Below are 48771 nucleotides of genomic sequence, written 5' to 3' on the forward strand. Positions count from 1 at the left end.
GGGCCACCTGGTTTCCGCCCGACGGCCCGCCCCGCACCGAGCGGTTCGGGCCCGAGCCCGTCCAGCCCGCGGCCGGCACCGACTGGTTCAACGCCGCAGGTGTCCGGGTGGCCGACGGGCAGCTCGCCGGACGTGCCCGGTCACTCGCCTGGGATCTGTCCTGGACCGACGCCGGCGCTCCGCTCTGGACGTTTCCCCGCGCGGCCTGGGACCGCGAGCTGCTGCCGGGCGCCCAAGTCGTCGTCGCCCCCACCGCCGACTTCACCGGCTCGCTGACCATTAACGACGCCGCCGCGCGCATCGAGGGGTGGCGCGGCGGCGTCGCCCACATCTACGGGCACGGCAACGCCAAGCGCTGGGGCTGGGTCCACGCCGACCTTGGCAACGGCGACGTGTGCGAGGCGGTAACCGCCGTCTCGCACAAGCCGGGGCTGCGCAAGCTTGCGCCAATGGCCTTCGTGCGCTTCCGTATCGACGGAAAGGATTGGCCCGCAAGCACCTTGCCGTCGCTGCGGATGCGGACGACGCTCGGCCTGGAGCACTGGCAGCTGGAGGGGCGCATCGGCGGTCGCCGGGTGCTCATCCGGATCGACCAGCCGGCGGAGAAGTGCGTTAGCCTGGGCTACACCGACCCCGACGGCGGCAAGGCGGTGTGCACCAACACCGAACAAGCCGAGGTCCACATCGAGATCGACGAGCGGCGCTGGTCGGTGCTAGGACATGCCGAAGTCGGCCTGCGTGGCCCCGAGGCACCCGACGTCAACGAAAGGATTCCGACATGAGCTTTCTACTCGACCCACCACTGCTGTTCGCCGCCGGAGCGCTAATCGAACGGCAGGTGCCCTCGGATCGTCGCGATGTCGCCGAGGCCGCCACCCTGGGTGTCTTCTTCGGCGGATCGTTCGGGCTCTACAACAACGTCCCCGGGCTCGGCATGCTGTGGCGGCCCTTCCGCGCCCGCAACGGCCGCGACTTCATGTGGAACAGTGGCGTTTTCGGTGTACAAACCGAACAGCTCGACTGGCCCATGCATGCCGCCGCCGGGGCCATCTTCGCCACCTACCCGTTCTTCATCAAGATGGGCCGCCGGCTCGGACGCCTGCTATGAGTCATCTGGCCGAGCGGGCAACGGCGTCGTTCGGCACCGCTCTGCTGCCGGAGGAGTACGGCGGCCCCCCACCGGCTCAGCTGGTCGAGCGCATCGAGCGCTACCTCACCCAGCTCCCGGCGACGTCCCGGCTGGGTGTACGGGCCGGTATGGTATCGGCCACTGCCGCAAGCTATCTCACCACCGGCCGGTCACTGTCGCGGCTGAGCCCCGACCGACGCGATCAGGTGCTGCGCCGGGTGGCTTCGCTCAGCCCGGAGGCCGGTGCGGCCATCGAAGCCATCAAGGCAATCGTGTTGCTGGCCAACGGCGCCGACGCCTACGCGCCGGAACTCTTCGCCCGCGCCCACCGGCACGACGTGGCGCGCCCCGACGCGGATCTGACCGTCACCGTTTCGGCCGACAGCCCGTCCGTCGTCACCGCCGATGCCGTGGTCATCGGTTCCGGCGCCGGCGGTGCGATGGTGGCCCGCACCCTGGCGCGGGCGGGACTGGACGTCGTCGTTCTCGAGGAGGGACGGCGGTGGACTGTCGAGGAATTCCGCACCACCCATCCGATCGATCGCTATGCCGGGTTGTACCGGGGCGCCGGAGCCACCGTCGCCCTGGGACGCCCGTCGGTGGTGCTTCCCATCGGCCGGGCGGTCGGCGGCACCACGGTGGTGAACTCCGGTACCTGCTACCGGCCGCCGCCGGCCGTGCAGCGGCGCTGGCGCGACGAATTCGGCCTTGCTCTTGCCGATCTCGACCGGCTGGCCGAGCGCCTCGACGACGTCGAACGCACGCTGCGGGTCGCCCCGGTGCCGCTGGAGATCATGGGCCGCAACGGGCGGCTGCTGTTGGACGCCGCCGACACGCTGGGTTGGGAGGCGGCACCCATCCCGCGCAACGCGCCGGGCTGTGAAGGCTGTTGCCAGTGCGCGATCGGCTGCCCCCGCAACGCCAAATTCGGCGTGCACCTCAACGCGCTGCCCCAGGCCTGTGCGGCCGGCGCCCGCATCATCTCGCAAGCCCGGGTCGAACGGGTGCTGCACCAGCACGGACGCGCCCGCGGGGTGCGCGGCCGCCGGCCCGACGGCACCGCACTGGACATCATCGCCGACACGGTCGTCGTGGCCGCCGGCGCCACCGAGACACCGAACCTGTTGCGGCGCAGCGGCCTTGGCGCACACCCGCGGCTCGGCCGCAACCTGGCGCTGCACCCGGCGACGGTGCTCGCCGGGCGCTTCGAGGAAGACGTCGTCGCCTGGCACGGGGTGTTGCAGAGCGCCGCGGTTCACGAGCTGCACGAATCACACGGCGTGCTCATCGAAGCGACCTCCACCCCGCCCGGGATGGGGTCGATGGTCTTTCCCGGCTACGGCGCCGAGCTGCTCGGCTGGCTGGACCGGGCACCCCAGGTGGCGACGTTCGGCGCCATGGTGGCCGACCGCGGTGTCGGCTCGGTGTCGTCCGCGCGCGGCGAGACGGTCATCCGCTACCCCATCGACCGAGCCGATGTCGCCAAGCTCATGACGGCGATGGAGGCCATGGGCCGGTTGCTGTTCGCCGCGGGTGCCGTCGAGGTGCTCACCGGTTTACCCGAGGCGAAGACAGTCACGTCGCTGCCCGCCCTGCAGGACGCGCTTCGTCGGACCGGCCCGAGAAGCCTGCACTTGGCCGCTTTCCACCCGACGGGCACGGCGGCCGCTGGCGCCGGCGATCAGCTCTGCCCGGTCGACGAGACCGGGAAGCTGCGCGGCGTGGACGGGGTGTGGGTCGCCGACGCCTCGATCCTGCCGAGCTGCCCGGAGGTCAACCCGCAGGTGTCGATCATGGCGCTGGCGCTGGGCGTGGCCGACGAGGTGGTGGACGCCCGCCGCATCCGGTGACCGTTGCCATCAAGGCCTGCCGGAACGTGCGTCCCGGCGACATTCCCGGGACGACCGGCGGGACGGCATTGACGCTGAAATCCGGTGAAGAAGGCGGAGTCGATTCGACCTTAGAGGCGATCATCGTCCAGGCCGGCGGCACCGACAGCGGACCGAGCGGAGCCGCCTCGCCGACTCCCGCGGACGGCACGCCAATACCGGACGAGGGGTGAAACGGCCATACCGCCCGGGATTTGGCATCCTCCTGCATGTTCCCGCCTACCACGATTTGCCTACCCTCAACCGGCACCCGCCAGGTTGGCGGCTAGGTCGGCACCGGAAACGGTTTGAGCCCATTCCATCAGCCCATCGACGTTGAGCTGAGGCTGAATTCCTGCGGTACCCGCCAGGCCTGGCGCGGCCAGCCCGCCTAACGGGGCCACCAATGTGCTCGACGAGCCGGGGATGGGGGTCACGGAAGCGACGGCGACGGTGCCGAAGACGTTCGTGATGGACGCGCCGGCGGGGCCGGCGATAGCGGTGGCGGTGTTCCCGATGGTTTGGATGGCGACCTGTTCCGCGCCGACAACGGGAAGTGTGGCGGAGCCGTTGACGAGGGTGACCAAAACCTCCTGGAAAGATCCAGGGGTGAGGATGAGGGGGCTGGCGTCGGCAGTGACGTCGACGCCGCCTGGGATCAGCACACCGCCCTCGGAACAGTCGATGAGCGTGTGAATTGTGCTGCCGGGGTTGACAATGACGCTGCCGAAGCTGATGAGGTTGGTGCCGGGCCCCGTGATCGTGATCGAGCCGCTGTTGACGTACACGCCCGTGTCGGTGCCGATGTCGATGATGCCGCCCGGCGAGACGGTCACAGTTTGGCCGGGAGCGACAGGCCCGACGGTGTCGGCGCTGGCCGAGCCGAGGGTATGCATCGTGGCATTGGTCGAGGACAGCTGCTGCGTGGCTCTGGTGGCGTTGTCCGTGGCCTGCGCCACCATCTGGGCCTGGGCGTCCTGCCCTGTCGAGTTGGCCGTCTGCGGCGGGTCGTCAAACGGGGTCAGGGTGCTGGCGGTCTCGCACGCGGCGGCATAGCCATACATCGCCGTGGCGTCTTGGACCCACATCTGCATGTATTGAGCTTCGGTGGCCGCGATCGCCGGGGTGTTCTGCCCGAAGAAATTGGTTGCGATCAGCGCCATCAACTGCGCCCGGTTGGCCGCGATCACCGGCGGCGGCACCGTCATCGCAAACGCCGCCTCATAGGCCGCCGCCGCCGCGTAGGCCTGGACGCCGGTCTGCGCGGCTTGGGCTGCGGCAGTGGACAGCCACTCCACGTAGGGGGTGGCCGCGGCCGTCATCAGCAGCGACGAGGGACCGGACCACGCCTGGCCGGTCAGTCCGGCCAGCTCGGCTGCATAGCCACTGGCGGTGGACTCCAGCTGGGCGGCCAACGCGTCCCAACCGGCCCCGGCCGCCAGCATCGGCCCTGACCCGGGGCCGGCACACATGAGCCCGGAGTTGATCTCCGGGGGCAGCGAAGCGAAATCCATGTCGTCGGTCCCTCTCCGGGCCAAGGTTCTTTTTTCAACAGCCATAGAATAACTTTTCAACGGCAGGAGAAAAAGCCCCCACGCGGCTCAGTTCCGCGCGTCAACACCGCGTGACGGCACGCCGCGTCCCATTACGGGTGGACCGGCCCGGGCGGCCGACGAGGGGTGACCGACGCCCGGTAGTCGTGTTAAGAACGGTGCGTGCCGATCCCTGGCTTCATCGTCGAGCTTCGGCGGGCGGTCGGGACCGCACCGTTGTGGCTGGCCGGCGTCACGGCGGTCACCATTCGCGACGGACAAGTATTGCTGGTACAGCGCTCAGATAACGGCGCCTGGACGGCGGTGACCGGGATCGTCGAGCCCGGAGAGAACCCGGCAGACTGCGCTGCTCGTGAAGTGACCGAAGAGACCGGGGTCAGCGCGCGAGCCACCAGGCTCGCCTGGGTGCACGTGACCCGGCCGACGGTGCACGCCAACGGCGATCAGGCCCAGTACCTCGATCACGTATTCCGGATGCAGTGGCTATCGGGAGAGCCGTTTGCAGCCGACGACGAGACCGCGGCAGCGCAGTGGTTCGACCTCGATGACCTTCCGCCGATGACAGCGAACATGCGTCGGCGTATTGCGTTGAGCGCCAGCGACGATTCCCGGACCGTGTTCGACACCAACGCGCCCGCTGAGCGGGCCTAGCCTTCGAGCTTGTAGCCCAGCCCCCGCACCGTCACCAGATGGACCGGGTTGGCCGGGTCGGCTTCGATCTTGGACCGCAACCGCTTGACGTGGACGTCGAGCGTCTTGGTGTCGCCGACGTAATCGGCACCCCACACCCGGTCGATCAACTGTCCGCGGGTCAGCACCCGACCGCTGTTGCGCATCAGGTACTCCAGCAAGTCAAACTCCTTGAGCGGCAAGGTGATTGTGTCGCCGTTGACCGATACGACGTGTCGCTCAACGTCCATCCGTACCGGTCCGGACTCGAGCACACCGTCGCTGATCTCGGAGTCGTCGTCACCGCCACGGCGCAGCACCGCGCGGATCCGGGCGATCAACTCGCGCGCCGAATACGGCTTGGTCACATAGTCGTCCGCGCCGAGCTCCAACCCGACGACCTTGTCGATCTCGCTGTCCCGCGCGGTCACCATGATCACCGGCACGCTGGAACGGGCACGCAGCTGCTTGCACACATCCGTCCCCGACATGCCGGGCAGCATCAGATCGAGCAGCACGATGTCGGCGCCACCGCGATCGAACTCGGCCAGCGCGGCCGGCCCGTCGGTCACTACCGTGGCCTCGAAGCCCTCCTTGCGCAACAGGAATGCCAGCGGATCGGCCAGCGACTCCTCGTCCTCCACGATCAGCACACTCGTCATGCGCGCCACTCTCCCCCGCAAGCGGGAGGTGCCCCCACCTCATCGCGTCTGTTTGCATTGTCGTTAGCGCGGGTCATCTACTTGGTTCTTCCTCTCGTTGTGACCTGTTGGGCCGCACTTCGCGACCCTGCGGTTGCTCCGGTTGTTCGTCATTGTCCTTATAGGCCGGAATCGACAGCGTGAATGTGGATCCGGTCCCCGGTTTGCTCCACACACCGATGCTGCCGTTGTGATTGGCCGCGACATGTTTGACGATCGCCAGGCCCAGCCCGCTGCCGCCAGTGGCGCGCGAGCGTGCCTTGTCCCCCCGGAAGAACCGCTCGAAGACCCGCTCCTGGTCTTCCAGTGCGATCCCGATGCCACGGTCGGTGACGGCGATCTCGATGTTGTCGCCGCGGCGGCGGCGGCTGATCGAGACCGGCGAACCGGGCGGCGAGTAGGCGATCGCATTAGACACCAGATTGGCCAGCGCGGTGACCAGAAGCGTTTCGTCGCCCAGCACCCGCAAGCCGCTGGGCGCGTCGGTGCGAACCTCGATCTGAGCGTTGTCGGCGGCCACTTTGTGACGTGAAATGGCCTCCGACACAACGGTATCCACATCGACCTCGGTCACGTTAGGTAACCGCTCGGCGCCCTGCAGCCGGGACAGCTCGATCAGCTCGGCGACCATGTCCCCCAGCCGGTTGGCTTCGACGAGCACCCTCTCGGCAAACCGGCGAACGGTTTCGGGGTCGTCCGCGGACGCCAACAGGGCCTCGGCGAGCAGGGCCATGGCGCCAACCGGGGTCTTGAGCTCGTGGCTGACATTGGCCACGAAGTCGCGCCTGGTCGCTTCCATGCGCGCGTAATCGGACTGGTCGTGGACGAACACCACGGCGAACCGGCGGTCTTCTTCACTGAGCAGCCGGGCCTGTCCGTGCACCGATAGCCCGGACCGTCCCGCCGCGCGTTTGGCGGGCCGCAGGTCGAATTCGACGTCGACGCCGCTCAGCGCCTGCTGCGCCGCCTCCCACGCCTGGTCGTCGAGCTGCCGGTCGCGCACCAGGCCCAGCTCCCCGGCCCGGTCGTTGAGGTAGACGACGTCGCGGTGGGAATCCACCACCGCCACCCCCAGCGGCATCAGGGCGACGATCCGTTGCAGCATCTGCGCGACGGTGATCCCGGTCCATTCGGTGCTCACTCGCTGCCGGCGCTGGGCCGCTTTCGGCGACAGCCGGGTCCCGGCTGCTACACCTATGGCCAGCCCCAGCAGGGACAACACCCCGGCCAGCAACAGCGCCGAGAACACAGTCACATAGCAAATCCTACAAATCTTCCTGAACGCCGCCCTAGCGGAACGAGGCCAAAATCGGACAAGTCACACTTTGCGCTTCAGGTGTTCCACTCCCGTTCACGCGATGTTCGGCGAACAGGCCTTTAAAACCCGCAATGGGCCCGCGGGCCACCTTCACCCGCGTCCCTGGCTGGCAACCGCCGCGGCACCCGCGGCGGCGGCCTCCGGATCGAGGTAGGTACCGCCCGGCACCACCGGCCGCAGGTCGGCATCCAGGTCGTAGCGCAGCGGAACCCCGGTCGGAATGTTCAGCCCGACGACGTCGTCGTCGGACATCTGGTCGAGGTACTTGACCAGGGCTCGCAGCGAGTTGCCGTGCGCGACGATCAGGACCGTTTTGCCGCTGCGCAGGTCCGGGACGATGACGTCGGTGAAATACGGCAGAAACCGGACCACCACGTCGGCCAGGCATTCGGTCAGCGGGCCGCCGCCGATGTTGGCGTACCGGGGGTCGGTGTCCTGGCTGAACTGGCTACCCCGCTCGATCGGCGGCGGCGGCGTGTCGTAGCTGCGCCGCCACGTCATGAATTGCTCCTCGCCGTAGCGCTCCTTGGTCTCGGACTTGTTGAGGCCCTGCAGCGCGCCGTAGTGGCGTTCGTTGAGCCGCCAGCTGCGCCGCACCGGGATCCACAGCCGGTCGGCGGCGTCCAGCGCCAGGTGCGCGGTGGTGATCGCGCGGCGCAGCAGCGAGGTGTAGAGGACGTCGGGCAACAGGCCTTGTTCGGCCATCAGCTCGCCGCTGCGCACCGCCTCGGCCCGGCCCTTTTCGGTCAGCCCGACGTCCACCCAACCGGTGAACAGGTTCAGGGCATTCCAGTCGCTCTCGCCGTGGCGGAGCAGCACCAGCGTGGCAGTGTCTCCCATGCGGGCAAGTCTCTCACGGCCCCCGAACGCGCTACTCGTCGTCTTCGTCGATCAGGTGAGCGAACGCCTCGAGGTTCTTCAGCGACTCGCCGCGGGACACCCGCCACTCCCACTCTTTCTGGATCGACGAGCGAAAACCCAACTCCAGCAACGTATTAAAGTCCGAATCTACCGCTTCGAGCACCTGTCCGAGCACTCGATCGATCTCGTCGGCATCCACCGACGCCAGCGACATGCGGCCCACCAGATAGATGTCGCCGACCTTGTCGAGCGTGTAGGCCACGCCGTAGAGGCGGCGGTTCCGCTTGAGCAGGAAACGGTAGACGCCCTCGTGGTTTTCATCGGGCTTGCGGCACACGAACGCCTCGATGCGCACCGAATGCTCGCCGACACTCAAGATGGTGTTCGTCTTGAGTTTGCGCTCGCCGGGCAGCTCCACCAGTAGGCCGGACAGGCCGCCGTGGGCCCCCTCGTGTTTCGAGTACTTCAGCCCACTGGCCTGCAGCGCGTCCTCGATCACGCGCTCGACGCGCTCGACGGCAACGCTCATGAGCGCCGCTCCTCAGCATCGCTCCGCTCTGCATCGTCGCCGGCGCGGGTCATGCGCCCACCCCGCGGCGCTCGGCGGTGTACTCGCTGATCGCGCGGCGATAGCTGGCCAGCAGCGCATCGGTGGTGCTCTCCCAGGAGAAGGTGGCGGCATGCGCGGCGGCCGCGCGGCTCATCGCCTCGGCCTGCGGCGCGCGCAGGCGCAGCATCCGGTCCAGGGCGTCCGCCCACTGATCGACGTCATGGCCGGACACCAGCGTGCCGGTGATCCCGTCACGCACGGCCACCGGCAGGCCGCCAACGGCGGCGGCCACCACCGGCGTGCCACATGCCTGCGCCTCGACGGCTACCAGGCCGAACGACTCCGAATAGCTCGGCACGGCGACCAGGCTGGCGGCCTGGAACAAGGTGGCCAGGTCGGTGCGGGACTGCGGGGGCAGGAACGTCACCCGCGCCGTGATGCCGAGCTCGTCGGCCAGCTGCCGCAGCCCGTCCGGGGAGGCCAGGCCGCTGCCCGACGGGCCGCCGGCCACCACGATCCGCACGCCCGGCAGTTTCGCGGCGGCGCGCAGCACGATGTCGGGCGCCTTGAGCGGCTGAATCCGCCCGACGAACGCCACCACGTCCCCGTCGAGCGGCAACCCCAGCGCGGCCCGGGCCGCCCGTCGGTCACCCGGGCGGAACACCTCGAGATCCACTCCGGGGTGGACGACATCGATTCGCGCCGGGTCGGCGCGGTGGACCGAAATCAGTTGCCTGGCTTCGTCGTCGGTGTTGACGATCAGCCGGTCCGCCTCGTCGACGACCTGCTGCTCGCCGACCGTGCGCAGCGGCGGCTCGGGCGCGTCGCCCGCGGCCAGTGCCGCATTCTTGACCGCGGCGAGCGTGTGCGCGGTGTGCACCAGCGGCACTGCCCAGCGGTCGCGGGCCAGCCAGCCGACCTGTCCGGAGAGCCAGTAGTGCGAGTGCACGATGTCGTAGTAGCCCTGTTCGTGCGACGCTTCCGCGCGCAGCACCCCCGCGGCAAACGCGCACAGCTGCGTGGGCAGATCGTATTTGTCCAGGCCCTCGAACGGCCCCGCCACCACGTTGCGCACCAGCACGCCGTGCGCCACCCGCGCGACCGGCGGGTCGGCGGACGCGGTGGCCCGGGTGAAGATCTCCACCTCGATGCCCCGCCGCGCCAAGTGCAACGCAGTTTGCAGCACGTAGACGTTCATGCCCCCGGCGTCGCCCGTGCCCGGCTGGGCCAGTGGTGAGGTGTGCACCGCCAAGACTGCGACGCGGCGCGGTTTCAGCCGGAATACGTCATCGTGCCGCACTCTGACATCTTTACAGGACGTTTGGTTCACCAGCCCAACGCCCAGGACATGGCTTCGCCTTAAGCAGAAGACTCGTCGGCCGCGACGTCGCGCAGCCGCGGATTGAGCGCCCCGGCCCGCCGCATCGCGCCGAGCGGATCGGCGTACAGCCCGCCCAGCGACACGGTCCCCGCGCCGGCCTCCTGCACCCGGTTGCCGAAGACGGTGACGCGGATATCGCGCGGCGGCAACACCGAGTGTTCGGCGAATGCCGCCTCGACGTGCCCCATCGCCTCGGGATACTCGGTGAATGCCTGGCCACCGACCACCAGTGCGTCGGGGTTGAGCATGTCGCGCAGCAACGCCACCGCCCCCCCGAGCACGCGGCCCCGCTCGTTCAGCAGTTCTTTGGCCTGCCCGTTGCCGGCCCGGGCCACCCGCAGCAGGTCGGCGATGCCGGCGGCCGGTGCGTTGGCGCGGCCCGCGGGGGCAAACGGCAGGATCCGCAGCCGGCGTGCGGCGGCCAGCACCGCCTCGTCGCTGACCGTGGATTCCAGCTGGCCGGTGCCGCCGAGCAGCTCAGAGTGCGCGGGCAGGGCCGCGATGGTGCCGGGACCGCTGGCCGGGCAGTGCACCCGTCCACCGATCACCAGCGCGTAGCCCACGGTCTCGCGGGCGTAGACATACAAACTGGTAGGCGAGCTGGGCAGGAACCGTCGCATGCCGAGCAGTAGCTCGGCCCCGGCCATCGCGTCGACGTGCGAGGCCACCGATACGGGCAGTCCGAGCGCGTCGGCCAGCACGGGACCGACCGGCGCCTGCCGCCAGCCCAGCCGCGGGTGGTCGACGTGGCCGGTGGCGCTGTCGACGGTGCCACCGATCGCGACGCCGACCCACAGCGGGCGGCGCCGATGCCAGCGCCGCAGATAGCGGGCGGCGCTCTCGGCCAGCGACGCCAGCGCGGGCCCGGCGGGGCTGAGCGGTGTCGGCGTCTCGACGGTGTCGAGCGTGCGACCAAAGAGGTCGGTGGCCACGATGCTGGTGGTCCGGGCGCCGATATGGACGCCCAGCGTCACGAACGGTTCGTGGTTGACCTCGACCGGCACCCGTGGGCGGCCGATCGCTCCGGAGACGGCCAGGTCGGCGCGTTCCCGCAGCAAACCGGCTTCGAGCAGGGAAATGACTTGGCGGTTGACCGTCGCGATGCTCAGCGAGGTGACGCCGGCGATGACGTCACGCCCGACCGGGCCCCGCAATCGGACGGCCCGGAAAACCGAGGCCGCCGCCGAGTCGGGGATATACAGTGCCGGCGGCACGATCTGACGGCGTACCGACCGGTGGCCCTTGTAGCCGGCATGGCTGGGCAAATGGAGAGTCTGAGTGAGGGTATTCGAGCGCACGAGCGTCCTTTTGTCCGATTTTTCTGGCCGTCACTGGCCACACCTGAAAGTCAGGAGCGGCAAAGTGCGCGACAACAACACGCACCCGCCGCGCAAAGACACGCGGTGGTGGTGCTGGACAGGGCGCTGAGGTGCACACCGAAAACTTAGCACGTTCACTAAGGTTGCTTCGATGGCTGGAAATGTCAGGAATGAACGCGTCGCGGTCGTCACGGGCGCCAGCTCCGGAATCGGGGAGGCTACCGCCCAGACCCTTGCTGGGCAGGGCTTTCACGTGGTCGCGGTGGCGCGCCGGGCGGACCGGATCAACGCCCTGGCCAGGGAGGTCGGCGGAACGGCCATTGTGGCCGACGTCACTGACGACGCGTCGGTCGCGGCTCTCGCCGACGAATTGAGCCGGGTCGACGTGCTGGTCAACAACGCCGGCGGCGCCCGCGGGCTGGCACCGGTCGCCGACTCCGACCTCGAGCACTGGCGGTGGATGTGGGAGACCAACGTGATGGGCACGCTGCGGGTCACCCGAGCCCTGCTGCCCAAGCTCATCGACTCCGGCGACGGCCTGATCGTCACGGTGACTTCCGTTGCGGCACTTGAGGTTTACGATGGGGGCGCCGGGTATACGGCGGCGAAGCACGCCCAGGGGGCGCTGCATCGCACGCTGCGCGGCGAGCTGCTGGGTAAGCCGGTGCGGCTCACCGAGATCGCGCCGGGTGCGGTCGAGACCGAGTTTTCGCTGGTTCGCTTCGACGGCGATCAACAACGCGCCGACTCCGTCTACACCGGCATCACTCCGCTGGTTGCCGAAGATGTCGCCGAGGTGATCGGCTTCGTGGCCTCGCGGCCGCCCCACGTAGATCTCGACCTGATCGTCATGAAGCCGCGCGACCAGGCGTCGGCCACCCGCTTTAACCGCTGGGGCTAGCGGTCGTGGTCGTCGTCGTGGGCGTGCCGGACAGGCTCGGGGCGGTCGACGGGGTGACCGGCGCGGTCACCGGAATCTGCGTGGACGGCGGACGCGCGGTGGGCGGTGGCAGCGCCGACATGGCGACCCAGGTGTCCCAGTCGACTGCCCAGTCCCAGATGTCGCCGTCGGAGTAGGACAGCTGGATCGAGCTGCCCGTCACCTCGACCGGGTCGCCGTACATCGCCGTCTGGTAGTACTGCTCCGCATCGCCCGTCGACAGGTTGATGCAGCCGTTGGTCACGTTGGTGTTGCCCTGCGCGCCGGCGCTCGAAGGGTTGGCGTGGATGAACTCGCCGTTGTTGGAGATCCGCACCGCCCAGCGTTCGTGCACGTGGCTGTAGCCGGCTGCGGGGTTGGACATGTAGAAGTCGGCGTACTTCTCGGTGACCACGTGGATGCCGTTGCGGGTGACGTTGCGCGCCTTGTCGGCCTCGCCGTAGCTGCACGGGAAGTCCATGATGACGCCCTCGTCCCTGACCACCTGGATGCGGTGCGACGAGACCTCGGCCTTCACCACCTGCTTGCGACCGATCTGGACGTTCAGCGAGATGTCCTCGGACCCGTACGCGCTGTCGCCGAACGGCAGGCCGTACAGCTTGGCCTCGACGTTGACGGTAGTGCCCGCGGGGTAGTACTCGCGGGTGCGCCAGTGCACCCGGGCGCCCTGCGCCTCGTCGGGCAGCCACGCCCAGCTGCCCTCGACGGGCGGATTCGTGGTGACGGTCAGCGCCTTCTCGACGGCGGCCTTGTCGGTGATCGGCGCGTCGAACTGGATGATGATCGGCGCCGCGACCCCGACGGTCTGGCCGTCAGCCAGTTGGAATGCCCCACCGATCTTCTTGGTGGGCGACACCGTGGTGAACTTGCCCGCGACCGGGATCGCCTTGCCGTCGTGCCCGACGGCCGAGCCGCTCCAGGTGTAGGTCGCGTCGTAGCCGAGCGACTCGGTGGTGGTGTACACGGTGCGGTCGGAGTTGAACCTGCCCGCCACGGCCTTGCCCGCGGAATTCGTGAGGGCGACGTGCTGGAACCAGCCGTCGCTGATCTCGACGCTGATCGGCGCGATCGGCACCACGTTTTCGGTCTTATCGGCCGGCTGGAACTTCAGCTGCGGCGCGGGCTGCTCCTTCTTCTCGGCCTGTTTGGCCGGATTGCCGCCGCAGGAGGCCAACAGGCTCGGGGCTAACACCCCCAGCCCGAGGGTCGCCAAAGCCACACGCCGGTTGATCGGCGGCGGGGTGTGCGACGTGCTCACAAGAGTCAAAGATACCGGGCAAAATCCATCAACCCCGCCGAGACAAATCGGGTTCGGGCCAGTCGTGGGAAGGATTCGCAGCTATAGCCTGCAGCCGAGCAGAACGGGTTCGGGTTTCAATGTGACACCAAACACATCACGAACTCCGTCGCGGATGATGCGGGCCAGTGCGATCACCTCTTCTGTGGTGGCGCCGCCGCGGTTGGTCAGCGCCAGCGCATGCTTGGTGGACAGCCGGCACCGGGCCGTCGGATCGTCGGGATAACCCTTGGCGAAGCCGGCCAGCTCCACCAACCAGCCGGCGGCCAGCTTGACGCCGTCCGGTGCCGGGTAGTGCGGAACCGGCCCCTGGACATCTCCGACGCTCCCGGCCAGCCGCTCGTACACCTCGGGTGCGACCACCGGGTTGGTGAAGAACGAACCCACGCTCCAGGTGTCGTGGTCGTCCGGGTCGAGCACCATGCCCTTGCGGCCCCGCAGCGTCAGCACCGCCTGGCGGACCTGCTGCGGGTCGGCGCGCTCGCCGCCGCTCACCCCCAGCGCGGCGGCAAGCTCGCCGTAGCGCAGCGGTGCGCTGCGGCCCGACGCGTCCAGCGCGAACTCGACTTCCAGTACGACCCAAGGGATTTCGAGCCCGTCGTGGGCGGCCTGCTTGAACACGCTGGTGCGGTAGCCGAAGCCGAGCTCGTTGCCCGGCACCCAGCGGACCTCCCCGCTGCCGCGGTCCAGCATCCGGACCCGGGTGATGGTGTCGGCGACTTCCGCACCGTAGGCCCCGACGTTTTGCACCGGGGTGGCCCCCGCCGATCCGGGGATGCCGGACAGGCATTCCAGCCCACCCAGACCGTGCTCGATGGTGCGGACCACCACGTCGTCCCACACCGCGCCCGCCTCCGCGCGCACCAGGTTGCCGTCGATGGTGATGCCGCTGTTGGCCAATCGCACCGCGGTCAGGTCGGTCAGGGTGTCGGCGATCACCAGGTTGGAACCGCCGGCGAACACCAACACCGGGGGCTGGTCTCCCCCGCGGCGTTCGGCATCCAGCTCCCGCACGACGGCGACCACCTGTTCGGTGCTGGTGCAGGTGATCAGGCGGCGGGCGACCGGCCCGACCCGCAACGTCGTCAGCGGCGCGAGCGACACCGCCTCGGCGACATGCGCACCGGCGAATGTTGAACCGGCATCGCTGGATTTCATGGCCCGTAACGGTAGCCTCACCTGCTATGCCGCGTTCATTCGACTTGTCGGCCGACTACGACGGCAGCGTTGAAGAGGTCCATCGGGCGTTCACGGACGAGACCTATTGGCGGGCACGGCTGGCCGGATCCGGTGTCGACTTCGCCACGCTGGAGTCGATGCGGGTCGGTGGCGAAACCGGGGACGACGACACCGTCGAGGTCGTCACCGTGCAGGTGATCCATAGTCACAAGCTGCCCGGGATGGTCACGCAGCTGCACAACGGTGATCTCCGCATCAGGCGCGAGGAAATCTGGGGACCGGTCGCCGACGGCGCCGCGCAGGGTTCCGTCGTCGGCTCGATTTTGGACGCCCCGGTGAATCTCACCGGCAAGGCCATGCTGTTGCCGATCCTGCAGACGGGCGGCGCCCGGCTGACGTTCCGGGCCACCGTCCAGGTGCGTATCCCGATCATCGGCGGCAAGCTGGAGAACATCATCAGAACCCGACTCGCCGAGCTGGTGGCGGCAGAGCAGCGGTTCACCACGGAATGGATCGCCAAACCGGCCTGAGGAGGCCGAGCCTAAGCTGACGCCCATGCGAATCGCGTTGGCGCAAATCCTCAGCGGCACCGATCCGGCGGCGAACTTAGAGCTGGTGCGCGAGTACAGCGGCCGGGCCGCCGACGCGGGCGCGCAGTTGGTGGTGTTCCCGGAGGCGACCATGTGCCGGTTCGGCGTTCCGCTGGCGCCGATCGCCGAGCCGGTCGACGGGCCGTGGGCGACCGGTGTGCGGCGGGTCGCGACCGACCGCGGGATCACGGTGGTCGCCGGCATGTTCACCCCGGCCGGGGACGGACGGGTGAAGAATACGCTGATCGCGGCCGGTCCGGGCAGTCCCAACGACCCCGACGCGCACTACGACAAGATCCACCTCTACGACGCCTTCGGCTTCACCGAGTCGCGCACCGTCGCGCCCGGCCGCGAACCGGTGGTGATCACGGTCGCCGGCGTCCGGGTGGGGTTGACCGTCTGCTACGACATCCGTTTCCCGGGGCTGTACACCGAGCTGGCCCGTCGCGGCGCCCAGCTGATCGCCGTCTGCGCGTCCTGGGGTGCGGGCCCCGGCAAGCTCGACCAGTGGATGCTCTTGGCGCGGGCCCGCGCGCTCGACTCGACGAGCTACGTCGCCGCGGCCGGCCAGGCCGACCCGGGCGAGTCGCTGACCGCGTCGGGCGCGCCCACCGGGGTGGGTGGCAGCCTGGTGGCCTCCCCGTTCGGCGAAGTCGTCGCGTCGGCCGGCTCCGGGCCGCAGTTGGTGGTCGCCGACATCGACGTCGACCGGGTCGCCAAGGCTCGCGAGAGCATCGCGGTGCTGCGCAACCACTCAGATTTCGCTCAGCTCGATAGGGCAGAATCAGTCGGGTGACGAACCCACAAGGACCGCCGAACCAGGACCCGTCGAGGTGGGGCCGTCCCGGCAACCAGGGCCCCTTCGGCCAGCCCCCCACCGAGCGGCCGACCGAGCGGATCAGCACCGGTGGCCCGGCCCCTGCGCCGCCGCCCCCGGCTCCCGGTCCGCCGCCGGGTCAGACCGAACGGATCGGCACGCCGCCGCCGAACATGCAGCAGCCCGACTACCGGCCGCCGCCGCCCATCCCGCCCGCGGGGCCGACGGAGAAGCTGGCCACTCCCGGCGACGAGCCGACGCCGGGGAAGAAGCGTCGCTTCCTGCGTGACCCGCTCTCGGTGGTGCTGGTCTGCATCATCGTGGTCTGCCTGGTGATCGCCGGGCTGGTCGGGGCCGAGCTGTACGTCCGTCATGTCGCCAACAGCAAGGTCGCCGAGGCGGTGGCGTGCGAGGTCAAGGACCAGGCCACCGCGTCGTTCGGGGTGGCGCCGTTGATGCTGTGGCAGCAACTCACCAAGCACTACACCAACATCTCGGTGTCGTCGGCCGGCAACCAGGTCCGCGACGCCAAGGGCATGAAGATCGACATCAACATCCGCAACGTCCAGCTCAAGGACACGCAGGACTCCAAGGGCACCATCGGATCGCTGGATGCGACCGTCACCTGGACGTCGGACGGCATCAAGGAATCAGTCCAGAACGCGATTCCGGTGCTGGGCCCCTTCGTCACCAACACGGTGACCACGCATCCCAACGACGGCACCATCGAGATGAAGGGCATGCTGGACAACCTCACCACCAGGCCGGTGGTGTCGGGCACCGGCCTGCAGCTGCAGATCGTCAGCTTCAATGCGCTCGGCTTCACGATGCCCAAGGAGTCGGTGCAGTCGACCCTGGACGACTTCACCTCGAACTTCACCAAGAACTACCCGTTGGGCATCCACGCGGATAGCGTGCAGGTCACCTCTAGCGGCGTGACCAGCCACTTCTCGACGCAGAACGCAAGCATCCCCACCGGCAACAACAACGACCCCTGCTTCGCAAACCTCTGACCCCAGGGGCCTAACCCGTCCGGTAACGATGCGCGCCGGCACGGCGGGCTGAGGCGCCGGACAGCCTAACCAAGCCCGTCGAGCACCGCACGGGTGCCGGACAGGCCGAGCCGGGTGGCACCCGCGTCCAGCATCGCGAGCGCGTCCGCGGTGGTGCGGATGCCGCCGCTGGCCTTGACGCCCAACCGGCCGCCGACGGTCTGACTCATCACGGCGACCGCACGCACCGACGCGCCGCCCGCGGGATGGAATCCGGTCGAGGTTTTGACGAAGTCGGCACCGGCGTCCTCGGCCGCGCGGCACACCTGCACCAGCGTGCCCCCGTCCGTCCCCGATAACAGCACCGCCGACTCCACTATCACCTTCAGCACGGCACCGGGGACGGCGGCGCGCACGGCCGCGATGTCGGCCCGCACCCCGTCAATGTCTCCGGCCTGCGCGGCGCCGATGTCGATGACCATGTCGACCTCGACGGCGCCGGATGCCACGGCCTGTTCGGCCTCGTGCGCCTTGACCGCCGAAATGTGCTTGCCCGACGGGAAACCCGCCACGCTCGCCACCGGGAGGCCTCCCCCGGCTCGCACCGCGACCGGAACCATCGACGGCGAGACGCACACGGCGTAAACGCCCAATTCGGCGGCCTCGGCGACAAGGGCGGCCACGTCGGCCTCGGTGGCCTCGGGCTTGAGCAGGGTGTGGTCGATCACCGCCGCCAGCTGGGCGCGGGTGGGTTTGCTCGCCACTAGAACCTTTCTTCGGGTGCGCCCGGATTACATCCGGACGCGACCATTTCGGCATCGTCGACGACGGGTCGCCACGGCTCCAGGTTCCAGCTGGTCTTGCCGGGCTCCGCCAGTTCGGCGAACTGCCAGTGACAGATGAACTGCGCGCGCATCCCGGCGGTGTCGGCATCCGGCGACAGCGCCAACACCTCGGTCCACGCCTCGTCGGCGAGGGCCGCATTTCCGGGCTGCCCGGCGGCCAGCCGTCCCGACGGTGTCGGGAAAACCCGCAGGCTGCTCAGGCCGTGCCACTGCGCCCACTCGGTGTGGTCGACGAACGGCGGGGACATCGTGGCCGGGTCCGCCGCCCCGGAGCCCGCCGGGCCCCAAAGTGCGACAAGCACCGCCGCCGGCGCCGCCAGCAGGGCCTTCATCGCGCTAGCGCGACTTACCTTGAATTTCCAGAAGTTTCGGCCGCACGTCGACCAGATAGACGCCCGCCGCGCACGCGGCGATCGCCATCCCGAGTACCCCGAAAACGAAACTCAGGATGGACGTCAGGGCAACGGCCAGACCGAGGATCACCAACCACACCGGCTTGGTCAGCTTGTCCGCAGCGGTGTAAGCGTCGGGCCGCTGTAGCGCGGCATGGACGAATGCATATACCGCCGTGACCAAGACGGCGATCTGCAAGACCAACATGACGGTACCCACGAGGTGGCTCACGCCTTAAGCGTATGCGGGCGCCATCCCAGACGTCGACTCGGAGTTGCCCGCAGGACAACTCCGAGTCGACCGTCTCGACCTACTTCTGGGTGACCTTCTTGGCCGCAGCCTTCTTGGCCGGAGCCTTCTTGGCCGTAGCCTTCTTGGCGGGCGCCTTCTTGGCGACGGCCTTCTGAGCCTTCTTGGCTGCCTCGTCGGACTTCTTGGGCAGCTCGATGCCGACCAGCTTGGCCGCGCGCTCACCGACCGCGCGGGTCTGCGATGCGACGGTGCCCAGCGCCTCCTGCGTCAGCTCGACGGCCTGGTCCACGTAGCCCTCGGCGCGCGCGGAGGCGTCGTCCAGGCCCGTCTGGCTGCGCAGCCGCTGCAGCGCGGCCTCGCCCCGCTCGACCAACTCGTTGTAGCGGTTGGTCGCCGCGTCCAGGTAGCCCTCGGCGGCCTTGCGCAGCTCATCGCTGGTGAACCGTTCGCGCAGCTCGTCGAGCTGCTCGGGCAGGTCCTCCTGCAGCCGGGTCAGCCGTGCGCGGCTCTCCTCCACCCGGGTGCGGGTGTCGGCGCGGGTCTCTTCGGCTCGCTCACGCAGGGTGGCGATCAGGTCATTGACAGTGGCCAGGGCCAGGTCGGCCGCGCCCAGGGCCGCGAGCAGGGGAGCCCGCAAGTCTTCGATGTTGGTGTTGTCCGCCATGGTTTTTCCTTTCATGGTTTTCCGTTTTTGGCGTTCTTGGGTGTTTGTTGTGGAAGCTGAGGCGGGCGTCTCCTTCTGGCTGGCGGCCGCCGGACCCTCGCTCCTGGGTAACCCGGGCGGCCGGTGCTTTATACATCACCACGCCATGGCGCGATGTGGAAGTCCTGCCGGCGGAACGGACTTGTCACTCGTCGCCGTAGGGTTCGGTCGAACACTCCTCGTTGCTGGATTCGCCGGCTTCGTTCTGGTGGGTGAACGATGTGTAGATGTCGAGCAGAATCTGCTTCTGCCGCTCGGTGATCGCGGTATCGGTGATGATGGCGTCGCGCACTTGACTTTTGTCGCTGGGCTCGAGAATCCCGGCCCGCACATAGAGAACCTCGGCGGAAACGCGCAATGCCTTCGCGATTTGATTGAGCACCTCGGCGGACGGCTTACGCAATCCGCGCTCCACCTGGCTCAGATACGGATTGCTGACCCCCGACTTTTCGGCGAGTTGGCGCACCGAGACTTGCGCGAGTTCACGCTGGCTCCGGATGAAGCTGCCGATGTCGGAGGCGGCATTGGACACCTTGGCGGAGAGTTTCTCCTCGGGTGCCATGGCGTGCTCCTGGGTCGGACGGTCGATCGTGATGGCCCCAGATTACTACAAGTGCTTGCTTTTGCAAGCACTTGTTAGCACTGCTAGAAAAACAGCTGCGCGACGGTGTAGATCCCCAGACCCGCCAGGGAGCCGACCACGGTTCCGTTGATCCGGATGAACTGCAGGTCACGGCCCACGTGGAGCTCGATGCGCCGGCTTGCCTCCTCGGCGTCCCAGCGCTCGATGGTGTCAGTGATGATCGCCGTGATCTCGACCCCGTACTGCGAAACCAGGTGCTGGGCCGCGCGCACGATCCAGTTGTCCACCTTGTCGCGCAGGTCGGCGTCGTCGCGCAGCGATTCGCCGATGCGCACGACCGTGTCGGCGATGCGGGTGCGCAGCGTGCTGGACGGGTCGTCCACGCCCTCGAGCACCAGCCGTTTCAGCGTGTTCCAGGCCGTCGCGGCGGCGTTGGCGATCTCGTCGCGCGCCATCAGCTGCCCTTTGATCGCGTCGGCGCGCGCGATGGTCTCCGCGTCGTATTGCAGGTCGTCGGCGAATTCGAACAGGAAACGGGTGGCCGAGCGACGCAGCTCGTGGTCGGGACTGCGGCGCACCTTGTCGGTGAAGTCCATCAGCTCACGGTGGATGCGGTCGCCGACCAGTTGGTCGATGAAGCGTGGCGACCACGTCGGCGAGTCGCGCTCGACCACCCGCTGGATCACCTCGCCGGCGTTCAGCGACCACTGAAAGGCCCGGTCGGCCAGCAGCTGGATCAGCGCCTCCTGCCGGTTCTCGGCCAGCAGGGTCGCCAGCACCCGTCCGACGGGTGGCCCCCACTGCGGTTCGGCGACGCGGCGCACGATCATCCGGTCGATCACCTGCTGGACGTCCTCGTCGCGCAGCAGCTCGACCAGCACCCGCAGCACCGTGGCCGTCTCGCCGGCCACCCGCGCGGCGTGCGCGGCCTCCGACAGCCACTTGCCGAGCCGACCGGGCACCTGCGCATCCCGCAGTTTGGTCTCCACCACCGGCGGCGACAGGAAGTTCTCCCGCACGAACGTTCCCAGGCCCTCGCCGAGCTGGTCCTTCTTGCGCTTGATGATCGCGGTGTGCGGGATAGGAATGCCCAGCGGATGCCTGAACAGCGCCGTCACCGCGAACCAGTCGGCCAGCGCGCCCACCATTCCGGCCTCCGCGGCGGCACCGACGTAGCCGACCCAGGCGCCCAGATGGGCGTGGGCCTGGGCCCACCGGCAGGCGAGGAACAAGACGCTGGCGGCGATCAGGAAGCTCAGCGCCACTGCCTTCATCCGGCGCAACGCCACCCGGCGCTCCGCGTCGGCCTGTGGGTCGGCACCGGCGAAGGATTCGGCCAGCGACGGGTGAGAGCGCCCGGTTGAGGTCACCGGTGTCGTCGAGTCCGGCCCCGCCGCTCGCGGGCCCGGCGCTTCGCCTCGAGGCGAGGCTCTGTGTACCACCACTCCATCATTCATCGTCCCGGCCGATTAGTGTGACCGCACTGTTCACAGAGCCTGCACCAGCGCGCGGCCGAAACCCGAAACAGTCGCGCACGCCGTAGTATCGAGGACGTCTAGTGAATGGGATATCGGCGACAGTGGCAGAGCGAACGTTGGCTGCGGTGGCGGCCAAGACGGATGGTCGCAAGCGGCGCTGGCACCAACACAAGGTGGAGCGCCGCAACGAGTTGGTAGACGGCACGATCGACGCGATTCGGCGGCACGGCGGCGCGTTGAGCATGGACGACATCGCCGCGGAGATCGGCGTCTCCAAGACGGTGCTGTATCGCTATTTCGTCGACAAGAACGACCTGACGACCGCCGTGATGATGCGGTTCACCCAAACCACCCTGATTCCAAATATGGCCGCGGCGCTGACGTCCAATCTCGACGGCTTCGACCTGACCCGCGAGGTGATCCGCGTGTACGTCGAGACCGTCGCGAACGAGCCCGAGCCGTATCGCTTCGTGATGTCCAACAGCTCGGCCAGCAAGAGCAAGGTGATCGCCGACTCCGAGCGGATCATCGCCCGCATGCTCGCGGTGCTGATGCGCCGCCGCATGCAACAGGCGGGGATGGACACCGGTGGCGCGGAACCCTGGGCCTACCTGATCGTCGGCGGCGTGCAGCTGGCCACTCACTCCTGGATGTCCTCCCCGCGCATGAGCCGCGACGAGTTGATCGACTACCTGACGATGATGAGCTGGAACGCGCTGAAGGGCATCGTCGAGGTCGGTGGATCGCTGCAGAAGTTCCGCGAAGAGCCCCATCCTTCGCCGATCGTGCCGCCCCGCGGGCATGAGGATCGGTCCCAGCTCTAGGGCTCGCAACGCCGCACGGCGGGCCTTCTTTTGTGAATTGGGCCCATCTCGTGTGACGCTAAAGACCCGCTGGGAGGACGACTTGCATCGACGCAGCGACTACCATCCAGGGGTGCATCGGGGGTGACGCATGGGTGCGTCGTGCTGGCTGGCAATCCCTGCCTCCGCATAACGAAAGGCTCTTCTCGACATGTCCGTCCAGCTCACGCCGCATTTTGGAAACGTGCAGGCCCACTACGACCTGTCTGACGACTTCTTTCGGTTGTTCTTGGACCCAACCCAGACGTACAGCTGCGCCTACTTCGAGCGCGACGACATGACGCTGGAAGAGGCGCAGCTCGCCAAGATCGACCTGGCGCTGGGCAAGCTGAAGCTCGAGCCGGGGATGACGCTGCTGGACATCGGCTGCGGCTGGGGCGCCACCATGCGACGGGCCATCGAGAAGTACGACGTCAACGTCGTGGGCCTGACGTTGTCGGAGAACCAGGCCGAGCACGTGCAGAAGACGTTCGACGAGCTGGACACCCCCCGCACCCGGCGGGTGCTGTTGGAGGGGTGGGAGAAGTTCCACGAGCCCGTCGACCGCATCGTCTCCATCGGCGCCTTCGAGCACTTCGGCCGCCAGCGCTACGGCCGCTTCTTCAAGATGGCCTACCAAGTGCTGCCGTCCGACGGTGTGATGTTGCTGCACACCATCGTTCGCCCCTCCTTCAAAGATGCCCGGGCGCGGGGCATGAGGCTGACCCACGAGATCGTTCATTTCTCGCAGTTCATCCTGACCGAGATCTTCCCGGGCGGCTGCCTGCCGACGCCCCAGACCGTCGGCGAGTACGCGGTCACGGCCGGCTTCGAACTGACCCGGGTCCACTCACTGCAGCCGCACTACGCGAGGACCCTGGAGACGTGGGCGGCCGCTCTCGAGGCCAATCGCGACGAGGCCATCGCCATCCAGTCCGAAGAGGTCTACGACCGCTACATGAAGTACCTGACCGGTTGCGCGAAGCTCTTCCGCCAGGAATACACCGACGTCGACCAGTTCACGCTGGAAAAGTAGCCGCGAGAGAACCCAACGTCACGGCCTACTTCACGAGGGTGAACTGCCCGACGTTGCTGATGCCCTTACGGAAGAAGTTCTCGCAGCCCGTCAGGTAGTGCATGTACTTGTTGTAAACCTCTTCGGACTGCATCTCGATCGCCTGTTGCCTGTTCGCCTCGAGATTGGCCGCCCAAAGGTTGAGCGTGCGCTCGTAATGCTCCTGCAGCAATTGGACTTTCTCCACCGAGAATCCAGCGCCCTGCCCAAACTTGAAAATATCCTCCTGCGCCGGCAACTGCCCGCCCGGGAAAATTTCGGTGCCGATGAACCGTGCGAATCGAATATCGCGCATCGTGATGGAGACACCGCGCTCATACTGCTGCTTTTGGGTGTACGTCAAAATCGTATGCAACAACATACGGCCGTCATCGGGAAGAATATTGTAGGCGCGTTCGAAGAACGCGGCGTACCGCTCCATCTTGAAAGCTTCGAAGGCGCCGATGGTGACAATCCGATCGACCTTGTCCTCGAACTCTTCCCAGCCCTGCAGGCGCAGCTCAACGTTGCGGTTGGTCCGCAGTCCGGCCAGTTTGCTCTTGCTGTACTCAAACTGGTTGCGGCTCAGCGTGATTCCGATGACATTGACGTCAAATTTCTCCACAGCCCGTTTCAGCGCCTCGCCCCAGCCGCAACCGATGTCCAGCAGCGTCATCCCGGGCTCGAGGTCCAACTTTCCCAGCGCCAGGTCGAACTTCGCGATTTGCGCCTCTTCGAGTGTCATATCGTCACGGGCGAAGTATGCGCATGTATAGGCCATCGTGGGGTCTAGGAATAGTGCGAAGAATTCATTCGAGACGTCGTAGATAGATTGCGACTCCTCGTAAAATGGCTCCAATGCCGTCATGCCCGCTCCATATCTTTCGCCCCGTTATTGAACTCAAGCATAATAACCGATTCGCAGGATGCTGAAGCCCAGCGACCCAACTTGGCGCGGTCAGCTGGCCATCCAGGCGCCGTTAGATCATCAGTACGTGTAGAAGCCCCGGCCGGTTTTCTTGCCGAGCCGGCCGGCCTCGACCATGCGCAGCAACAGCGGCGGCGGGCCGAACTGCGGTTCCTTGAATTCCTCGAACATCTTGTCCGCGATCAGCTTCAGGGTGTCCAGACCCACGAGGTCGGACAGCCGCAGCGGGCCCATCGGGTGCGACAGCCCGGCGACAACCGCCTTGTCAACGTCTTCGATGCTGGCAAAACCGGCCTCCACCATGCGAATTGCCGACAACAAATAGGGAACCAGCAGCGCGTTCACGACAAAGCCGGACCGGTCGGAGCAGCGCACCACCTGCTTGCCCAGGACCGCGCTTGCGAACTCCTCGGTGCGCGCGGCGGCCGCTTCGTCCGTGACCAACGTGCTGACCAACTCCACCAGCGGGAGCACCGGCACGGGGTTGAAGAAGTGCAGGCCCAGCACCCGCTGCGGGTTCTTGGTGGCCGCGGCGATCTTCATGATCGGGATGCTGGAGGTGTTGGATGCCAGGACCGCGTCGGGATCGCTGATGGCGCCGTCGAGTTCGGCGAAGATGTCCGCCTTGACGGCCTCATCCTCGATGATCGCCTCGATGACCAGCTGGCGGTCGGCGAGGTCCTTCAGATCGGTGGTGAAGGTGAGCTTGCTCAGCGCGCGGTCGCGCTCCCGCTCGGTGACCTTGCCCGCGCTGACGCCGCGCTCCAGCGACTTCACGATGCGGTTACGTCCGGCCGCGATCAGGGCCTCGGTGGTCTCGAACACCGTCACGTCGACACCGGCACGGACCGAGACTTCGGCGATGCCGGATCCCATCTGGCCGGCCCCGACAACCCCTACCCGCTGAATCGCTGCGTCACTCACTGTCATCTCTTTCGGTGTCGTATCGTCTTGCACCGCAATAGGCCCCGCCCAGGTTCGCTGGGCGGGGCCTACGCTACTTCACCGCCGAACAAGCGCGGAATCGCGTCAACTGAGCCGCAGGAGCGCGATTCCGTGCCTGTTCAACACCCCTCAGTGACTCAATCCATCGGTTTCACTTCGTCCTCGCGGGCCAAGGCCCGCTCGTCCTCAGTGAAACTGACCCTCTTCGGTGGAACCGGTCAGCGCGGTGGTCGACGAGGTGGGGTCGACCGTGGTGGCGATGCGGTCGAAGTAACCGGCACCGACCTCCCGCTGGTGCTTGGTCGCGGTGTAGCCGCGCTCCTCGGCGGCGAACTCGCGCTCCTGCAGCTCCACGTACGCGGTCATCTGGTTGCGGGCGTAGCCGTAGGCCAGATCGAACATCGAGTAGTTCAGCGCGTGGAAGCCGGCCAGCGTGATGAACTGGAACTTGAATCCCATTGCGGCAAGCTCCTTTTGGAACTTGGCGATGGTGGCGTCATCCAGGTGCTTCTTCCAGTTGAACGACGGCGAGCAGTTGTACGCCAGCATCTGGTCGGGGAACTCGGACTTGACGCCCTCGGCGAACTTGGCGGCCAGGTCGAGATCTGGCGTGCCGGTCTCCATCCAGATCAGGTCGGAGTACGGCGCGTAAGCCTTGGCCCGGGCGATGCAGGGCTCGAGGCCGTTCTTGACCCGGTAGAAGCCTTCCTTGGTCCGCTCACCGGTGATGAACGGCTGGTCACGCTCGTCGACGTCCGAGGTGATCAGGGTGGCCGCCTCGGCGTCAGTCCGGGCGATGACCACGGTCGGCACGTCGCAGACGTCGGCCGCCAGGCGGGCCGAGGTCAGCGTCCGGATGTGCTGCTGGGTCGGGATGAGCACCTTGCCACCGAGGTGGCCGCACTTCTTCTCCGAGGCGAGCTGGTCCTCCCAGTGCGAGCCCGCGACGCCCGCGGCGATCATCGCCTTCTGCAGCTCGTAGACGTTCAGCGCACCGCCGAAGCCGGCCTCGCCGTCCGCGACGATCGGCGCCAGCCAGTTCTCCACCGACCGGTCACCCTCGACCCTGGCGATCTCGTCGGCGCGCAGCAGCGCGTTGTTGATGCGACGCACCACCTGCGGCACCGAGTTGGCCGGGTACAGGCTCTGGTCGGGGTAGGTGTGGCCGGACAAGTTGGCGTCACCAGCGACCTGCCAACCCGACAGGTAGATGGCCTTCAGGCCGGCGCGGACCTGCTGGACGGCCATGTTGCCGGTCAGGGCGCCGAGCGCGTTGATCCACTCCAGGTCGTGCAGCTGCTCCCACAGCACTTCCGCGCCGCGGCGGGCCAGTGTGTGCTCCTCGACCACGGTGCCCTGCAGGGCGACGACGTCCTCGGCGCTGTAGGTACGGGTGACACCCTTCCAACGCGGGTTGGTGTCCCAGTCCTTCTGGATCCGTTCGGGGCTCTTCGGGGTGCCAACGACAGACATTGGGCATGCTCCTTAACGATCTTCACTACATGGGCTTGGTGACCGCTTCACCGGCGGTAGCTAGAGGCTCAACTTCGCTGGTGTGCTAACACGAAGATGGCACAGCTGTTGACGCAGGTCCAGCCGTTTCATTTGCCAATTTCGGCAACGACTTGGAGCCGATTAGCAAATCTTGCGAAGATGAGCGCAAACTTAACCGTTTCAGAAGCTACCCGTCAGTAACCCCATATTCGCAGGTCAGAATGGAAATTGACGGAGGTGACGGTTTGGCTACCGAGTGAAGATCGCGGCGACCGCTTTCGTCTCGTCGCCAACGGCGTATGTGAGCGTTGTAACAGTGCGATCGGCCAGGTCGGGACCGAATTGATCGGTCGAACCGGGCGGGTGCACGTGCGAGATGATCTCCAGTTTGTCGCCCAGCGCCACCGGCGCCTCGTGCTCGATCGTGATGCGCAGCGGCAGCTGCATGACCTCCAGGTGCGAAGCCAGGTAGTCCTCGATCACGCTCCAATAGACCGAGTTGTTCATGTGGTCGAACAAGTCGATGTCGGTGACCCGGACGGGAAACTCGTGGATCTCCGCAGCATCGTCGCGGCTGCCCGGCTTCAAATAGCCCTTCCACCGCAGCCGGTCGACGGACGTGGTCTTGTGCAGGCCCGCGAGGAAGTCGTCGGAGATGCGCGACGGCATCTGCGTTTCCCGGTTGATGTTGATCCAGAAGGCCTCGGACTCGATCAGGCCGCCCTTGCGTCCGTCGACGCGAACCCGCATCTCGCACCACCGGTTCGACGTGCCCGAACACCACCTACGACACCGCAGAATGTCCTGGAACTCGATCGGACGGATCAGGTCAAGCATCGTGCGGCGAACGATCCATAGCGGGTGGGTCTCCTCGAAACCCATCTCACGCAGCTGGTCCTGGCCGATGTCCTGGATGTGCCGGCACGCGGCGTCCAGTCGCAGCCGGCCCGTGCGGTCGATGTCGGCCACCCGCAGCGGCCATTCGCGATCGAACACGTCGGGGTGGCCGTCGGGAACCGGCATCAGTTCTTTGTCCAGGCTCACGGCTTCGCTCCCCGTTTCCTCCTCGTGGGCACCCCAGGCCAGTCCTGAGGCCTCCGTTGCGAATCATGCCAACGACCTGAGGCAAAAACCAATCGCGACGCGACTCCTGGCCGCTGCGAACTCTGCCAACTTCCGCTTAGCAGCCCCGGTACCCTGGGTAAAGTGTCCAAGACCTTCGTCGGCTCCCGGGTCCGCCAGCTGCGCAACGAGCGCGGGTTTTCTCAGGCCGCGCTGGCCCAGATGCTGGAGATCTCGCCGAGCTATCTGAACCAGATCGAGCACGACGTTCGCCCGCTGACGGTGGCGGTGCTGCTGCGGATCACCGAGGTGTTCGGCGTGGACGCGACGTTCTTCGCCTCCCAAGACGACACCCGGCTAGTCGCGGAGCTGCGCGAGGTGACCATGGACCGGGACCTGGACGTCGATGTCGACCCGGCCGAGGTCGCCGAGATGGTCGGCGCCCACCCCGCCCTGGCCCGCGCGGTGGTCAACCTGCACCGGCGCTACCGGATCACCACGGCGCAGCTGGCCGCCGCCACCGAGGAGCGGTTCTCCGACGGCAGCGGCAGCGGCTCGATCACCATGCCGCACGAGGAGGTGCGCGACTACTTCTACCAACGCCAGAACTACCTGCACGAGCTGGACACCGCCGCCGAGGACCTCACGATCCAGATGCGACTGCACCACGGCGACCTGGCCCGCGAGCTGAATCGCCGGCTGACCGAGGTGCACGGGGTGCACATCAACAGACGGATCGACCTCGGCGACACCGTACTGCACCGGTTTGACCCTCAGACCAAGACGCTGGAGATCAGCAACCATCTCTCGCTCGGTCAGCAGGTTTTCAAGATGGCCGCCGAGTTGGCCTACCTCGAATACGGCGATCTCATCGACAGCCTGGTGGAGGAGGGCAAATTCACCAGCGACGAGTCGCACACGCTGGCCCGGCTGGGGCTGGCAAATTACTTCGCCGCGGCCGCGGTGCTGCCCTATCGCCAATTCCACGACGTCGCTGAGAATTTCCGCTACGACGTCGAGCGGTTGTCCTCCTTCTACTCGGTGAGCTACGAGACCATCGCGCACCGGCTTTCGACGCTGCAGCGGCCGTCGATGCGCGGCGTGCCGTTCTCGTTCGTCCGGGTGGACCGGGCCGGTAACATGTCAAAACGCCAGTCCGCCACCGGTTTTCACTTCTCCTCCAGCGGAGGCACCTGCCCGCTGTGGAACGTGTACGAAACGTTCGCCAACCCCGGCAAGATCCTGGTCCAGATCGCCCAGATGCCCGACGGCCGCAACTACATGTGGGTGGCCCGGACCGTGGAGCGCCGGGCCGCGCGGTATGGTCAGCCGGGTAAAACCTTCGCGATCGGCCTGGGCTGCGAGCTTCGCCACGCACACCGGCTCGTTTACTCGGAAGGACTCGACGTCTCGGGGGATTCAGGAACAGTGGCCACACCGATCGGCGCGGGCTGCCGGGTCTGCGAACGCGACAACTGCCCGCAGCGGGCCTTCCCGGCCTTGGGGCGCGCCCTGGATCTGGACGAGCACCGCAGTACGGTCTCCCCGTATTTGGTGAAGCAACCGTGACCGGCGCTCAGAATGGCCGCATCCCGTCGGGGCGGTTCCGTGAGCTGGGCCCGATCAACTGGGTACTCGCGAAGGCGGCCGCGCGCACGGTCCGGGCGCCCGAGATGCATCTGTTCACCACGTTGGGTCAGCACCGGTTGCTGTTCTTGGCGTGGAGCGTTTACAGCGGCCGCGTGCTGCGGGGCCGGCTGCCGGCGATCGACACCGAGTTGGTGATCCTGCGGGTCGCCCACGTGCGCGGTTGCGAATACGAGCTGCAGCACCATCGCCGGATGGCCGCCAAGCAGGGGCTGGACGCGGACCTGCAGGCCGCGATCTTCGCGTGGCCCGAGCGGCTGGACCGGGTCGAGGGGCGGCTGACCGTGCGGCAGCAGGCGCTGTTGACGGCGACGGACGAGTTCGTCAAGGACCGCACCATCGGCGACGCCACCTGGCGGCGGCTCGCCGAGCATCTGGACCGGCGTCAGCTGATCGAATTCTGCTTGCTGGCAAGCCAATACGACGGGCTGGCCGCGACGATGGCGGCACTGGACATCCCGTTGGACAACCCGCGCTAGTTACAGGTAGACGTTGGCGAACACGGCCAGGGTGAGCAGCAGCGGCGGCACGGGCAGCCCGAACCCGAACCCCGACCACGCGTATTTCCGCCGCCGGCGCAGGAACGACGCCCACGTCGTGGCGCACACCGCCAGCGCAAGCGACAGCAGCAACACCGTCGGGGCCCACTGGCCCACCGCCGCGTTGTCGTCGGCGATCGAAAAGGCCGCCAACCACAGGACATAGCCCGCGGCGAGGCCGCCAATGGCCCCCAGAACGATGTCGCTGCGCATGGGGCTCTAGAAGTTGATCATGTGGCCGACCAGGCCGTGGAAGCACTCCTGCAGCGCCTCCGACATGGTCGGATGGGTGTGCACGTTGCGGGCCAGCTCGGTGGCGGTCAGGTCCCACTTCTGCGCCAGGGTCAGCTCGGGCAGCAGCTCGGACACGTCGTGGCCGATCAGGTGCCCGCCCAGCAGCTCGAGGTGTTTCGCGTCGGCGATCAGCTTGACGAAGCCGCTGGGATCACCCAGGCCGTGCGCCTTGCCGTTGGCGGTGAACGGGAACTTGGCCACCACGACGTCGTGGCCTTCGTCGCGGGCCTGTTGCTCGGTCAGCCCGAAGCTGGCGACCTGGGGCTGGCAGAACGTCGCCCGTGGCAGCATCCGGTAGTCACCGAGGGCCAAAGTCTCTGCGCCGGCGATGGTTTCGGCCGCCACCACGCCCATGGCCTCGGCGACGTGGGCGAGCATCAGCTTCCCGGTGACGTCACCGATGGCGTAGATGTGCGGAACGCTGGTGATCATGTAGTCGTTGATCCCGATGGCCTTGCGGTCGGTCAGCGCGACTCCGGTCTTCTCCAGCCCAAAGCCCTCGACGTTGGGTGCAAAACCGATGGCCTGCAACACTTTCGCAGCCTTGAGTTCCTGCGCGTTACCGTCCTTGCTGACGGCGACGGTGACCTCGGCGCCGTTGTCGGAGATGGACTCGACCTTGGTTCCGGTGAGGATCTTGATGCCCAGCTTCTTGAACTGCTTCTCGATCTCCTTGGAGACATCGGCGTCCTCGTTGGGCAGCGCGCGCGGCAAGAACTCCACGATGGTCACGTCGACGCCGTAGTTCTTCAGGACGTAGCCGAACTCCATGCCGATCGCGCCGGCGCCGGCGATGACGATCGAGTCGGGCAGCTCGCGGGACAGGATCTGCTCTTCATAGGTGACCACGTTGGCCGACAGCGACGTCCCGGGCACCAGCCGGGTGCTGCTGCCGGTGGCGATGATGGCGTTGTCGAACGTAACCGTGTCGGTGCCACCGTCGTTGAGGTCCACCGACAGCGTGTTCGCGTCGGTGAACCGGCCATACCCGTTGATCTCGGTGATCTTGTTCTTCTTCATCAGGAAGTGCACGCCGGCGACCCGGCCCTCGGCCACCGTGCGGCTGCGGTCGAAGGCGGCGCCGTAATCGAAGGTCGCCTCGCCGTTCATCCCGAAGGTCTTGGCCTCTTTGGTGAAGATCTGCACCAGCTCGGCGTTGCGCAGCAGCGCCTTGGAGGGGATGCAGCCGACGTTGAGGCAGACTCCGCCCCAGTACTTCGGCTCGACGACTGCGGTGTTCAGGCCGAGCTGTGCGGCGCGAATGGCTGCGACATATCCGCCGGGACCGGCCCCGAGGACGACGACGTCAAAATGGGTCACGGCCCCTACCCTAGTGGCCGCCCGGGCGAGGCGTTAATACGGAATGAGGCCGACGAGGCAGTGGCCCGCCCGCGCGCAGTGGTAGTAGCCGAGCAGGGGCGCCGCGGCGGCCAGGGAGGCGAATGGCCCCGACATCACAGCCAGCGACAGCGCCGAGGCCAGCGGCCTGCCCTCGATCATCGCGAGCAGCACGCCGGCGACGGCGCATGCCACCACGTACACCAGGACCACGAAGAGCGCCGGGGTCTTGTCGCCCGAGTGGTACCACCAGTAGAACAGGCCGAACCCGATGTCGGCCGCCACGAACCACACGCCGAGGATGACCAGCAGCAGCTTCCACCACTTCAGGTAGAGGTAGCGCCCGGGAACGGTGACCGGTTGTACCGGCAATACGACGGAGTCGGCGGCCGCATCGTCGGGGGCCGGCTCAGTCGTCTCCGGCTCGTCCCTCGCGGCGGGCTGCGCGCCGGTGTCGTCGGAATCCGAGAAATCCGGCACCCACGACTGCGTCCCCGTCTCCTCGTCGGAATCCGAGAAGTCCGGCACCCATGACTGGGTCCCCGGACTCGACGGGGTGTCGTCGTCAGCCACGCGAGGTCACCTGGAGGGCGACGAGCACGCCGAACCAGCCGGGCGCCACCGACAGGATGAACGCGCCCAGCATCGTCACCCATCGGCGCCCGGAGAACAAGATCGTCACCAGCCCGGCCGCACTGGGAATCCCGACCACCGACGCGAGGGCGAAGGCCGGGCGGATGCTCGGGTGGACCGCCACGGCGAATCCCACCCCCACCAGCAACCCGACCGCGGCGCCGATCAGCATGGCGGCGGCCAACAACCGCGGACGCGGGAGGGGGATCACGCTTTCGACATTACTGCTGTCACCGACCCGGAGGGCACGTTCGGAATGCCGCGTCAGTCACGACCTGACCGCGCACGCAAGGGCGTTCGCCACGCTCGTAATCGGCGCCGGTGATGACCGGTGCGGCCCGCAGCGCGGCCTGTTCGTCGTCGGTGAAGACGCGGCCGCGGGACAGGAACCGCACCCCTTCAGGCGCCTCAAGGCTGAATCCGCCGCCGCGGCCCGGGACCACGTCGATGACCAGCTGGGTGTGCTTCCAGGTCTCGTACTGCGGGCCCGAAATCCACACCGACACCCCGTCCTTGACGTCGAGCACGCCCAGCAGCACGTCGCGGTCGCCGACGATGAAGTCCCCGAGCGGGTAGCACATCGGCGACGACCCGTCGCAGCAGCCGCCGGACTGGTGGAACATCACCGGACCGTGGCGGTCCTGCAGGCGGGCCAACAGTTCGGCGGCGCCGGCGGTGATGACAACCCCTGGTGGGGGCCCGGGATCCATCTAGAAGAAGCCCTGCGCCCTTTCGGAGTAGGACACCATCAGGTTCTTGGTCTGCTGGTAGTGGTCGAGCATCATCTTGTGGTTCTCCCGGCCGATGCCCGACTGCTTGTAGCCGCCGAACGCGGCGTGCGCGGGATACGCGTGGTAGCAGTTGACCCACACCCGGCCGGCCTGGATGTCACGCCCGGCCCGGTAGGCGGTGTTGCCGTCGCGGCTCCACACCCCCGCGCCCAGACCGTAGAGGGTGTCGTTGGCGATCGAGATCGCGTCGTCGTAATCGGAGAACGACGTCACCGCCACCACCGGGCCGAAGATCTCCTCCTGGAAGATCCGCATCTTGTTGTTGCCGGCGAAGATCGTCGGCTGCATGTAGTAGCCGCCGGACAGGTCGCCGCCCAGCTCGGCGCGCTCCCCGCCGGTGATGATCTTGGCGCCCTCGTCCTTGCCGATCTCGATGTAGGACAACACCTTTTCCAGCTGATCGTTGGACGCCTGTGAACCCAGCATGGTCTCGGTGTCCAGCGGATCGCCCTGCCGCACCGCCTTGGTCCGGATCGCGGCCAGCTCCAGGAACTCGTCGTAGATGTCGGACTGGATCAGGCTGCGCGACGGGCAGGTGCACACCTCGCCCTGGTTGAGGGCGAACATGGTGAAGCCCTCGAGTGCCTTGTCCTGGAAGTCGTCGCCCTTGGCCATCACGTCGGAGAAGAAGATGTTGGGGCTCTTGCCGCCGAGCTCGAGGGTGACCGGGATCAGGTTCTGCGAGGCGTATTGCATGATCAGCCGCCCGGTGGTGGTCTCCCCGGTGAAGGCGATCTTGGCGATCCGGTTGCTCGACGCCAGCGGCTTGCCCGCCTCGGCGCCGAACCCGTTGACGACGTTGACCACCCCGGCCGGCAACAGGTCGCCGATCAGTGACATCAGGTAGAGCACCGAGACCGGCGTCTGCTCGGCGGGTTTGAGCACCACCGCGTTGCCGGCCGCCAGCGCGGGCGCCAGCTTCCAGGTGGCCATCAGGATCGGGAAGTTCCACGGGATGATCTGCCCGACCACGCCGAGCGGCTCGTGGAAGTGGTAGGCGACGGTGTCCTCGTCGATCTGGGACAGCGAACCCTCCTGCGCGCGGATCGCCCCGGCGAAGTAGCGGAAATGGTCGACCGCCAGCGTGATGTCGGCGCCCAGCGCCTCGCGGACCGGCTTGCCGTTGTCCCAGACTTCGGCCACCGCCAGCGCGGCCTTGTTCTCCTCGATCCGGTCGGCGATCTTGTTCAGGATCGCCGCGCGCTCGGCCGGTGCGGTCTTGCCCCACGCCCTAGCCGCCCCGTGGGCGGCGTCGAGCGCCTTCTCGACATCGGCCTCGTCGGAGCGCGCCACTTCGCAGAACGGCTGGCCGGTCACCGGCGTCGGGTTCTCGAAGTAGCGACCCTGCGCCGGCGGGACCCACCCACCCCCGATGAAGTTGTCGTAGCGGGATTCATACGACATCAACGCCCCAGCGGAACCTGGACGTGCGAAAACAGTCATATGCTCTCACTCCTCGCTCGTCGGTGTAATACACCTCACACTACCGCCGGAGGCCACAATGGCTTCCATGACGTCACAAGCCGCCGCTCCCCCCGACGACGCCCAAGACCCCTACCTGTGGCTCGAGGACGTCACCGGCGACGAGGCGCTGGATTGGGTGCGGGCGCGCAACGAACAGACACTGGCGACGTTCCGCGATGAGGATTTCGAGCGGATGCGCACCCAGGCGCTCGAGGTGCTCGACACCGACGCCCGCATCCCGTACGTGGTCCGCCGCGGCGAGTACCTCTACAACTTCTGGCGCGACGCCGCCAACCCGCGCGGGTTGTGGCGGCGCACCACGCTGGAGAGCTATCGCACCGATGCCCCCGAGTGGGACGTGCTGATCGACGTCGACGAATTGGGCCGAGCCGACGACCAGAAGTGGGTGTGGGCCGGCGCCGGCGTCATCGAACCGGAGTACACGCTCGCCCTGGTCGCGCTGTCCAGGGGCGGCTCGGATGCCTCCATAGTGCGCGAATTCGACATGAAGACACGCGAATTCGTCGACGACGGATTCCAGCTGCCGGAGGCCAAGTCGCAACTCGCCTGGGTGGACGCCGACACCGTCCTGGTGGGCACGGACTTCGGCGACGGCTCGCTCACCGACTCGGGCTACCCGCGGGTGATCAAGCGGTGGCGCCGGGGCACCCCGCTGACCGACGCGGAAACCGTGTTCGAGGGCGCCCGCACCGACGTTCGCGTGTCCGCCTCGGTGGATCGCACTCCCGGCTTCGAGCGCACCCTGCTGGGGCGGGCCCTCGACTTCTGGAACGAAGAGGTCTACGAACTGCGGGGCCTCCCGGAAAACCCCGAGCTGATCCGGATCGACGCGCCTACCGACGCGAGCCTGTCGATACACCGCGAATGGCTCCTGATCGAGCTGCGCACCGATTGGTTCTACGGCGCCCAGAGCTATCCCGCCGGTGCCCTGCTGGCGGCCGACTACGACGATTTCTTGTCGGGCACAGCGGAATTGAGCGTGGTGTTCGAGCCCGACGAGCACACCGCGTTGAATCACTACGCGTGGACGCGGGACCGCCTGTTGATGGTCACCCTCGCCGACGTCGCCAGCCGGGTGGAGTTCGTCACGCCGGGCACCTGGCGGCGCGAACCGGTCCCCGGCATCCCGGACGCGACCCACACCGTCGTCGTCGCCGCCGACGACACCGGCGACGAGTTCTTCCTCGACTCCAGCGGATTCGTCACCCCCTCGCGGCTGATGCGCGGCACCGGCACCGGCCCGCTCGACCAGATCAAGTCCGCTCCGGCCTTCTTCGACGCCGAAAACATGGCGGTGGCACAGCATTTCGTGGCGTCGCAGGACGGCACGCCGATCCCGTACTTCGTGGTGCGACCCGCCGACGCACAAGGACCGGGCCCGACCATGCTGTACGGATACGGCGGCTTCGAATCCGCCAACACTCCCGCCTACAGCGGCGTGCTCGGCCGGCTGTGGCTGGCCCGCGGCGGCACCTACGTACTCGCCAACATCCGCGGCGGCGGGGAGTACGGGCCCGGGTGGCACACCCAGGCGATGCGCGAGGGCCGGCACAAGGTGGCCGAGGACTTCGCCGCGGTGGCAACCGATTTAGTGAACCGGCGCATCACAAGTGTCGACCAGCTCGGCGCGCAGGGCGGCAGCAACGGCGGCCTGCTCATGGGCATCATGCTGACCCAGTACCCGGAGAGATTCGGAGCGCTTGTCTGCAGCGTGCCGCTGCTGGACATGAAGCGCTACCACCTGCTGCTGGCCGGCGCCTCGTGGATGGCCGAGTACGGCGACCCGGACAACCCTGAGGACTGGGCGTTCATCTCCGAATACTCCCCCTACCAGAACATTTCGGCGACGCGCCACTACCCGCCGGTGCTGATGACCACGTCCACCCGCGACGACCGGGTGCATCCGGGGCATGCCCGCAAGATGACGGCGGCGCTGGAGGCTGCGGGACATCGGGTCTTCTACTACGAGAACATCGAGGGCGGCCACGCCGGCGCGGCCGACAACCAACAGGTCGCGTTCAAGTCGGCACTGACCTATTCGTTCCTGTGGCGGATGCTGACTGGCCCCGCTGCGGTTAATCCCGGGCCATAGGATCGTCGACGTGTCAGCGACCCAACGCATCGAACTCACCCTGCTGGCGACCGGATTGATCTTCATCCTGGTCTCGGCGGCGCAGGCACGCTACCGCTTCATCAGCCACCGCCGCGCCGGCCGGCGGTTCTACTGGACGACCTCGATCATCGGCACCGTCTGTTTTGCGCTCGGCACGGGCAGGATCTGGCCCAACGCCGTCTGCGTTGCGGTGATCTTTTCCGGCCTCCTCGTCCTGTCGGCCTACCTGACGACGCCATACCTCAAGATCGGCGACCGCATCTACGCGTCGTCACCGGAAAACCGGCAGCCCGACCCGTAAGGAAGCCATGCCAACCAGCGAGTTCGAGACGCTCCTGTACACGACGGCCGGCCCGGTTGCCACCATCACGTTGAACCGTCCGGAGCAGCTCAACACCATCGTGCCGCCCATGCCCGATGAGATCGAGGCGGCCGTCGGCCTGGCGGAGCGCGACCCGGCCGTCAAGGTCATCGTGCTGCGCGGGGCCGGCCGGGCCTTCTCCGGTGGCTACGACTTCGGCGGCGGCTTTGCGCACTGGGGCGAGGCGATGATGACCGACGGCAAGTGGGACCCCGGCAAGGACTTCGCGATGGTCACCTCCCGCGAGACCGGGCCGACAAGTAAGTTCATGGCCATCTGGCGGGCGTCCAAGCCGGTCATCGCCCAGGTGCACGGCTGGTGCGTCGGCGGGGCCAGCGACTATGCGCTGTGCGCGGACCTGGTGATCGCCAGCAACGACGCGGTGATCGGCACCCCGTACAGCAGGATGTGGGGCGCGTACCTGAGCGGCATGTGGCTCTACCGCCTCAGCTTCGCCAGGGCAAAGTGGCATTCGCTGACCGGGCGGCCGCTGACCGGCGTCCAGGCGGCCGAGATCGAGCTGATCAACGAGGCGGTGCCGTTCGAGCGCCTCGAGGCCCGGGTCGCCGAGATCGCCGCCGAGCTGGCCCGCATCCCCCTGTCGCAGCTGCAGGCGCAGAAGCTGATCGTCAACCAGGCCTACGAGAACATGGGGTTGGCGTCCACCCAGACGCTCGGCGGCATTCTCGACGGCCTGATGCGCAACACCCCCGACGCCCTCGACTTCATCAAGACCGCCGAAACCCAGGGCGTTCGGGCGGCGGTCGAGCGCCGCGACGGCCCCTTCGGCGACTACAGCCAGGCCCCGCCGGAGCTGCGGCCCGACCCCACGCACGTTATCGTGCCTGATCGCGGCCAATGCTGAGATGAACTAGGAACCTGTCCCCCGCCGCCCAAAAAGTGTTACCGTGACAGCTATGTCTTGGCTGAGTTCTGGCCTGCGTGCAGGCGCCGCTGTCCTCGCCCTGGGTATCGCCGCTACGGCGTTCCCGAAAACCGCCGTGGCCGATTCCACGGAGGACTTCCCGATTCCGCGCAGGATGATCAACACCACCTGCGACGCCGAGCAGATCATGGCGGCCACCCGCGACACCAGCCCGGTGTACTACCAGCGGTACATGATCGACTTCAACAACCACCCGAACGTTCAGCAGGCGACGATCGACAAGGTCCACTGGTTCTACTCGTTGTCGCCTGAGGACCGCCGGACGTATTCCGAGAACTTCTTCAACAACGACCCGCTGTGGTACGCGTGGCCCAACCACATGAAGCTCTTTTTCAACAACAAGGGCGTCGTTGCCAAGTCCACCGACGTGTGCGGCCAGTACCCGCCCGGCGACATGTCGGTGTGGGACTGGGCCGAGCCAACCGGTCCACCCGGCTGGCCAGGACCTCCCAAAGGTAGGGTTCAGTAATTCAGTAATACGGTGACGCCGCCGGGGAACCGGTCGGTCTTGGCCGAACCGGCGTCGTCCTCGCGGGGCAGCATGTAGGCACGAACCGCCGAACGCGACCCGTACGGCCGCAGCATCTGGCTGGCGGGCCGGGTGCGTACCTGCGTCGGCCACCAGAACCATCGGCCCATCAGCGCGGCGACCGACGGCATCATGAACGACGCATCGACACTTCTCACCGCGAAGTGTTCCAACCACGTCCTGAGGCCGATTCGCAGTCCTTCACGCCGGCAGGGATCTCGACATTCGCGCGCCTCGTAGGATCAGCGCGGCTGTACCAATCCGCCCGCCGGGCGCTCCTCGACGTTCTTGAGGAGCAAATCGCGCACAGCGGGACGCGGTCCGTACGGTCGCAGCATTGTGCTGGCCGGCCGTGGACGCACGTGCTGCGGCCACCAGAACCAGCGCCCGAGCAGGGTGGCCAGCGACGGCGTCATGAACGACCGCACGATCAAGGTGTCGAACAACAGGCCCAGCGCGATCGTCGTCCCCACTTGGGCCATCACCAGCAGCGGGCTGAACATGAACGTGGCCATGGTCGCGGCGAACACCAGACCGGCGGAGGTCACCACCGAGCCCGAACCGGCCATCGCGCGGATCGTCCCCGTTCTGAGCCCGGCGTGGATTTCCTCCTTGAACCGCGATATCAACAGCAGGTTGTAGTCCGAGCCGACCGCCAGCAGCAGGATGATCGCCATCGCCAGCACCATCCAGTGCAACTTCATGCCCAGGATGTACTGCCATAGGAGCACGGAGAGTCCGAATGAGGCGCCTAGTGACAGCAACACCGTACCGACGATCACAAAGGCCGCCACGACGCTTCGGGTGATCACCAGCATGATGATGAAAATCAGTGTGGCTGCGGCAATTCCGGCGATCAGCAGGTCGATGTTAGAGCCGTCGTGCATGTCCTTGTACGTCGAGGCGGTGCCGCCGAGGTAGACCTTGGCGCCCTCCCAGGGCGTGCCCTTGATCGCCTCGTGCACGGCCTGCTTGATCGGTTCGATGTGTTTGATGCCTTCAGGACTCGCCGGGTCGCCTTCATGGGAGATGATCAACCGGACTGCGTGCCCGTCCGGCGAGATGAACTGTTTGAGACCCCGTTCGAAATCCGGGCTCTTGAACGCCTCCGGCGGAAGGTAGAACGTGTCGTCGTTCTTCGCTTTGTCGAAGGCATCGCCCTGGGCGGTGGCATTGTCAGACTGCGCTCTGGCCTGTTCGTTGAGACCCATAGTGGTCGCGTAGTTCGACATGATGGTGTCGAGGTTGCGCTGCTGACTCTCGATCTGCGGCGGTATGAGGGCCACCAGCTTCGGCTGGATCCGATCCAACTTGTCGAGGTTCGCGCTGAGGTTCACGATGTTCTGGGCCACCTGGTCGATGCCGTCGAGCGCGTTGAAGATCGATCGGAGCGCCCAGCAGGCGGGGATGTCGTAACAGTGCCTCTCCCAGTAGAAGAAGCTGCGGATCGGCCGGAAGAAGTCGTCGAAGGTGGCGATGTCGTCGCGCAACGATTCGGTGATCTGCACGGTCTCCTTGGTGAGCCTGGTGGTTTCATGTGTCGTGTTGCTGAGATCCTGGGTGACCTGCATCTGCTCATGCAGCGTTGCCATCGTCTTGCGCAGCTCGTCCGCCTGCTTGAGCAGGTTCTTCGCCTGTTCGTCTTGATAGTGCTGGGTCTGGATCCGCCCGGCGGCTTGTGCACTCATCTGAAAACCGAGGGTGCTGTGGTCCAGCGGCGTGCCCAATGGCCGGGTAATGGTCTGCACCCGGCCGATACCGGGAATGTGGAAGATCGCCTTGGCAACCTTGTCCAAGACGAGGAAATCGGCCGAGTTACGCAAGTCGTGATCGGTCTCGATCATTAACAGCTCAGGATTGAGCCGAGCCTGGTCGAAGTGCCGGTCCGCGGCGGCATAACCGACATTGGCCGGGGTGTCCGCCGGCAGGAAGTGGCGGTTGTCGTAGTCCGTCTTGTAACCGGGCAGGGCGAGCAGACCAACCAACGCGACCGCGATGGTCACCGCGAGAACCGGTGCGGGCCAGCGGACGACCGCGGTGCCGATGCGACGCCAGCCCCGGGTCTGCAGCTTGCGCTTCGGATCCATGAGCTTGAAGAACGAAGCCACCGTCAGCATCGCCGGAGCCAGCGTCAAAGCCGCCAACACCGCAACCAGCATGCCGACCGCACAAGGCACCCCCAGCGACTCGAAGTACGGCAGCCGGCAGAAGCTCAGGCAGTACATCGCGCCTGCGATCGTCAGCCCCGATCCCAGCACGACATGCGCGGTGCTGTGGAACATGGTGTAGAACGCTTCTTCGCGGGTCTCGCCCAGACCACGGGCCTCCTGATAGCGGCCGACCACGAAAATCGCGTAATCCGTCCCGGCGGCGATCGCCATAAGCACCAACATGTTGTTGGCGAAGGTCGACAACCCCATGACGCCGTAGTTACCGAGCGTCGCGACGACACCGCGGGCCGCTGCCAGCTCGATGAACACCATGGCCAGCATGATCAGAACGATGCTCACCGACCGGTACACGAACAGCAGCATCACCACGATCACCAAGAATGTGACGAGCGTGACCTTCGCTACGCCCTTCTCACCCGCGTGGGACTGATCACCGAACAGCGGACCCGCGCCGGTGACGTATGCCTTGATTCCCGGCGGCGCGGGCACCGAGTTGACGATCTTGCGGAGGGCCTCGGAAGACTCGTTCGCCTGCGGGCCGCCCATGTTGCCGGCGAGGTAGACCTGGACGTACGCGGCCTTTTGATCGTGGCTCTGCGAACCCGCCGCCGTCAGCGGATCACTCCAGAAATCCTGGACGTGCTGAACGTGTTTCTTGTCTTGCTCGACGCGCCTGACGATCTCGTCGTAGTAGCGGTGCGCTTCGTCCCCGAGTGGTTTGTCGCCCTCCAGCAAGATCATGGCCGAGGCGTCGGAGTTGAACTCTTTGAACGTCGATCCGACCCGCATCATCGACTGAAAGGATGCCGCGTCAGTCGGACTCATCGACACCGAGTGGGTTTTGGCGACGACCTCCAGCTGCGGGGCCACGGTGTTGGTGACGAACACGATGCCCAACCACACCAGGACGATCGGCAGGGCAAGCCGATGGATCATCCGCGGCAGGAACGGCGGGATCAGCGGCTGATCGACGCGCGGCGGAGCCTCGCCTGGCCCGCTCATGCGGACTTGTCCAGGCAGTAGACGAAGGCGTTCACGGTTTGGTTGGAATCTGAGCGATTCGGAGCCTTGATGACGTCACCGTGGCCGTCGTGGTTATTCACGACGAATCGGCAGGCGATCCAACTGCCGTCTCCTTGCGCCACAAGGTTTGCCGGGATGCCGGGCTTCGTTGAACTCAATACTTTGCTCCAGGGCAAGGGCACGTTCAGCGCCTGCTGCGGATGGGTGTTTTCGTCGAGGTAGTTGATGGTTGCAGTGCTGCCCGGTGAGCCCCAGACCTCGAGCGTGATCGTCTTGGCGTTGAACTCGTCGAGGACCTCGCCCGAGGTGCCACCACCGAACGAACCGCTGTGAACGCCAAAGACGCCGTGCAATCGGTATACGACGAATCCTGAGACCGCGACGACAGCTGCGATCGTGAGCACCAGCCAGAAACGCCCCAGAAGCCCCTGTTTCCTAGCGCGCTGCGGGGCCACCTCGTTGCCCTCGCTGCCGGCGGAGCCCTGCTTCATTAGCGGCTCCGTCCTTGACTCAGTCGTCGTCATGGGCGCTCCAAGTCCTTCCCGTCTTCCGGTCGCAGTTCGCCAAGCCATAGCTCCCCGTCCTCCTTGTTCATGGCTTCTCCGCGATGAGGCCGATGCACGTGGCAGTCAGCAGGCGGGTGAGGGCGGATGCGAAGTCCAGATTCCACTCGGGGGGAACCACTTCCGGCTCCTCGGCATAGGCGTCGGTGAGGCGCTCCGGCGGGTTGGCGACCTGCCACAGCGTGGCCGCCAGCGAGTACGCGGCCAGCAAGATGTCGAGCGACCCCGATCGGCCGAGTTCCGGCAACGCGCTCTCGATGGAATCGGCGAGGGAGAGCGTGGCGGCGGTGCTGATCCGCTTGACCTCGACCACCCGTTCCGCGTCCACCTCGTGTTCGAGGTGCAGGTGCAGGTTGGCCAGCAGGTCGCAGAACAGCGGGTCCTCGGCCAGGGCGTTGGCCAACGTCTCGGCGATTCGCGATGGCGACTTCGGGCCAGCCTCGGCCAGCTTGTCGGACACGGTGTTCGACCAGCGCACCCACCCTTCGGCGGAGAGGTGCAGCAGGACTTCCTTGTGCGAGCTGAAGTAGCGGCGGACCGCGGAGTAGTGAATTCCGGCTCGGCTGGCGACGGCGGTCAACGTGACGGAGGCGACGCCGGTCTCGAGCGCCAGTGAACGCGCGGCTTCCACGAGTGCCTCCGCACGTTGGCGCTTCTTCTCCTCGGTGCGGGCGCGCTGGAAGGTTAACTGCGCCACCGACCGAGGATAACGCACATTGTGTGATTTGTATAACGCACGGCGTGTGATTTGTGCCAGGTCACTCTGCCCCTGGCCCGCAAGCCTTTTCGTTCACCTTCGGGCTAGCCTGCCGGCTTCTTCCGCAGGCTTCCCAGCATCGCGACGAGCACCCCAGCGATCGCCAGCGCGGCGCCGGCGAGCAGCGTGAGGTTGAGCCATTGGTGCAGGCTTGCTTCGGCGTGGCCGACCATCACCTCGGCGATGCGGCGGATGTCGCCGGTGGTGCGGTTGAGCCCGTCGTTGACGTAGCGGCGGGCGATCTCGATGCCCGCCCATCCGCCGGCGCCGACCAGCAGCGCGGAGACACCCAGGCTCGTGAGCGCCTTGCCGCGGCGGCGGGCGACGCCCAGCGTCAGCACGGCACAGACGACGCTGAGGGCGACCGCGCCGATGCTCACCCACGGACCCCACGTGGCAAGCGGACTCAACCGCCCCTGCCGCAGCGACCCGTGAGTTGAAGGCGCCGATGCCGTCAACGGAACGTTCAGCGTCGCAGGCACTTTCACGTTATGGCTGGTCAGTATCCGCTGCAACGAGGCGTCCTTGAGCATCGGGGCCACGTCGATCTCCCACGACTCGCCGGCCCCGCCGGTGGCGAACAACCAGCGATGCGCCGCCCGATTCGCCTGCGCGAACAGCGCCGGAAACGCCGGCCCGGCCGTGAATGCGGCGGCGGCCTCGTGCAGCTCCGCGCTGTCGACGGGCCGGCCCCCCGCGTTGTGGGCCGCGATCAGCGCCATCGCGCGGTTGGTCAGTTCGTCCGCCGCGGCGGACTGCAGCGCCGGATCGCCTGCGGCCTTCTGGGCCAGCGCGGCGTAGCCGCCCTCGCTGACGACGTTGCACTGCAGCCACACCGCCGGGATCGCCACGGCGAGCGCGACGGTGGTGGCCAGCCACAGCACCGCCCGCAAAACCGCGGCCACGAATCGCACGCTGCGAAACCCAAGACCTAGGGCGCGATTCCGCGAACGTAGGCGGCCTGCCCGAGGTGTTGGGCGCAGTCGTCGATGATGCTCACCAGCCGCGCGCTGGCCGTCACCGGCGGGTCCCAATTGGTGTCGACCACCCGCTCCAACTCGGCGGCCGTCACGCCGGCGACGTACTCGAGGGTCAGCTTGTGCACCGCGTGGTAGTAACCGGACAGCAGATCCGCCGGTGCCTTGACCTTCGCGACCTGCTCGGGGCTGTGCCCGTAGCCGGTGTCGTTGCGCGGCAGGTCCAGCCCGAACCGGTCCACCCAGTCGTCGCGCAACCACACCTGCTCGACGCCGGCGACGTCGGCCAGCTGGATGTCCTGCACCCGCGCGCTGTGCCAGATCAACCAGGCAATGCTGTTGGCGCCCGGGGTCGCTCGATAGTTGGCGACCTCGTCGGTCAACCCGTCGGCGATTTCGTCGACGTGTTCGATCAACCGGGTGAAGGCGTCGCGGAGCACTTCTTGGACGGCGGCGTCGGGGCTGGAGGTGTTGGCCATACCAGCGACACTAGATCCTGGCATGACCCACCGGCACGGTCGTAGATTGTTTGGATGACTTACGACCTGATCATCCGCAACGGCACCATCGTCGACGGGCTGGGCGGTGAGCCATACGTCGGCGACGTTGCGGTGCGAGACGGCGTCATCAAGAAGGTGGGAGCCGTCGGTCACGACGGGTCACTTCAAGGCGAAGCCGCGGAGCGGGAGATCGACGCCACCGGGCTGCTGGTCACCCCGGGCTTCGTCGACCTGCACACCCACTACGACGGCCAATCCATCTGGTCGGAACGCCTGACGCCGTCGTCGGCGCACGGGGTCACCACGGTGGTCATGGGCAACTGCGGGGTCGGCTTCGCCCCATGCCGCCAGGAGGACCACGACGTCCTCGTCGACGTGATGGCCGGCGTCGAGGACATTCCCGGCGTCGTCATGACCGACGGCCTGCCCTGGACGTGGGAGACGTTCCCCGAATACATGGACGCGCTGGACTCCGGCAGGCGTGACATCGACGTCGCCGCGTACCTGCCGCACTCCCCGCTGCGCGTCTACGTGATGGGCCAGCGCGGCGCCGACCGCGAGCCGGCCACCGCCGAGGACCTCGCCAAGATGCGGGCGCTGGCCAAGGAGGCGGTCGAGGCCGGAGCGCTGGGCTTCGCGTCGTCCCGGTTGACCATCCACAAGACGGAAAGCGGCTCGCCCATCCCGAGTTACGACGCCGCCCGGGAGGAGATCGAAGAGATCGCCCGCGGTGTCGTCGACGGCGGCGGTGGCCTGCTGCAGTTCGTGCCGGACATCCCGGCCGGCGGGTACGAACACGTGCTGCAGACGGTGTTCGACGTGGCCGAGGACGTCGGCCTGCCCCTCACCTTCACCCTCGTCGTCGCCAACGCCGGCGACCCGACGTGGGAGGACGCCATCACGATGATCGAGAAGGCCAACGCGGCGGGCGGCGACATCACCGCGCAGCTGCTGCCACGCCCGATCGGGCTGATCATCGGGCTGCAGCTGTCCGCCAACCCATTCGTGCTCTACCCCAGCTACCGCGAGATCGCGCACTTGCCGCTGGCCGAGCGGGTCGCCGAGATGCGCAAGCCGGAGGTGCGCGCCCGCATCCTGGCCGACAAGCCCGGCCACGGTCACCCGATCCTGTACGTGGCTCAGATGTGGGACTGGATCTACCCGCTGGGCGACACCCCCGACTACGAGCCCGACCCGTCCACTTCCATCGGCGCCCGCGCGCGGGCGCGCGGGGTGAACCCGATGGAGGAGGCCTACGACCGGCTGCTCGACGACGACGGCCGCGCCATGCTGTTGGTGGCCACCAGCAACCTGCAGGGCAACTCGCTGGACACCGTCGGGAAGCTGCTGCACCGCGACGACGTGGTGCTGGGGCTCGGCGACGGCGGCGCGCACTACGGGATGATCTGCGACGCCAGCTACTCGACGTACTTCCTGGCGCACTGGGCACGCGACCGGAAGTCGGGGCGGTTCACGGTTCCGGAGGCCGTCCGCGAACTCACCTCGGTGCCGGCCCGCGTCGCCGGGCTGGGTGACCGCGGCCGGATCGCCGCCGGGTACAAGGCCGACCTCAATGTCATCGATCACGCCGCGTTGCGGCTGCACAAGCCCGTGATCACCTACGACCTGCCGGCCGGGGGGCGGCGCCTGGACCAGACCGCCGACGGGTACGTGGCAACGATCGTGGCCGGTGAAGTGATCGCGGAGAACGGCGTGCCCACCGAGGCTCGCCCGGGCAAGTTGGTCCGCGGTCGGCAAGCCCGCCCGGTACCCGCGCAATAACGCCACCAAAACCGCCAGATCCCGGGTAAGTTGAGCCGGTGACGAGCCCGCATTTTGCGTGGTTGCCGCCAGAAGTCAACTCGGCACGAATCTTCTCGGGTCCCGGAGCCGGGCCGCTGCTTGCTGCCGCGGAAGCCTGGGACGGCCTGGCCGAAGACCTGGCATCGTCAGCGTCGTCGTTTTCTTCGGTGACGTCAAATCTTGCCAACGGGTCCTGGCAGGGCCCGTCGTCGGCGGCGATGATGGCCCTCGCCACGCACTACGTGAGCTGGCTCAGCGCGGCGGCGGCCCAGGCCGAGGCGGTATCCAGCCAGGCCTCGGCCGTCGCGGCCGCGTTCGAAGGGGCGCTGGCGGCCACGGTGCAGCCCGCGGTCGTCGCGGCCAACCGCGCGCTGGCGCACGCGTTGTCGGCCACCAACTGGCTGGGCCAGAACACCCCCGCGATCGCCGACATCGAGGCCGCCTACGACCAGATGTGGGCGTCGGACGTGGCCGCGATGTACGGCTACCACGCCGACGCGTCGGCGGCCGTGGAGAAATTGGCGCCGTGGCAGCAGGTCCTGCAGAACCTGGGTTTCCACTTCAGCAGCAGCGGTCAGCTGACATTCGGCCTCCCGGCGGCGCGGGTCCCGCGCACGCTCTGACGGTGCCGCCCGCGCCTATCCTGAGCATCATGCGCACGAAAAAGAGGGTGGACATCGAACGGCTCGCCGCCGCTCTCCCCGACTACCCGTACGCGTACCTGGTCACGGTCGACGACGACTATCGCGTGCACACCGTGACGGTCGAGCCGCAGATGCGCGAGGCGACCATCGACGTCGGCCTCATCGGCGGCCGCACCCAACAGAATCTGGCCCAGCGCCGCGACGTCACCCTGTTGTGGCCCCCGACCGAGCCGGGCGGCTATTCGCTGATCGTCGACGGCGCGGCCGAGGTGACCCTTGAAAACCCAGCCGGGGACACCGTTCGCTTGAGCGTCGTGCCCACCCGCGCGCTGTTGCACCGCGACGCCGACCCCGACTCGCCGGAGGCGGCCAAGGGCTGCCTGCACGACTGCGTGGTGTTCTCACTACCCGCCTAGGGCGCGCCGTACAGTCTCATCCGTGAGCCGCGTTGCACCGATCGCCCCGCCGTGGAGCGAGGAAGATGCCACTGGAATCAACAGCTGGGGTCACCCGGACCGCACCTATGAGCCGCTGCTTTTGGTGCGCTGCCTGCAGCGCCACCCAGTACTGGCCACCCGGCTGCGCAAACTCGGCGAATCACTTTATGTCGCAGCGCTTTTGCCGGCCCGGACGCGCACGATCGCGATCTTGCGCACCTGCGCGCTGGTCGGTTGCGAGTACGAGTGGGGCGGGCAGGCGGCGTTCTGGGGTCCGATCGCGGGCGTCAGCGACGACGAGTGCGACGCGTTGGTGACCGGCGGCAAGGAGGCTTCTGCCGACCCGCGGTGGAGCCCGGCGGAACGGACGCTGATCGAGGCGGTGGACGAGCTGGAGCGCACCGGTTCGTGGTCGGAGGCGACGTGGATAGCACTGGGGCGCTTCCTGACCGACGAGCAGCGAATCGAATTGCTCACGGCCGTCGGCTGGTATCGCACGATCTGCACGCTGTGCAACGCACTCGCGCTTCCGGTGGAGGGCTGGATGCGGCGCTGGCCCTCAGCTGGCTGACCGGTCGCGGCCCAAGTCTCTTCGAAGGCCCGGATGCTGGTTCTTCAACAGCGGCAGCAGCAGCCGTCGCGGCATGAACTGGAACAGCCGGGTGCTGAGTTGGCTTGGCAGCCCGGCGATCACCGTGCCGCGGTCGTGCTCGAGCGCGTCGACTCCGGTGCGCGCCACCTCACGCGACGGCATCCAGAGGAACTTCGGGAAGGCGTCGGCGAATTTACGCTCGTCCATGCCCGCGTTCTTCAGGAACTCGGTGCGCACCGGTCCCGGGCACAGCAGCGCGACGGTGACACCGGTGCCGGCGAGTTCGCCACGCACTCCCTCGGTGTAGGTCTTCACGAACGCCTTGGTGGCGGCGTAGCCGGCTTGCCCCGGGAAGGGGTGGTAGCCCGCGGTGGATCCGACGTTGAGGATCGCGCCGCGTCCGCGCGGCACCATCTGCTGGACCGCGCGGGTGGTCAGATCGATGACGGCCTCGACGTTGACCCGCACCTGGGCGATCTCGTCGTCGACACGCGTCTTCGTCACCGATCCGATGGTGCCGATGCCGGCGTTGTTGACGAGGATGTCGGTGGTCAGCCCGCGGCGGTCGACCTCGTCGAGGAGGCCGGCGCGGGCTGCGGAATCCGCGACGTCGCAGGCGATCACCTCAACACGGACGCGGGAGGCGAGTTCGTCGGCCAGCTCGCGCAACCGGTCTTCGCGGCGGGCGACGAGCGTGACGCCGTGACCGCGGTCGGCCAGCTCGCGCGCGATGTCGGCGCCGATGCCCGACGACGCGCCGGTCACGACGGCGGTGCTGGTGGGTGAGGGAGTCGGAAGGGCCACGCGTTTCTCCTATGTCAAGCCGCTGCCGGTTGGCACGGCCGATTGTGGGTTTGTTGGTCGGTGTGGAGGTGGCCAAAGACA

General features: G+C 67.2%; 53 protein-coding genes (1 of these 53 only partly in view). 20 read left to right on the plus strand and 33 right to left on the minus strand.

Translation table 11 applies throughout. The annotated features are described in order from the left end of the window. The 3 genes in view from AWC17_RS28335 to AWC17_RS28345 are tightly spaced (each overlapping or abutting the next) and all read left to right on the plus strand, a layout consistent with a single transcriptional unit that may run on beyond the window. Positions 1-782 carry the 3' portion of a hypothetical protein gene (locus AWC17_RS28335; RefSeq protein ID WP_047322680.1) on the plus strand. Its footprint begins 163 nt before the window's first position, so the window shows 782 of its 945 coding nt (coding positions 164-945); its start codon lies beyond the left edge, outside the window; its stop codon occupies positions 780-782. After that, entirely contained in the window at positions 779-1108 is a 330-nt protein-coding gene (locus AWC17_RS28340; protein ID WP_046186709.1) for a hypothetical protein, read from the plus strand. Before AWC17_RS28335 ends, AWC17_RS28340 begins: the two co-directional genes overlap by 4 nt. Continuing rightward, positions 1105-2979, plus strand: a complete 1875-nt coding sequence (locus AWC17_RS28345) for a GMC family oxidoreductase (RefSeq protein WP_046186710.1) — start codon at positions 1105-1107, stop codon at positions 2977-2979. Before AWC17_RS28340 ends, AWC17_RS28345 begins: the two co-directional genes overlap by 4 nt. On the opposite strand, the gene AWC17_RS34250 is transcribed toward AWC17_RS28345, so the two are convergent. Next, a complete protein-coding gene (locus tag AWC17_RS34250) occupies positions 2921-3229 on the minus strand; it encodes a PPE family protein, SVP subgroup (RefSeq protein ID WP_082123206.1) in 309 nt (102 codons plus the stop codon). The two genes, AWC17_RS28345 and AWC17_RS34250, sit on opposite strands and share 59 nt — an antisense overlap. A gap of 28 nt (positions 3230-3257) precedes the next feature. Then, positions 3258-4511, minus strand: coding sequence for a PPE family protein (locus AWC17_RS33935; protein ID WP_052742840.1), 1254 nt, complete (start codon positions 4509-4511; stop codon positions 3258-3260). A gap of 201 nt (positions 4512-4712) precedes the next feature. Between AWC17_RS33935 and AWC17_RS28360 the strand changes: the two genes are divergently transcribed. Continuing rightward, the gene (locus tag AWC17_RS28360) at positions 4713-5201 is read left to right on the plus strand and encodes an NUDIX hydrolase (protein ID WP_046187061.1); all 489 of its coding nucleotides are present in this window, start codon (positions 4713-4715) and stop codon (positions 5199-5201) included. On the opposite strand, the gene regX is transcribed toward AWC17_RS28360, so the two are convergent. From regX to AWC17_RS28390, 6 genes are all read right to left on the minus strand, one after another. Further along, the gene (gene regX / locus AWC17_RS28365) at positions 5198-5881 is read right to left on the minus strand and encodes a two-component sensory transduction protein RegX (RefSeq protein ID WP_046187060.1); all 684 of its coding nucleotides are present in this window, start codon (positions 5879-5881) and stop codon (positions 5198-5200) included. The two genes, AWC17_RS28360 and regX, sit on opposite strands and share 4 nt — an antisense overlap. A gap of 73 nt (positions 5882-5954) precedes the next feature. Next, positions 5955-7175 (minus strand): sensor histidine kinase, encoded by a 1221-nt coding sequence (locus AWC17_RS28370; protein WP_141224832.1) that lies wholly within the window; start codon positions 7173-7175, stop codon positions 5955-5957. Between the two features lie 153 nt (positions 7176-7328). Beyond that, positions 7329-8078 (minus strand): phosphoglyceromutase, encoded by a 750-nt coding sequence (locus tag AWC17_RS28375; protein WP_047322681.1) that lies wholly within the window; start codon positions 8076-8078, stop codon positions 7329-7331. A 31-nt stretch (positions 8079-8109) separates the two neighbouring features. Continuing rightward, positions 8110-8628: a type III secretion system chaperone family protein gene (locus tag AWC17_RS28380; RefSeq protein WP_046186118.1), complete on the minus strand. Its 519-nt coding sequence runs from the start codon at positions 8626-8628 to the stop codon at positions 8110-8112. A gap of 49 nt (positions 8629-8677) precedes the next feature. Then, the gene (mshA, locus tag AWC17_RS28385; RefSeq protein ID WP_231588662.1) at positions 8678-9979 is read right to left on the minus strand and encodes a D-inositol-3-phosphate glycosyltransferase; all 1302 of its coding nucleotides are present in this window, start codon (positions 9977-9979) and stop codon (positions 8678-8680) included. 29 nt (positions 9980-10008) lie between these two features. After that, a complete protein-coding gene (locus AWC17_RS28390) occupies positions 10009-11295 on the minus strand; it encodes an ROK family protein (protein WP_231588661.1) in 1287 nt (428 codons plus the stop codon). A 205-nt stretch (positions 11296-11500) separates the two neighbouring features. Here AWC17_RS28390 and AWC17_RS28400 point away from each other — a divergent pair, with 205 nt between their 5' ends. Further along, positions 11501-12250: an SDR family NAD(P)-dependent oxidoreductase gene (locus AWC17_RS28400; protein WP_046186115.1), complete on the plus strand. Its 750-nt coding sequence runs from the start codon at positions 11501-11503 to the stop codon at positions 12248-12250. On the opposite strand, the gene AWC17_RS28405 is transcribed toward AWC17_RS28400, so the two are convergent. Continuing rightward, on the minus strand, positions 12234-13595 hold the full coding sequence (locus AWC17_RS28405) for a L,D-transpeptidase (protein WP_197083488.1): 1362 nt from the start codon (positions 13593-13595) through the stop codon (positions 12234-12236). The two genes, AWC17_RS28400 and AWC17_RS28405, sit on opposite strands and share 17 nt — an antisense overlap. Before the next feature lie 33 nt (positions 13596-13628). After that, a complete protein-coding gene (locus AWC17_RS28410) occupies positions 13629-14744 on the minus strand; it encodes a UDP-N-acetylmuramate dehydrogenase (RefSeq protein WP_085165531.1) in 1116 nt (371 codons plus the stop codon). Between the two features lie 26 nt (positions 14745-14770). Here AWC17_RS28410 and AWC17_RS28415 point away from each other — a divergent pair, with 26 nt between their 5' ends. The 3 genes from AWC17_RS28415 to AWC17_RS28425 are packed head-to-tail and all read left to right on the plus strand — an operon-like array spanning position 14771 to position 17185. Next, on the plus strand, positions 14771-15295 hold the full coding sequence (locus AWC17_RS28415; RefSeq protein WP_046187249.1) for a DUF2505 domain-containing protein: 525 nt from the start codon (positions 14771-14773) through the stop codon (positions 15293-15295). A 25-nt stretch (positions 15296-15320) separates the two neighbouring features. Continuing rightward, positions 15321-16151: a carbon-nitrogen hydrolase family protein gene (locus AWC17_RS28420; RefSeq protein WP_047322684.1), complete on the plus strand. Its 831-nt coding sequence runs from the start codon at positions 15321-15323 to the stop codon at positions 16149-16151. Beyond that, positions 16148-17185, plus strand: coding sequence for an LmeA family phospholipid-binding protein (locus AWC17_RS28425; protein WP_047322685.1), 1038 nt, complete (start codon positions 16148-16150; stop codon positions 17183-17185). Before AWC17_RS28420 ends, AWC17_RS28425 begins: the two co-directional genes overlap by 4 nt. A gap of 65 nt (positions 17186-17250) precedes the next feature. Here the strand turns inward: AWC17_RS28425 and deoC are convergent, their stop codons facing one another. From deoC to AWC17_RS28455, 6 genes are all read right to left on the minus strand, one after another. Then, positions 17251-17928, minus strand: coding sequence for a deoxyribose-phosphate aldolase (gene deoC / locus AWC17_RS28430; protein WP_046182978.1), 678 nt, complete (start codon positions 17926-17928; stop codon positions 17251-17253). Beyond that, positions 17928-18341 (minus strand): DUF2599 domain-containing protein, encoded by a 414-nt coding sequence (locus AWC17_RS28435; RefSeq protein ID WP_046182977.1) that lies wholly within the window; start codon positions 18339-18341, stop codon positions 17928-17930. The genes deoC and AWC17_RS28435 overlap by 1 nt, the downstream gene beginning before the upstream one ends. A 4-nt stretch (positions 18342-18345) precedes the next feature. Then, positions 18346-18633, minus strand: coding sequence for a DUF2516 family protein (locus tag AWC17_RS28440; RefSeq protein WP_040621261.1), 288 nt, complete (start codon positions 18631-18633; stop codon positions 18346-18348). 79 nt (positions 18634-18712) lie between these two features. Beyond that, a complete protein-coding gene (gene hbhA, locus AWC17_RS28445; protein ID WP_046182982.1) occupies positions 18713-19318 on the minus strand; it encodes a heparin-binding hemagglutinin HbhA in 606 nt (201 codons plus the stop codon). Positions 19319-19502: 184 nt separating this feature from the next. Further along, positions 19503-19919, minus strand: coding sequence for a helix-turn-helix domain-containing protein (locus AWC17_RS28450; RefSeq protein ID WP_046182976.1), 417 nt, complete (start codon positions 19917-19919; stop codon positions 19503-19505). A gap of 83 nt (positions 19920-20002) precedes the next feature. Then, complete coding sequence (locus tag AWC17_RS28455; RefSeq protein WP_141224843.1) at positions 20003-21385, minus strand: DUF445 domain-containing protein; 1383 nt, start codon at positions 21383-21385, stop codon at positions 20003-20005. Positions 21386-21519: 134 nt separating this feature from the next. Between AWC17_RS28455 and AWC17_RS28460 the strand changes: the two genes are divergently transcribed. Then, a complete protein-coding gene (locus AWC17_RS28460; protein ID WP_046182974.1) occupies positions 21520-22242 on the plus strand; it encodes a TetR/AcrR family transcriptional regulator in 723 nt (240 codons plus the stop codon). Positions 22243-22432: 190 nt separating this feature from the next. Then, positions 22433-23296, plus strand: a complete 864-nt coding sequence (gene pcaA, locus AWC17_RS28465) for a cyclopropane mycolic acid synthase PcaA (protein WP_046182973.1) — start codon at positions 22433-22435, stop codon at positions 23294-23296. Between the two features lie 25 nt (positions 23297-23321). On the opposite strand, the gene AWC17_RS28470 is transcribed toward pcaA, so the two are convergent. The 4 genes from AWC17_RS28470 to AWC17_RS28485 all read right to left on the minus strand — a co-directional run bounded on the left by AWC17_RS28470 (position 23322) and on the right by AWC17_RS28485 (position 27725). Next, the gene (locus tag AWC17_RS28470; protein ID WP_046182972.1) at positions 23322-24182 is read right to left on the minus strand and encodes a cyclopropane mycolic acid synthase family methyltransferase; all 861 of its coding nucleotides are present in this window, start codon (positions 24180-24182) and stop codon (positions 23322-23324) included. Positions 24183-24302: 120 nt separating this feature from the next. Then, positions 24303-25166: a 3-hydroxybutyryl-CoA dehydrogenase gene (locus tag AWC17_RS28475; RefSeq protein ID WP_141224834.1), complete on the minus strand. Its 864-nt coding sequence runs from the start codon at positions 25164-25166 to the stop codon at positions 24303-24305. Between the two features lie 207 nt (positions 25167-25373). After that, a complete protein-coding gene (aceA, locus tag AWC17_RS28480; RefSeq protein ID WP_046182970.1) occupies positions 25374-26660 on the minus strand; it encodes an isocitrate lyase in 1287 nt (428 codons plus the stop codon). 270 nt (positions 26661-26930) lie between these two features. Further along, entirely contained in the window at positions 26931-27725 is a 795-nt protein-coding gene (locus AWC17_RS28485) for an acyl-[acyl-carrier-protein] thioesterase (RefSeq protein WP_046182969.1), read from the minus strand. Between the two features lie 162 nt (positions 27726-27887). Here AWC17_RS28485 and ramB point away from each other — a divergent pair, with 162 nt between their 5' ends. Then, positions 27888-29312: an acetate metabolism transcriptional regulator RamB gene (gene ramB, locus AWC17_RS28490; protein ID WP_046182968.1), complete on the plus strand. Its 1425-nt coding sequence runs from the start codon at positions 27888-27890 to the stop codon at positions 29310-29312. Continuing rightward, positions 29309-29869, plus strand: a complete 561-nt coding sequence (locus AWC17_RS28495) for a carboxymuconolactone decarboxylase family protein (RefSeq protein ID WP_046182967.1) — start codon at positions 29309-29311, stop codon at positions 29867-29869. Before ramB ends, AWC17_RS28495 begins: the two co-directional genes overlap by 4 nt. Here AWC17_RS28495 and AWC17_RS28500 read toward each other — a convergent pair whose 3' ends face one another. Genes AWC17_RS28500 through exaC form a run of 6 tightly spaced genes read right to left on the minus strand, consistent with a single transcriptional unit; the run spans position 29870 to position 34428 of the window. After that, positions 29870-30142 carry a hypothetical protein gene (locus tag AWC17_RS28500; RefSeq protein WP_046182966.1) on the minus strand — a complete coding sequence of 91 codons (273 nt, stop codon included), beginning with the start codon at positions 30140-30142 and terminating at the stop codon, positions 29870-29872. Positions 30143-30148: 6 nt separating this feature from the next. Next, a complete protein-coding gene (lpdA, locus tag AWC17_RS28505) occupies positions 30149-31543 on the minus strand; it encodes a dihydrolipoyl dehydrogenase (RefSeq protein WP_046182965.1) in 1395 nt (464 codons plus the stop codon). Positions 31544-31576: 33 nt separating this feature from the next. Next, a complete protein-coding gene (locus AWC17_RS28510; RefSeq protein ID WP_046182964.1) occupies positions 31577-32134 on the minus strand; it encodes a hypothetical protein in 558 nt (185 codons plus the stop codon). Further along, the gene (locus AWC17_RS28515) at positions 32127-32405 is read right to left on the minus strand and encodes a putative holin (protein WP_047322689.1); all 279 of its coding nucleotides are present in this window, start codon (positions 32403-32405) and stop codon (positions 32127-32129) included. Before AWC17_RS28515 ends, AWC17_RS28510 begins: the two co-directional genes overlap by 8 nt. Before the next feature lie 19 nt (positions 32406-32424). Further along, positions 32425-32904: a DUF779 domain-containing protein gene (locus AWC17_RS28520; protein ID WP_046182963.1), complete on the minus strand. Its 480-nt coding sequence runs from the start codon at positions 32902-32904 to the stop codon at positions 32425-32427. Then, positions 32905-34428 carry an acetaldehyde dehydrogenase ExaC gene (exaC, locus tag AWC17_RS28525; protein ID WP_046182962.1) on the minus strand — a complete coding sequence of 508 codons (1524 nt, stop codon included), beginning with the start codon at positions 34426-34428 and terminating at the stop codon, positions 32905-32907. A 67-nt stretch (positions 34429-34495) separates the two neighbouring features. Between exaC and AWC17_RS28530 the strand changes: the two genes are divergently transcribed. From AWC17_RS28530 to AWC17_RS28545, 4 genes are read left to right on the plus strand one after another with little or no spacing between them, the layout of a single operon-like run. After that, a complete protein-coding gene (locus tag AWC17_RS28530; protein ID WP_046182980.1) occupies positions 34496-36562 on the plus strand; it encodes a prolyl oligopeptidase family serine peptidase in 2067 nt (688 codons plus the stop codon). 10 nt (positions 36563-36572) lie between these two features. Next, positions 36573-36884 (plus strand): hypothetical protein, encoded by a 312-nt coding sequence (locus tag AWC17_RS28535; RefSeq protein WP_046182961.1) that lies wholly within the window; start codon positions 36573-36575, stop codon positions 36882-36884. A 7-nt stretch (positions 36885-36891) separates the two neighbouring features. Continuing rightward, positions 36892-37809, plus strand: coding sequence for a crotonase/enoyl-CoA hydratase family protein (locus AWC17_RS28540; RefSeq protein WP_046182960.1), 918 nt, complete (start codon positions 36892-36894; stop codon positions 37807-37809). 52 nt (positions 37810-37861) lie between these two features. After that, positions 37862-38359, plus strand: coding sequence for a DUF5078 domain-containing protein (locus AWC17_RS28545; RefSeq protein WP_046182959.1), 498 nt, complete (start codon positions 37862-37864; stop codon positions 38357-38359). On the opposite strand, the gene AWC17_RS28550 is transcribed toward AWC17_RS28545, so the two are convergent. From AWC17_RS28550 to AWC17_RS28575, 6 genes are all read right to left on the minus strand, one after another. Then, positions 38353-38577 carry a hypothetical protein gene (locus tag AWC17_RS28550; protein WP_141224836.1) on the minus strand — a complete coding sequence of 75 codons (225 nt, stop codon included), beginning with the start codon at positions 38575-38577 and terminating at the stop codon, positions 38353-38355. The genes AWC17_RS28545 and AWC17_RS28550 overlap by 7 nt on opposite strands. Before the next feature lie 84 nt (positions 38578-38661). After that, entirely contained in the window at positions 38662-41592 is a 2931-nt protein-coding gene (locus tag AWC17_RS28555) for an MMPL/RND family transporter (RefSeq protein ID WP_046182957.1), read from the minus strand. Continuing rightward, on the minus strand, positions 41589-42137 hold the full coding sequence (locus AWC17_RS28560; RefSeq protein WP_046182956.1) for an MmpS family transport accessory protein: 549 nt from the start codon (positions 42135-42137) through the stop codon (positions 41589-41591). Before AWC17_RS28560 ends, AWC17_RS28555 begins: the two co-directional genes overlap by 4 nt. A 67-nt stretch (positions 42138-42204) precedes the next feature. Further along, positions 42205-42891 carry a TetR/AcrR family transcriptional regulator gene (locus AWC17_RS28565; RefSeq protein ID WP_141224837.1) on the minus strand — a complete coding sequence of 229 codons (687 nt, stop codon included), beginning with the start codon at positions 42889-42891 and terminating at the stop codon, positions 42205-42207. 86 nt (positions 42892-42977) lie between these two features. Then, positions 42978-43847 (minus strand): hypothetical protein, encoded by an 870-nt coding sequence (locus tag AWC17_RS28570; RefSeq protein WP_047322693.1) that lies wholly within the window; start codon positions 43845-43847, stop codon positions 42978-42980. 17 nt (positions 43848-43864) lie between these two features. Continuing rightward, positions 43865-44389, minus strand: coding sequence for a mycothiol transferase (locus AWC17_RS28575; RefSeq protein ID WP_046185344.1), 525 nt, complete (start codon positions 44387-44389; stop codon positions 43865-43867). Positions 44390-44443: 54 nt separating this feature from the next. Between AWC17_RS28575 and AWC17_RS28580 the strand changes: the two genes are divergently transcribed. From AWC17_RS28580 to AWC17_RS28595, 4 genes are read left to right on the plus strand one after another with little or no spacing between them, the layout of a single operon-like run. Then, the gene (locus AWC17_RS28580) at positions 44444-46192 is read left to right on the plus strand and encodes an N-acyl-D-amino-acid deacylase family protein (RefSeq protein ID WP_047322694.1); all 1749 of its coding nucleotides are present in this window, start codon (positions 44444-44446) and stop codon (positions 46190-46192) included. A 38-nt stretch (positions 46193-46230) separates the two neighbouring features. Continuing rightward, a complete protein-coding gene (locus AWC17_RS28585; RefSeq protein WP_082147538.1) occupies positions 46231-46836 on the plus strand; it encodes a PPE family protein in 606 nt (201 codons plus the stop codon). A gap of 29 nt (positions 46837-46865) precedes the next feature. Then, entirely contained in the window at positions 46866-47273 is a 408-nt protein-coding gene (locus AWC17_RS28590) for a hypothetical protein (protein WP_046187172.1), read from the plus strand. Between the two features lie 22 nt (positions 47274-47295). Then, the gene (locus AWC17_RS28595) at positions 47296-47865 is read left to right on the plus strand and encodes a carboxymuconolactone decarboxylase family protein (protein WP_046187170.1); all 570 of its coding nucleotides are present in this window, start codon (positions 47296-47298) and stop codon (positions 47863-47865) included. Here the strand turns inward: AWC17_RS28595 and AWC17_RS28600 are convergent. Then, on the minus strand, positions 47854-48690 hold the full coding sequence (locus AWC17_RS28600; protein ID WP_046187169.1) for an SDR family NAD(P)-dependent oxidoreductase: 837 nt from the start codon (positions 48688-48690) through the stop codon (positions 47854-47856). The genes AWC17_RS28595 and AWC17_RS28600 overlap by 12 nt on opposite strands. Positions 48691-48771: the final 81 nt, after the last annotated feature.

Source organism: Mycobacterium nebraskense (assembly GCF_002102255.1).
Lineage (GTDB): Bacteria > Actinomycetota > Actinomycetes > Mycobacteriales > Mycobacteriaceae > Mycobacterium > Mycobacterium nebraskense.

Bases quoted from the DNA above. Each gene is read 5' to 3' on its own strand.
- AWC17_RS28340 (WP_046186709.1), top strand. From the start codon at position 779: ATGAGCTTTCTACTCGACCCACCACTGCTGTTCGCCGCCGGAGCGCTA.
- AWC17_RS28345 (WP_046186710.1), top strand. From the start codon at position 1,105: ATGAGTCATCTGGCCGAGCGGGCAACGGCGTCGTTCGGCACCGCTCTG.
- AWC17_RS34250 (WP_082123206.1), bottom strand. From the start codon at position 3,229: ATGCAGGAGGATGCCAAATCCCGGGCGGTATGGCCGTTTCACCCCTCG.
- AWC17_RS33935 (WP_052742840.1), bottom strand. From the start codon at position 4,511: ATGGATTTCGCTTCGCTGCCCCCGGAGATCAACTCCGGGCTCATGTGT.
- regX (WP_046187060.1), bottom strand. From the start codon at position 5,881: ATGACGAGTGTGCTGATCGTGGAGGACGAGGAGTCGCTGGCCGATCCG.
- AWC17_RS28375 (WP_047322681.1), bottom strand. From the start codon at position 8,078: ATGGGAGACACTGCCACGCTGGTGCTGCTCCGCCACGGCGAGAGCGAC.
- AWC17_RS28380 (WP_046186118.1), bottom strand. From the start codon at position 8,628: ATGAGCGTTGCCGTCGAGCGCGTCGAGCGCGTGATCGAGGACGCGCTG.
- AWC17_RS28400 (WP_046186115.1), top strand. From the start codon at position 11,501: ATGGCTGGAAATGTCAGGAATGAACGCGTCGCGGTCGTCACGGGCGCC.
- AWC17_RS28410 (WP_085165531.1), bottom strand. From the start codon at position 14,744: ATGAAATCCAGCGATGCCGGTTCAACATTCGCCGGTGCGCATGTCGCC.
- AWC17_RS28415 (WP_046187249.1), top strand. From the start codon at position 14,771: ATGCCGCGTTCATTCGACTTGTCGGCCGACTACGACGGCAGCGTTGAA.
- AWC17_RS28420 (WP_047322684.1), top strand. From the start codon at position 15,321: ATGCGAATCGCGTTGGCGCAAATCCTCAGCGGCACCGATCCGGCGGCG.
- AWC17_RS28435 (WP_046182977.1), bottom strand. From the start codon at position 18,341: ATGAAGGCCCTGCTGGCGGCGCCGGCGGCGGTGCTTGTCGCACTTTGG.
- hbhA (WP_046182982.1), bottom strand. From the start codon at position 19,318: ATGGCGGACAACACCAACATCGAAGACTTGCGGGCTCCCCTGCTCGCG.
- AWC17_RS28450 (WP_046182976.1), bottom strand. From the start codon at position 19,919: ATGGCACCCGAGGAGAAACTCTCCGCCAAGGTGTCCAATGCCGCCTCC.
- pcaA (WP_046182973.1), top strand. From the start codon at position 22,433: ATGTCCGTCCAGCTCACGCCGCATTTTGGAAACGTGCAGGCCCACTAC.
- AWC17_RS28470 (WP_046182972.1), bottom strand. From the start codon at position 24,182: ATGACGGCATTGGAGCCATTTTACGAGGAGTCGCAATCTATCTACGAC.
- aceA (WP_046182970.1), bottom strand. From the start codon at position 26,660: ATGTCTGTCGTTGGCACCCCGAAGAGCCCCGAACGGATCCAGAAGGAC.
- AWC17_RS28500 (WP_046182966.1), bottom strand. From the start codon at position 30,142: ATGCGCAGCGACATCGTTCTGGGGGCCATTGGCGGCCTCGCCGCGGGC.
- AWC17_RS28520 (WP_046182963.1), bottom strand. From the start codon at position 32,904: ATGGATCCCGGGCCCCCACCAGGGGTTGTCATCACCGCCGGCGCCGCC.
- exaC (WP_046182962.1), bottom strand. From the start codon at position 34,428: ATGACTGTTTTCGCACGTCCAGGTTCCGCTGGGGCGTTGATGTCGTAT.
- AWC17_RS28530 (WP_046182980.1), top strand. From the start codon at position 34,496: ATGACGTCACAAGCCGCCGCTCCCCCCGACGACGCCCAAGACCCCTAC.
- AWC17_RS28540 (WP_046182960.1), top strand. From the start codon at position 36,892: ATGCCAACCAGCGAGTTCGAGACGCTCCTGTACACGACGGCCGGCCCG.
- AWC17_RS28545 (WP_046182959.1), top strand. From the start codon at position 37,862: ATGTCTTGGCTGAGTTCTGGCCTGCGTGCAGGCGCCGCTGTCCTCGCC.
- AWC17_RS28555 (WP_046182957.1), bottom strand. From the start codon at position 41,592: ATGAGCGGGCCAGGCGAGGCTCCGCCGCGCGTCGATCAGCCGCTGATC.
- AWC17_RS28560 (WP_046182956.1), bottom strand. From the start codon at position 42,137: ATGACGACGACTGAGTCAAGGACGGAGCCGCTAATGAAGCAGGGCTCC.
- AWC17_RS28575 (WP_046185344.1), bottom strand. From the start codon at position 44,389: ATGGCCAACACCTCCAGCCCCGACGCCGCCGTCCAAGAAGTGCTCCGC.
- AWC17_RS28580 (WP_047322694.1), top strand. From the start codon at position 44,444: ATGACTTACGACCTGATCATCCGCAACGGCACCATCGTCGACGGGCTG.
- AWC17_RS28590 (WP_046187172.1), top strand. From the start codon at position 46,866: ATGCGCACGAAAAAGAGGGTGGACATCGAACGGCTCGCCGCCGCTCTC.